The 56,190-nt window shown below is 71.7% G+C and carries 45 protein-coding genes and 3 pseudogenes (1 of these 48 only partly in view); 28 read left to right on the top strand and 20 right to left on the bottom strand.

Features of this window, described 5'->3' with window-relative positions; translation table 11 throughout:
- Positions 1–134 precede the first annotated feature (134 nt).
- The 3 genes and pseudogenes from AC07AB_RS23285 to AC07AB_RS23275 all read right to left on the bottom strand — a co-directional run.
- The gene (locus AC07AB_RS23285) at positions 135–728 is read right to left on the bottom strand and encodes a TetR/AcrR family transcriptional regulator (protein ID WP_478569911.1); all 594 of its coding nucleotides are present in this window, start codon (positions 726–728) and stop codon (positions 135–137) included.
- Between the two features lie 70 nt (positions 729–798).
- Entirely contained in the window at positions 799–2,448 is a 1,650-nt protein-coding gene (locus AC07AB_RS23280; RefSeq protein ID WP_478569909.1) for an AMP-binding protein, read from the bottom strand.
- A 211-nt stretch (positions 2,449–2,659) separates the two neighbouring features.
- A pseudogene (locus AC07AB_RS23275) lies at positions 2,660–3,424 on the bottom strand (SDR family oxidoreductase); the annotation flags it as partial.
- Between the two features lie 126 nt (positions 3,425–3,550).
- Between AC07AB_RS23275 and AC07AB_RS23270 the strand changes: the two are divergent.
- Together AC07AB_RS23270 and AC07AB_RS23265 are read left to right on the top strand one after the other, a co-directional pair.
- Positions 3,551–4,828, top strand: coding sequence for an exo-beta-N-acetylmuramidase NamZ family protein (locus AC07AB_RS23270; protein WP_478569907.1), 1,278 nt, complete (start codon positions 3,551–3,553; stop codon positions 4,826–4,828).
- Between the two features lie 189 nt (positions 4,829–5,017).
- The gene (locus AC07AB_RS23265) at positions 5,018–6,418 is read left to right on the top strand and encodes an erythromycin esterase family protein (RefSeq protein WP_478569905.1); all 1,401 of its coding nucleotides are present in this window, start codon (positions 5,018–5,020) and stop codon (positions 6,416–6,418) included.
- Positions 6,419–6,558: 140 nt separating this feature from the next.
- Here the strand turns inward: AC07AB_RS23265 and AC07AB_RS23260 are convergent, their stop codons facing one another.
- Positions 6,559–7,200 carry a TetR/AcrR family transcriptional regulator gene (locus AC07AB_RS23260; RefSeq protein ID WP_478569903.1) on the bottom strand — a complete coding sequence of 214 codons (642 nt, stop codon included), beginning with the start codon at positions 7,198–7,200 and terminating at the stop codon, positions 6,559–6,561.
- A gap of 105 nt (positions 7,201–7,305) precedes the next feature.
- Here AC07AB_RS23260 and AC07AB_RS23255 point away from each other — a divergent pair, with 105 nt between their 5' ends.
- From AC07AB_RS23255 to AC07AB_RS23235, 5 genes are all read left to right on the top strand, one after another.
- Complete coding sequence (locus AC07AB_RS23255) at positions 7,306–8,526, top strand: cytochrome P450 (protein ID WP_478569901.1); 1,221 nt, start codon at positions 7,306–7,308, stop codon at positions 8,524–8,526.
- 20 nt (positions 8,527–8,546) lie between these two features.
- The gene (locus AC07AB_RS23250; RefSeq protein WP_478569899.1) at positions 8,547–8,741 is read left to right on the top strand and encodes a ferredoxin; all 195 of its coding nucleotides are present in this window, start codon (positions 8,547–8,549) and stop codon (positions 8,739–8,741) included.
- Between the two features lie 249 nt (positions 8,742–8,990).
- Positions 8,991–10,244, top strand: coding sequence for an MFS transporter (locus AC07AB_RS23245; RefSeq protein ID WP_478570066.1), 1,254 nt, complete (start codon positions 8,991–8,993; stop codon positions 10,242–10,244).
- 132 nt (positions 10,245–10,376) lie between these two features.
- Positions 10,377–11,153, top strand: coding sequence for a polyprenyl diphosphate synthase (gene uppS, locus AC07AB_RS23240; RefSeq protein WP_478569897.1), 777 nt, complete (start codon positions 10,377–10,379; stop codon positions 11,151–11,153).
- 175 nt (positions 11,154–11,328) lie between these two features.
- The gene (locus AC07AB_RS23235; RefSeq protein WP_478569895.1) at positions 11,329–12,642 is read left to right on the top strand and encodes a serine-threonine protein kinase; all 1,314 of its coding nucleotides are present in this window, start codon (positions 11,329–11,331) and stop codon (positions 12,640–12,642) included.
- 113 nt (positions 12,643–12,755) lie between these two features.
- Here the strand turns inward: AC07AB_RS23235 and AC07AB_RS23230 are convergent, their stop codons facing one another.
- Entirely contained in the window at positions 12,756–15,578 is a 2,823-nt protein-coding gene (locus AC07AB_RS23230; protein ID WP_478569893.1) for a penicillin acylase family protein, read from the bottom strand.
- Between the two features lie 184 nt (positions 15,579–15,762).
- Between AC07AB_RS23230 and AC07AB_RS23225 the strand changes: the two genes are divergently transcribed.
- On the top strand, positions 15,763–16,374 hold the full coding sequence (locus AC07AB_RS23225) for a hypothetical protein (RefSeq protein WP_478569891.1): 612 nt from the start codon (positions 15,763–15,765) through the stop codon (positions 16,372–16,374).
- 251 nt (positions 16,375–16,625) lie between these two features.
- Here the strand turns inward: AC07AB_RS23225 and AC07AB_RS23220 are convergent, their stop codons facing one another.
- Positions 16,626–17,048 (bottom strand): DUF4190 domain-containing protein, encoded by a 423-nt coding sequence (locus AC07AB_RS23220; RefSeq protein ID WP_478569889.1) that lies wholly within the window; start codon positions 17,046–17,048, stop codon positions 16,626–16,628.
- A 285-nt stretch (positions 17,049–17,333) separates the two neighbouring features.
- On the opposite strand from AC07AB_RS23220, the gene AC07AB_RS23215 reads away from it, so the two are divergent.
- Positions 17,334–17,795: a MaoC family dehydratase gene (locus AC07AB_RS23215; RefSeq protein WP_478569887.1), complete on the top strand. Its 462-nt coding sequence runs from the start codon at positions 17,334–17,336 to the stop codon at positions 17,793–17,795.
- A gap of 40 nt (positions 17,796–17,835) precedes the next feature.
- Here the strand turns inward: AC07AB_RS23215 and AC07AB_RS23210 are convergent, their stop codons facing one another.
- Entirely contained in the window at positions 17,836–18,459 is a 624-nt protein-coding gene (locus AC07AB_RS23210; protein ID WP_478569885.1) for a TetR/AcrR family transcriptional regulator, read from the bottom strand.
- 311 nt (positions 18,460–18,770) lie between these two features.
- On the opposite strand from AC07AB_RS23210, the gene AC07AB_RS23205 reads away from it, so the two are divergent.
- On the top strand, positions 18,771–19,703 hold the full coding sequence (locus AC07AB_RS23205) for an urea transporter (protein ID WP_478569883.1): 933 nt from the start codon (positions 18,771–18,773) through the stop codon (positions 19,701–19,703).
- Between the two features lie 315 nt (positions 19,704–20,018).
- Here the strand turns inward: AC07AB_RS23205 and AC07AB_RS23200 are convergent, their stop codons facing one another.
- Complete coding sequence (locus tag AC07AB_RS23200; RefSeq protein ID WP_478570064.1) at positions 20,019–20,639, bottom strand: TetR/AcrR family transcriptional regulator; 621 nt, start codon at positions 20,637–20,639, stop codon at positions 20,019–20,021.
- A gap of 201 nt (positions 20,640–20,840) precedes the next feature.
- Between AC07AB_RS23200 and hmgA the strand changes: the two genes are divergently transcribed.
- From hmgA to AC07AB_RS23185, 3 genes are all read left to right on the top strand, one after another.
- Positions 20,841–22,175, top strand: coding sequence for a homogentisate 1,2-dioxygenase (gene hmgA, locus AC07AB_RS23195; protein ID WP_478569881.1), 1,335 nt, complete (start codon positions 20,841–20,843; stop codon positions 22,173–22,175).
- Between the two features lie 11 nt (positions 22,176–22,186).
- A complete protein-coding gene (locus AC07AB_RS23190) occupies positions 22,187–22,936 on the top strand; it encodes a GntR family transcriptional regulator (RefSeq protein ID WP_478569879.1) in 750 nt (249 codons plus the stop codon).
- Positions 22,937–23,404: 468 nt separating this feature from the next.
- Positions 23,405–24,622: a type ISP restriction/modification enzyme gene (locus AC07AB_RS23185; protein WP_478569877.1), complete on the top strand. Its 1,218-nt coding sequence runs from the start codon at positions 23,405–23,407 to the stop codon at positions 24,620–24,622.
- Between the two features lie 56 nt (positions 24,623–24,678).
- On the opposite strand, the gene AC07AB_RS23180 is transcribed toward AC07AB_RS23185, so the two are convergent.
- On the bottom strand, positions 24,679–25,413 hold the full coding sequence (locus tag AC07AB_RS23180; RefSeq protein WP_478569875.1) for a TetR/AcrR family transcriptional regulator C-terminal domain-containing protein: 735 nt from the start codon (positions 25,411–25,413) through the stop codon (positions 24,679–24,681).
- Between the two features lie 64 nt (positions 25,414–25,477).
- Between AC07AB_RS23180 and AC07AB_RS23175 the strand changes: the two genes are divergently transcribed.
- Together AC07AB_RS23175 and AC07AB_RS23170 are read left to right on the top strand one after the other, a co-directional pair.
- Positions 25,478–26,458 carry an ATP-binding cassette domain-containing protein gene (locus tag AC07AB_RS23175; RefSeq protein ID WP_478569873.1) on the top strand — a complete coding sequence of 327 codons (981 nt, stop codon included), beginning with the start codon at positions 25,478–25,480 and terminating at the stop codon, positions 26,456–26,458.
- Positions 26,455–27,264: an ABC transporter permease gene (locus tag AC07AB_RS23170; RefSeq protein ID WP_478569871.1), complete on the top strand. Its 810-nt coding sequence runs from the start codon at positions 26,455–26,457 to the stop codon at positions 27,262–27,264. Before AC07AB_RS23175 ends, AC07AB_RS23170 begins: the two co-directional genes overlap by 4 nt.
- Positions 27,265–27,465: 201 nt before the next feature.
- Here the strand turns inward: AC07AB_RS23170 and AC07AB_RS23165 are convergent, their stop codons facing one another.
- Positions 27,466–27,729 (bottom strand): hypothetical protein, encoded by a 264-nt coding sequence (locus AC07AB_RS23165; RefSeq protein WP_478569869.1) that lies wholly within the window; start codon positions 27,727–27,729, stop codon positions 27,466–27,468.
- Between the two features lie 329 nt (positions 27,730–28,058).
- Here AC07AB_RS23165 and AC07AB_RS23160 point away from each other — a divergent pair, with 329 nt between their 5' ends.
- The gene (locus AC07AB_RS23160; protein WP_478569867.1) at positions 28,059–29,759 is read left to right on the top strand and encodes a serine/threonine-protein kinase; all 1,701 of its coding nucleotides are present in this window, start codon (positions 28,059–28,061) and stop codon (positions 29,757–29,759) included.
- Here the strand turns inward: AC07AB_RS23160 and AC07AB_RS23155 are convergent.
- Positions 29,748–30,554, bottom strand: coding sequence for an SGNH/GDSL hydrolase family protein (locus tag AC07AB_RS23155; protein WP_478569865.1), 807 nt, complete (start codon positions 30,552–30,554; stop codon positions 29,748–29,750). The genes AC07AB_RS23160 and AC07AB_RS23155 overlap by 12 nt on opposite strands.
- A gap of 356 nt (positions 30,555–30,910) precedes the next feature.
- Here AC07AB_RS23155 and AC07AB_RS23150 point away from each other — a divergent pair, with 356 nt between their 5' ends.
- From AC07AB_RS23150 to AC07AB_RS23125, 6 genes are all read left to right on the top strand, one after another.
- Entirely contained in the window at positions 30,911–31,327 is a 417-nt protein-coding gene (locus AC07AB_RS23150) for a hypothetical protein (RefSeq protein ID WP_478569863.1), read from the top strand.
- Position 31,328: 1 nt separating this feature from the next.
- Complete coding sequence (locus AC07AB_RS23145; RefSeq protein ID WP_478569861.1) at positions 31,329–32,423, top strand: GNAT family N-acetyltransferase; 1,095 nt, start codon at positions 31,329–31,331, stop codon at positions 32,421–32,423.
- 383 nt (positions 32,424–32,806) lie between these two features.
- Complete coding sequence (locus tag AC07AB_RS23140; protein ID WP_478569859.1) at positions 32,807–33,622, top strand: glycosyltransferase family 2 protein; 816 nt, start codon at positions 32,807–32,809, stop codon at positions 33,620–33,622.
- Positions 33,619–34,728, top strand: a complete 1,110-nt coding sequence (locus AC07AB_RS23135) for a glycosyltransferase family 2 protein (RefSeq protein ID WP_478569857.1) — start codon at positions 33,619–33,621, stop codon at positions 34,726–34,728. The genes AC07AB_RS23140 and AC07AB_RS23135 overlap by 4 nt, the downstream gene beginning before the upstream one ends.
- 173 nt (positions 34,729–34,901) lie before the next feature.
- The gene (locus AC07AB_RS23130; RefSeq protein WP_478570062.1) at positions 34,902–35,672 is read left to right on the top strand and encodes a polysaccharide deacetylase family protein; all 771 of its coding nucleotides are present in this window, start codon (positions 34,902–34,904) and stop codon (positions 35,670–35,672) included.
- 127 nt (positions 35,673–35,799) lie between these two features.
- Positions 35,800–39,870 (top strand): lipopolysaccharide biosynthesis protein, encoded by a 4,071-nt coding sequence (locus tag AC07AB_RS23125; RefSeq protein ID WP_478569855.1) that lies wholly within the window; start codon positions 35,800–35,802, stop codon positions 39,868–39,870.
- Positions 39,871–40,043: 173 nt separating this feature from the next.
- Here AC07AB_RS23125 and AC07AB_RS23120 read toward each other — a convergent pair whose 3' ends face one another.
- Positions 40,044–41,465 carry a GH39 family glycosyl hydrolase gene (locus AC07AB_RS23120; RefSeq protein WP_478569853.1) on the bottom strand — a complete coding sequence of 474 codons (1,422 nt, stop codon included), beginning with the start codon at positions 41,463–41,465 and terminating at the stop codon, positions 40,044–40,046.
- 145 nt (positions 41,466–41,610) lie between these two features.
- Here AC07AB_RS23120 and AC07AB_RS23115 point away from each other — a divergent pair, with 145 nt between their 5' ends.
- Both AC07AB_RS23115 and AC07AB_RS23110 read left to right on the top strand, forming a co-directional pair.
- Positions 41,611–42,747, top strand: a complete 1,137-nt coding sequence (locus tag AC07AB_RS23115) for a DUF5925 domain-containing protein (protein ID WP_478569851.1) — start codon at positions 41,611–41,613, stop codon at positions 42,745–42,747.
- Between the two features lie 86 nt (positions 42,748–42,833).
- Positions 42,834–43,124 (top strand): annotated as a pseudogene (locus AC07AB_RS23110) (alpha/beta fold hydrolase); the annotation flags it as partial.
- A 306-nt stretch (positions 43,125–43,430) separates the two neighbouring features.
- On the opposite strand, the gene AC07AB_RS23105 reads toward AC07AB_RS23110, so the two are convergent.
- Entirely contained in the window at positions 43,431–43,757 is a 327-nt protein-coding gene (locus tag AC07AB_RS23105; protein ID WP_478569849.1) for a hypothetical protein, read from the bottom strand.
- Between the two features lie 178 nt (positions 43,758–43,935).
- On the opposite strand from AC07AB_RS23105, the gene AC07AB_RS23100 reads away from it, so the two are divergent.
- Positions 43,936–44,196 (top strand): GntR family transcriptional regulator, encoded by a 261-nt coding sequence (locus AC07AB_RS23100; protein ID WP_478569847.1) that lies wholly within the window; start codon positions 43,936–43,938, stop codon positions 44,194–44,196.
- 793 nt (positions 44,197–44,989) lie between these two features.
- Positions 44,990–45,712, top strand: a complete 723-nt coding sequence (locus AC07AB_RS23095) for a GntR family transcriptional regulator (protein ID WP_478569846.1) — start codon at positions 44,990–44,992, stop codon at positions 45,710–45,712.
- Between the two features lie 56 nt (positions 45,713–45,768).
- On the opposite strand, the gene AC07AB_RS23090 is transcribed toward AC07AB_RS23095, so the two are convergent.
- The 3 genes from AC07AB_RS23090 to AC07AB_RS23080 all read right to left on the bottom strand — a co-directional run bounded on the left by AC07AB_RS23090 (position 45,769) and on the right by AC07AB_RS23080 (position 50,386).
- The gene (locus AC07AB_RS23090) at positions 45,769–46,611 is read right to left on the bottom strand and encodes a recombinase family protein (protein ID WP_478569844.1); all 843 of its coding nucleotides are present in this window, start codon (positions 46,609–46,611) and stop codon (positions 45,769–45,771) included.
- Positions 46,612–47,675: 1,064 nt separating this feature from the next.
- The gene (locus tag AC07AB_RS23085; RefSeq protein WP_478569842.1) at positions 47,676–48,017 is read right to left on the bottom strand and encodes an HNH endonuclease; all 342 of its coding nucleotides are present in this window, start codon (positions 48,015–48,017) and stop codon (positions 47,676–47,678) included.
- A 695-nt stretch (positions 48,018–48,712) separates the two neighbouring features.
- On the bottom strand, positions 48,713–50,386 hold the full coding sequence (locus AC07AB_RS23080) for a recombinase family protein (protein WP_478569840.1): 1,674 nt from the start codon (positions 50,384–50,386) through the stop codon (positions 48,713–48,715).
- Between the two features lie 202 nt (positions 50,387–50,588).
- Between AC07AB_RS23080 and AC07AB_RS23075 the strand changes: the two are divergent.
- Positions 50,589–51,119, top strand: a pseudogene (locus AC07AB_RS23075) (alpha/beta fold hydrolase); the annotation flags it as partial.
- Between the two features lie 7 nt (positions 51,120–51,126).
- Here AC07AB_RS23075 and AC07AB_RS23070 read toward each other — a convergent pair.
- Both AC07AB_RS23070 and asnB read right to left on the bottom strand, forming a co-directional pair.
- Positions 51,127–51,504, bottom strand: coding sequence for a GntR family transcriptional regulator (locus AC07AB_RS23070; protein WP_478569838.1), 378 nt, complete (start codon positions 51,502–51,504; stop codon positions 51,127–51,129).
- 90 nt (positions 51,505–51,594) lie between these two features.
- On the bottom strand, positions 51,595–53,454 hold the full coding sequence (gene asnB / locus AC07AB_RS23065) for an asparagine synthase (glutamine-hydrolyzing) (protein ID WP_478569837.1): 1,860 nt from the start codon (positions 53,452–53,454) through the stop codon (positions 51,595–51,597).
- Positions 53,455–53,647: 193 nt separating this feature from the next.
- On the opposite strand from asnB, the gene AC07AB_RS23060 reads away from it, so the two are divergent.
- The gene (locus AC07AB_RS23060; RefSeq protein ID WP_478569835.1) at positions 53,648–54,601 is read left to right on the top strand and encodes a GNAT family N-acetyltransferase; all 954 of its coding nucleotides are present in this window, start codon (positions 53,648–53,650) and stop codon (positions 54,599–54,601) included.
- Here AC07AB_RS23060 and AC07AB_RS23055 read toward each other — a convergent pair.
- Positions 54,544–55,656, bottom strand: a complete 1,113-nt coding sequence (locus AC07AB_RS23055) for a methyltransferase domain-containing protein (RefSeq protein ID WP_478569833.1) — start codon at positions 55,654–55,656, stop codon at positions 54,544–54,546. The genes AC07AB_RS23060 and AC07AB_RS23055 overlap by 58 nt on opposite strands.
- Positions 55,657–55,713: 57 nt before the next feature.
- Positions 55,714–56,190, bottom strand: partial view of a type III PLP-dependent enzyme gene (locus AC07AB_RS23050; RefSeq protein ID WP_478569831.1) — the 3' end only. It continues 699 nt past the right edge of the window; 477 of the gene's 1,176 nt are visible here — the last part of the coding sequence; its start codon lies beyond the right edge, outside the window — the gene reads right to left on this strand; the stop codon is at positions 55,714–55,716.

Here is a 56,190-nt window from a genome sequence, read left to right as displayed (position 1 = left end):
GGATTCTAGAGGGAGAACAAACGGAGGCGCACAACTTCCGTTGTCCTGGGAGGGAGAAAAAGACCCCCTGCGGAGTAGGTGCAGGGAGGAATTTCCCCCCCCCCCCCCCCCCCCCCCCCCCGCTCGTACGGCCGTCACACCCGCAGCGCCCTCAGCAGCAGATCGGCGAGGTGGTCGGCCACCTCGCGCGGCGTGAGCGGGCCCTGCGGCCGGTACCAGGCGCTGAGGTGGTGGATGGACCCGAAGTGGTAGTCGACCACCAGGTCGGCGGGGGTCTCCCGGCTGAAGACGCCGGCTTCCTGGCCCTCCTCGATCAGGGCGCGGAACCGCTCGTGGTAGCGACGCCGCTCGGCCCGTACCTGCTTGTGCTTCTCGGGGCTGAGCTGGTGCATGGAGCGGAAGAAGATGGTGGCGTCGTCGAGGTTGTCGATGGTGGTGACGACGACGTCGGCGGCGGCCTCGCGCAGCCGTCGCTCCACCGGCGCGGCGGAGTCGGCGATGCCGTCCAGCCGCTCCTGCTGGAGGCGGAGCAGCCGCGCGTACACCTCGTGCAGCAGATCGTCCTTCGAGCCGAAGTAGTGGTAGAGCGCGCCCTTGGTCACGCCCGCCGCCTCGACGATCTCCTGTACGGAGGTGCGGTCGTACCCCTGGTCGGCGAAGAGGCGGGTGGCGGCGGCCAGCAGCCGTTGCGGTACGGGCTTTCCGTCGCCCTCCGTCGTCCTGGCCATCGCCATCGCCCGCCTTTCCCCTGTGCTGTGCTGTGCTGTTCTGTGGCGCGTTACGTCGCGCTTGACGCGGTTACGCGCGGGTGCGCAGTTCCCGCCGCAGGATCTTCCCACTCGTGGTTTTGGGGAGGTCCGGCAGGATCTCCACTTCCCTCGGGTATTTGTACGCGGCGAGGCGCTCCTTGCAGTACGCGACGATCTCGGCGCCCTCGGCGGGGGCGCCCGGCCGCAGGCTCACATACGCCTTCACCGACTCGCCCCGGTAGCTGTCGGGCACCCCGACGACGGCGGCCTCGCGCACGGCCGGGTGGGTGTACAGGACGTCCTCGACCTCCCGCGGCCAGACCTTGAAGCCGGACGCGTTGATCATGTCCTTCTTGCGGTCGACGACGTAGAGCCAGCCGGTCGGGTCCATGAAGCCGATGTCCCCGGTGCGCAGCTCACCGCCGGGGAAGGCCGCTTCGGTCTCCTCGGGGCGCCGCCAGTAGCCCGGTACGACCTGGGGGCCGCGCACCGCGATCTCGCCGTGCTCGCCGAAGGGCACGTCGCCGCCCTTCTCGTCGATGATCCGCACCACGGTGTCGGGGCCGGGCACGCCGACCGCGAGGGTGCCGGAGGCCGGGTCCACGGGCGCGTCCGTGCCAGGCGGGACGCTGGCACAGGGGGCGGTGCACTCGGTGAGTCCGTAGCCGTTGTGGAGATACGGGCCGAGGGCGTCCCGGAACTCGTCGGTGAGCGCGGGCGGCAGGGGCGCGCCGCCGGAGGAGATCGAGCGGAAGGACGCGAAGTGGTCCCGGGTGACCTGGGGCTGGGCCAGCAGCGCCATGAAGGCGGTGGAGGGGCCGACGGTGAAGGCGGGGCGGTGTTCGAGGAAGGCGTCGAGGACGACGCCGGGCTCGAAGCGGTAGGTCAGGGCCAGCGTCCCGGCGTTCGCCACGCAGGCCGTGAGCTCGTTGACCATGCCGGTGATGTGGAAGAGCGGCGCGAGGGCGAAGTAGGTGGCGCCCTCGGGGATGCCGCCGCCGGTGCGCTGGCGCTCGGCGTTGAAGGTGATGTTGCCGTGGGTGTTCATGGCGCCCTTGGGCGCGCCGCTGGTGCCCGAGGTGTAGCTGATGAGGGCGGTGTCGTCCGGGGTGAGGCCGGGGTCGGCGGGGCGGTGCGCGCCGGAGCGGGCGACGGTGCACAGGTCGTCGGCGTCGGTCGCGGGGGCGGCGCGCTCGCCGCGCAGCACCCGCGCGTCGTCGCGGCTCTGGAAGTCGAAGGCGCAGGCGGTGACGGCGATGCGGACCGGTGAGTCGGCGGCCGTGGCGCGCAGGTACTCCTCCCAGGCGCGGTCGGCGCAGAACAGCGCGGTCACCTCGGCGTCGCGCAGGACGTGGCCGACCTCGCCCGCCTTGTACATGGGGTTGACGGGGACGGCGACGCCGCCCGCCTTCCAGACGCCGAACAGCGCGATCACGAAGTGCGGGGTGTTCTGGAGCATGATCACGGCGCGGTCGCCGCGCCGGAACCCGCGCTCCACGAGGTGGGCCGCTATCGCGTCGGACAGCGCGTCGGTCTCCGCGTAGGTCAGCCGGCCGTCGAAGTAGGCGAGCGCGGTACGGCCGGGGGCGCGGCGGACCGCGGCCTCGAACGCGTGCAGGACGCTGGTCGGCGGGGTGATGGGGGCGCGCTGCACCGCGTTGAGGTGGGCGAGCCAGGGCTTGTCCTGGTACGTGGTCATGGGTACGGCCCTTCTTCGCGCGCGACTACTCGCCGGTCTCGGCTGCGGCTTGCGTCTTCGTGGCCGGCGCTGTCGCCCCGGCCGGTGTCCTCACCGCGTCGGGCCCCGCGTTCACGGCGGTCTGCCCGGCGGATCGCCCGGTCTGCCCGGCGGGTTGTCCGGTCCGCCCGGCGGCTGATCCGTCCTGCCCGGCGGCTGGTTCGTCCTGCCCGGCCCCCTCGATCCGCTCAAGCTTCTGCTGGAGATGGTTCATGCCGCTCAGCCAGCGGTCGGTGTCCGCGGCGCGCGCCGTGTAGTAGTCGGCGACCTCGGGGTGCGGCAGGACCAGGAACCGGCCGGTGGCCATGGCCGCGAAGAGCGCGTCCGCGACCAGGGCGGGCTCGATGGCGGTGGGGCGCAGGACCAGGTCTCCGGCGGCCCCGGTCACGCCGAGCATGTCCGTACGCACGCCCTGCGGGCAGATGGCGTGGACGTCCACGCCGCGGTGCCGGTAGGTGGCGGAGAGCCATTCGGCGAAGGCGAGGGCCGCGTGTTTCGAGACGCTGTAGGGGGCCGAGCCGACCATGGTGAGCAGCCCGGCGGCGGAGACGGTGGAGACGAACCGGCCGCTGCCGCGCTCCAGCCACTCGGGGAGCAGCGCGCGGGCGGCCCGTACGTGCGCCATCACGTTGACGTCCCAGGCGTCGGACCAGATCTCCTCGCCGGCCTCGGGGCCGCCGGCGGGGGCGACCCCGGCGTTGGCGCAGAAGACGTCGACACGCCCGCCGAGCGCCTCGCGCGCCGCGCCGACGATGCCGGAGGCATCGCCCGCCACGGGGATCGCGCCGATCTCCTCGGCGACGGCGGCGGCCTTGGCGGCGTCGAGGTCGTTGACCACGACGCGGGCGCCCTCCGCGGCGAATCTGCGGGCCAGGGCCGCGCCGATGCCGCCGCCCGCTCCGGTGACCACTACTGCCGCGTCCCGCACGGTCTCCACGTTCGCGTCTCCCTCGACTCGACTGTGCCAGCAGACTAACCAGTCGGTATGTAGAAGCGGAAGGGGGCGACCCGGGGCTGCCGCGATCATTCCTCCAGGGCTCCGGGGGCGTTAGCGTGCCTGGGCATGGACCTGTCGAGAAGAACACTGCTCGCCGCCACCGGCGCCGCGGGGACGGTCGCGGCCACCGCCTCCGGCGCCCGCGCCGAGGCCCGTACGCGCGGCCGCGGAAGCCACGGAGGGGCCCGGGTGCGTACGGGCTTCGACCGGCTGGCCGCCGACGGCTACGCCCGGCTCGCCGGCCGCCGCGTCGGCGTCGTCACCAACCCGACCGGCGTCACCGCGGACGTCCGGCACATCGTGGACGTCATGCACGCGGACGCCCGTGTGAACGTCGTCGCCGTCTTCGGCCCCGAGCACGGATTCCGCGGCACCGCGCAGGCCGGCGGTTCGGAGGGCGGCTCCAAGGACCCGGCGACCGGGCTGCCCGTCTACGACACGTACGGCAAGAGCGGCAAGGAGCTCGCCGGTATCTTCACCGCGTCGGGCGTGGACACCGTCGTCTTCGACATCCAGGACGTGGGCGCCCGCTTCTACACGTACATCTGGACCCTGTACGACTGCATGGTCGCCGCGGCCCTCGCGGGCAAGCGGTTCCTGGTGCTGGACCGGCCCAATCCGCTGACCGGGCGCGCGGCGCGGGGGCCGGTGCTGGAGCGGTCGCAGGCGTCCGGGGTCGGGCGGGAGCCGATCGCGCAGGAGCACGGGATGACGGTGGCGGAGCTGGCGCGGCTGTTCAACGGCGAGTTCACGGCGCGGGCGGCGGGCCGCCCGGTGGAGCTGGAGACGGTCTGGATGTCGGGGTGGCGGCGCGCGGACTTCTTCGACGCGACGGGGCTCCCGTGGGTGCCGCCGAGCCCGAACATGCCGACGCCGCAGACCGCGCTCGCGTATCCGGGCACGTGCCTGTTCGAGGGCACCAACCTCTCCGAGGGGCGGGGCACGACACGGCCGTTCGAGCTGCTGGGCGCGGAGGGCATCGACCACCGGTGGGCGGCGCGGGCCAACGCGCTGGACCTGCCCGGCGTGCGGTTCCGGGAGGCGTACTTCGTGCCGGTGTTCTCCAAGTTCCAGGGGAAGACGGCGGGCGGCGTCCAGCTCCACGTCCACGACCCCCGCTCCTTCGACCCGGTCCGTACCGGGATCGCGCTGCTGGTCACCGCGCGACAGGTGTGGCGCGGATTCGCGTGGCGCTCCGACAACTGGATCGACAAGCTCACCGGGTCGTCCCGGGTCCGCACGATGATCGACGCGGGGGCGTCGGCGGACGAGGTGGTGGCCGACTGGCAGGACGGGCTGGCGGCGTTCCGCAAGACGCGGGAGCGGTATCTGCGCTACCGCTGAGGCGCAGACGCCCCTTCCCCTGAAGCGGTGGCGGCGCAGGCGGAGGCGGCCCTTCCCCTGAAGCGGTGGCGGCGGGGACGGGGCGGCCCCGCCCCCGAAACGGCACCACCAGGGGTGGTCCCGGGTCTACCGTCGAACTGGTGCCAGCCGGATGGAAGTTGAGGTGTACGGGCCGAAACCATGGCCCGCATGACATCAGACCGAGACCTGGCGTCCGACCGGCAACGGCACCGCCACCGGCGCCATCCCGCCCTGCTCCTGACGCTGCTGCTGTGCCTGGGCGCCACGGCGCTCGCCCAGCCCGCCGCCCAGGCGCGGCAGCGGGCCGGCGCACCGGCACGGACCGACGGCCCCATACGGGCGCTGACGCGTGTCGCCCACCCGTTACGGACCACCGAACCGGCGGGCGACACGCGGGACCTGCGGGCGTTCGGCCCCATGGTCGGTGGCGCGAAGGTGGTCGGGGTCGGCGAGGCCACCCACGGCTCGCACGAGTTCATCACCAACAAGGACCGCCTCTTCCGCTACCTCGTCGAGCAGAGAGGATTCACCACCTTCGCCCTGGAGGTGGACTGGAGCGCTGGGCTGCGGATCAACGACTATGTGCTGCACGGGAAAGGGGACGCCCGGCAGATCATGAAGGAGGAGTTCCAGAACTCCTACCGCTTCTGGAACAACCAGGAGTACCTGGACCTCATCGAGTGGATGCGCGCCTACAACACGCACCACGCCGCGAAGGTCCAGTTCATGGGCGATGACGTCGGCTACGCCGGGCCGGTCCTCTTCGACCGGGTGACGGACTACGTGGCACGGCACCACCCCGCCCTGCTGCCGCGCTTCACCGGCCTCTACCGCGATCAGCGCCCCACGCCCGGCAGCAGCGTGGACGGCTGGATGGCCGCGTACTTCAAGAAGCCCCTGACCGAGCGCCGGGACATGGCCGCGCGGGCCGGGCAGGCGCTCGATCTGCTCCGGCGGCAGCGACCGGGCGAGGACCGCGCGGAGTACGCCTGGACGGTGCAGCACGCGCGGGCCCTCTCGCAGGTCGCCTCCCTCTTCGCGTACGACCTCGAATCGGCGCGGGGCAACAGCGCGGCGATGCGCTTCCGCGACGAGGCGATGGCCGCCAACACGGCGTGGTGGCAGCGGCAGACCGGCCACAAGATGCTGCTGTCCGCGCACAACGCGCACGTCGCCTACGAGAGCGACGATCCGGCGAACTACCCGAAGACGCAGGGCGCGTTCCTGCGGGACCGGCTCGGCGAGGGCTACCGCAACGTCCGGCTCACCTTCGACGCGGGGTCGTTCAACGCGACGGCTCCGAGCGGGGGGACAACCGCCTACACGGTCGGCCCGGCGGAGCGCGGCAGCAACGAGTACACCCTGGACCGGGTCCCCTGCCGCGACTACTTCCTGGACATGCGCACCGCGCCGGCCGCCGCCCGCGCCTGGCTCGGCGAGGCCCGCCCGACCCGCAACATCGGCACGGGATACCCCGACCTACCGCGGACGACGGCGCTGGGGCGCTCGTACGATCTGCTGATCCATCTGCACCGCGTCACGGCGTCCCGGCTGTTCGAGGACCGGTGAGGAGCGGGGGGGGGGGGGGGGGGGGGGGGGGGGGGCGGGCCCCCCCCCCCCCCCCCCCCCCCCCCCCCCGCTCGTAGCGCCCGTACGGGCACGGGACGCGCCGGGGGCGGGGCGGCCCGGGTGGCGGCGAGGGCCGGACTTCAGTGGCGGCGAGGGGCCGGGCTGAGGATGAGCGGCAGGTACACCTCGTCGATGATGTCGGCGATGGTCTCGTCCTCGATGGGCGCGCCGAACAGCAGGAACTCGTTGCGCAGGAGGTCGGTGGCGACCGTGACCCGCCGGGAGCCCATGACCCGGGGGTCGACCTCGCCGCGCTCGACCGCCCGCTCCAGGACCGTTCTCATCACCGCCGGGCCGGCGGGGTGGACCCGCTCCCGGATGAGCTTGGCGAACGCGGGTTCGCGCGTCATCTCGGCGAGCAGGCCGCGCATGACGCCGCCGAACGGGGTGCACATCTTGGCGGCCATCTGCCGCAGCACGGCGATCACGTCCGTACGCAGCGCACCGGTGTCCGGGACGGCCATCTCGGAGATGCCGAACTTCTGCACCGCGTCCATGACCAGCTCGGGGCGGCCGGGCCAGCGGCGGTAGAGGGCGGCCTTGCTGGTACGGGCACGGGTGGCGACCCGCTCCATCGTCATCCGGGCGTAGCCCACCTCCACCAGCTCCTCCAACGTCGCCGTCAAAATGGCGTGTTCCAGCTCCTCACCACGGCGGCGGGGACCTTTGCGGTGGTCAGGGGCTGATTCGACGGCCTGATCGGCGTTGGGTGACAGAGTCACTCCTCAGAGTTTACTCAGGGATCATTGCGTTCTCTAACTTGGCACTTTAGCCTCTCGGTTAGAGAACTGGTCGTTCTTTAAGTGTCAGAGACTTCGAGGAGATCGATGACTGAGACTGCCGCGACAATCCACCAAGAAGACGCACCAGCATTCCCGAACGACCGCACCTGCCCCTACCAACTGCCCAAGGAGTACGGACAGTTAAGGGACTCGGAGGGATCGCTCCGCAAGGTGACCCTCTTCGACGGCCGCCAGGCGTGGGTGGTGACCAAGCACGAGACGGCCCGGAAGCTGCTCGCCGACCCACGGATCTCGTCCGACCGCCAGGACGACAATTTCCCCGCCACCTCCCCGAGGTTCGCCGGGTTCCGTGCCTCCCCCCAGGCGTTCATCGGCCTGGACCCGCCGGAGCACGGCACCAAGCGCCGGATGATGATCAGTGAGTTCACCCTCAAGCGCATCAAGGGCATGCGACCGGGCATCGAGCGGATCGTGCACGGCTTCATCGACGACATGCTCGCCGCGGGCCCGACGGCCGACCTGGTCAGCCAGTTCGCGCTGCCGGTGCCGTCCCTGGTGATCTGTCAGCTGCTCGGCGTCCCCTATGCCGACCACGACTACTTCCAGGACGCCTCCCACCGCCTGGTGCAGTCCGCGGACGCGGCCGGCGCGCTCGCCGCGCGCGCGGATCTCGCGGACTATCTGGGCGGGCTGGTCACCAAATTCGAGGCCGAGCCCGGCCCCGGCCTGCTCAGCACCCTGGTCACCGAACAGTTGGCGAAGGGCACCGTCGGCCGCGACGACCTGGTCTCGGACGCGATCCTGCTGCTCGTCGCGGGCCATGAGACGACGGCCTCGATGACCTCGCTGAGCGTCATCACCCTGCTGGAACACCCGGACCAGCACGCCGCCCTGCGCGCCGACCCGAGCCTCATACCGGGCGCCGTCGAGGAACTGCTGCGCTATCTCGCCATCGCCGACATCGCGGGCGGCCGCGTCGCGAGGGCCGACATCGAGATAGACGGGCAGCTGATCCGCGCCGACGAGGGCGTTATCATCTCCAACTCGATAGCCAACCGCGACGGTTCGGTTTTCGAGGACCCGGACGCCTTCGACGTGCATCGCTCGGCCCGCCACCACATCGCCTTCGGCTACGGGGTCCACCAGTGCCTCGGCCAGAACCTGGCCCGCCTGGAACTCGAAGTGATCCTCACGGCCCTCTTCGACCGGATCCCGACGCTACGGCTGGCCGTCCCGGTGGAGTCCCTGAAACTCCGCCCGGGCAGCACGATCCAGGGCGTCAACGAACTGCCGGTCACCTGGTGACCGCGGTGAAAGGAGTGACCATGCGAGTAACCGCCGACCGGGACGTCTGCGTCGGCGCCGGTCTGTGCGCGCTGACCGCCCCCGCCGTCTTCGATCAGGACGACGACGGACTCGTCACCGTGCTCAAGAGCGCCCCGGACGGCCTCACCGAGGTGTCCGCCGCCCGTCAGGCCGGCAACATATGCCCGTCCGGCGCCGTCCAGATCGCCGAGTAACCCCTCCCAGGGCCGGCCCACCCCCGGGGCCGGCCCGCTCGGGTGCGCGGGCCGGCGCTCTCGCGGCCCGTCTCAACGCTCAAGACGCCGCAGGGGGAGTATTGACGCGGGCGCGGCGCTGACGTGAGAGTTCGCGTCGTGCTCAACGATGCGACGCCGGTGACGGCGGAAGAAGACGACGAGAGACGGCCCGGCGCGGACCCGGCGGGCCCGGGCGGACCGGAGGCGGCTCCGGAGAGCCCGGAGAGCCTGCGGCGGGTGGCCGTGGCCAGTTTCATCGGCACGGCCATCGAGTTCTACGACTTCTACATCTACGGCACCGCCGCCGCGCTCGTCCTCAACGACGCCTTCTTCCCGACGCTCACGCCCGTCAACGCGACGCTCGCCTCGTTCTCCACGTACGCGGTGGCGTTCGCGGCCCGGCCGCTCGGCTCCGTGGTCTTCGGGCACTTCGGGGACCGGGTCGGCCGCAAGTCCGTACTCGTCGCGTCGCTGCTGATGATGGGGTTGTCCACGGCCTTCGTCGGGCTGCTGCCCGGCTACTCCACGCTCGGCCTCTGGGCCCCGCTGCTGCTGGTGCTGCTCCGCTTCGTCCAGGGCATCGGGCTCGGCGGCGAGTGGGGCGGGGCGGCGCTGCTGGCCGTGGAGCACGCGCCGCGCGGCAGGCGCGGGCTGTACGCGGCGTTCCCGCAGCTGGGCCCGTCCGTCGGGTTCTTCGCGGCCACCGGGGTCTTCTGGCTGCTGTCGTCGGCGCTGAGCGACGCCGCCTTCCGGTCCTGGGGGTGGCGCGTCCCCTTCCTGCTGTCGTTCCTGCTCGTGGGGGTCGGGCTGTTCGTCCGGCTGAAGATCAGCGAGACGCCGGTGTTCGCGCGGGTCATGGAACAGCAGGAGGCCAGCAAGGTCCCCACGCTGGACGTGCTGCGGCGGCACTGGCGCGAACTGCTGCTCGGCGCGGGCGGGATGATCATCGCGTACGGGCTCTTCTACACCGCCACCACCTACTGCCTCGCCTACACCACCAAAAACCTCGGCATCGCCCGTTCCACCATGCTCGGCCTGTCGATGGTCGCGTGCCTCTTCCTGGCCGCCGGCACCTGGCTGGCCGCGACCCGCTCCGACGCGGGCGGCCGCCGAAAGGTCGTACTGGCGGGGACGGGGCTCTCGGTGGTCTGGGGCCTGGTCCTCTTCCCGCTGCTGGACACCGAGCAGCCGGTGCTGATCGCCCTGGCCATCGGCGGCGCGCTGTTCTGCATGGGCGTGGTGTACGGACCGATGGGCGCCTACCTCCCCGAACTCTTCGGCCCCCGCGTCCGCTACTCGGGCGCCTCCCTCGCCTACAACCTCGGCGGCGTCCTGGGCGGCGCCGTCTCCCCCTTGATCGCCACCCGCCTCCAGCCCGCGTTCGGCTCCTCGTCGGTGGGCTGGTTCGTGAGCGCCATGGCGGTGGTCTCGCTCCTGTGCGTACTGGCCCTCCCGGAGACCCGCGAGCGCGACCTGGGCTGAGGGGGGAGCGGGTCCGGCGGGGCTCGGGTTCTGGTTCGGGCCCACGCGTTCCGCGCGCCCGGCATACTGAGGCGCGGCGGTCAGCGCCTCAGTGCGCCCGCCGTCCGCCCGCCGTGTTCGCGAAAGGACGCCATGGGTATCGCCGCCCCCCTCTACGCCCTGTACGCGAACCGGCTGCGCCGACAGGCGCAGGCCGCGGCGCTGCCCGAGCACATTGGGCTGATCATGGACGGCAACCGCCGGTGGGCCCGGCAGATGGGGATGGCGGATCCGAGCCAGGGCCACCAGCGCGGCGCCGAGCACGTCGAGGACGTGCTGTCCTGGTGCGAGGCGCTGGGGGTCAAGCACATCACGGTGTTCGTCTGCTCCACGGAGAACCTGCGGCGGCGCGAGGACACCGAGGTCGCCCTCCTCATGAAGCTGATCGAGCAGGTCGCCGCCGACAAGCTGTGCCGGCCGGACGCCCGCTGGCAGGTGCACATCGCGGGGACGCTCGATGTGCTGCCCGACAGTACGGCGCACGCGCTCAAGGCCGCCGTCGAGGCGACCCGCTCCTGCCCCACCGGGGCGCATGTCACGCTCGCCATCGGCTATGGCGGGCGGCAGGAAGTCATCGACGCCCTGCGCGAGTTGATGGCCGAGCGCGCGGCCGAGGGGCAGTCGCTGACCGAGCTGGCGGCGTCCCTGACCGTGGACGACATCGCCCAGCACCTCTACACGGCGGGGCGCCCCGATCCCGATCTCGTCATCCGCACCAGCGGCGAGCAGCGGATGTCGAACTTCCTGCTGTGGCAGAGCGCCTACTCCGAGCTGTATTTCTGCGAGGCGTACTGGCCCGCCTTCCGGGAGATCGACTTCCTGCGGGCGCTGCGCAGCTTCTCCGCGCGCGAGCGCCGGTACGGCGGCTGAGCGGGCGCGCGGACGTACGACCGTACGGGCTCTGCGGGCCCTCGACGAGGCCGCCCCGGCCCGCGCCCGGCCCGCGCCCGAACCCGCGCCCCCGGCAAATCACTTCCCCGGCGTATGGCCGAGCCCCCCGCGCGGCGGGAGGATGCGGCACATCGGACCACTGAGGGGAACCGCCATGGCCGATTTCAGTGTGAAGCCGTTCTGGGAGCTGACGTTCGACGCCGACGGGGATGTGAACACCGGCCAGCGCGACGCGCTGACGCGGGAGGCCGCCCGTGCGGACCTCACCGACCTGGTGCTGTTCGCGCACGGCTGGAACAACGACCGGTCGATGGCGACCCGGTTGTACGACCGGTTCTTCGCCCCCTTCCCCAAGCTGCTGGCCGGCGCCAAGGGGGTGCGCGTCGGCTACGTCGGGGTGTTGTGGCCGTCGATGCGCTTCACGGACGAGCCCATCCCCGACTTCCCGCCCCAGGCCGCGGCGGCGGCCGGCGCCGCCGGCATCGGGCTCGACAAGAACACCCGGCACGCGCTCAACACCGTCTTCCCCGGCCACGTCATGACCGTGGCGCGGCTGGCCGAACTGCTCGACAAGCAGCCGGACACGCGGGCGCGGTTCCAGGAATTCGCCTCCCTGGTGCGGCAGTTGACGGAGGTTCCGGAAGGCAGCCCGGCGGCGGGGTTCGCGGCGGACACGGACCACGACGGGCCGGACGGAGCCGTTCCCGCGATGCTCACGGACGACGCGGTACAGGTCTGCGAGCGGTTCACCAACGCGCTGGCGGAGGCCGGGGGCGCGCGGCCGGAGCTGTTCGGCGGCGGGCTGAAGCGGCTGTGGAACGGGGCCCGCGAGATGCTGCGCCAGGCTTCGTACTACGGCATGAAGCGACGGGCGGGCACCGTGGGCCAGCTGGGTCTCGGCCCGGTGCTGGGGCTGCTGGCCCATTCCTCCCCCACGCTGCGCGTGCATCTGGTCGGGCACAGTTTCGGCGGGCGCCTGATGTCCTTCGCGCTGCGCGGCCTGCCCGAGGGCGTGAGCAGCGTCAAGTCGCTGACGCTCCTCCAAGGCGCCTTCTCGCATTACGCGTTCGCCGAACGGCTGCCGTTCGCGACCAACCGGGCCGGCGTGCTGCACGGGGCGCAGAACCGGGTGGACGGGCCGGTGGTGGCCTGCCATTCCAGCCATGACACGGCGCTGAGCGTGCTGTACCCGGCGGCATCGAAACTGGCCGACGACGCCGAGTCGGTCATGGGCATCGGCGACGAGCGCTGGGGGGCGATGGGGTTCAACGGCATCAAGGCCGTGGACCTCTGCGAGAAGATGTCACTGGCGGACGCGGTGCGCGGGCCATTCCCCGCCTCGGGCTGTGTGAGCGTGGACGCGTCGGCGGTCGTCGCGCGCGGGCTGCCGCCGGCGGGCGCGCACAGCGACATCTGCCATGAGGAGCTGGCCCACGTGGTCCTGCTGGCGGGCCGCGTCATCCCCTGAGCACCCCGGGCGCGGGCCCCTGCTCGTACGGGCGGGGTCCGCGCGGGCGGCCCGTACCACCGAAGTGTCGGTGGTACGGGCCGCTTGGCCGTGCTCGTACGGGCGCTCCTCGCTCAGCGGTGCGCGGGGAACTCCACCACCTGCTGATAGGTCGGCCGGTTCTGCCAGGTGATGGACTTGTGGGTCAGTCCGCCGACCGCGCGCTGGATGATCGAGTCGGCGCACCACTGGTCGCCCGCCTTGCAGCTGTCGTCGCCCGGGTAGACCTTCGCGGCGGGCTGGGACGCGGCCTGGCGGAGGGTGTCGAGCAGGGCGGAGCGGCAGGCGGACAGGTCGCCGTCGCCGCAGAACCGCTTGGCCAATGGGCCCTTGACCGGTTGGCCGAGTACGGAGCGCAGGTCCTTGTCGACATAACTCCACCAGCCGGTGAGGAAGGCGGACCCGGCGTGCGAGCCGGTGGGGCCGTGGCCGGCCGACGGGGATTCGTCGATGGCGGCGTTGGCCTGGAGCGCCTGGTAGAGGTCGCCGCCGAGCCCCGGTTCGTACTCGGCGCGCACCAGCAGCGGCCACCAGGCGTCCATGGTCCGTACGGCGTCCGCGTGCCCGTAGGCGTGCGAGCCGGGTGCGGTCTCGCTGCGCTGTGCGCCGTCGGCGCGCCAGGACTCCAACTCCTGCACCACTGAGGACAGTTGAGGGTCGGTGATGGGCTTCGACCTCAGTACCTTGATCAGGTCGGGCAGTACGTCCTCGCCCCGCAGGTCCGTGACGGCGGCGTCGGCCATGGCGCGGGTGAGGGAGGCGCGGGTGACGCCGCCGTCGGCGACGAGCCTGCGCACCCGGTCGTCGAGGAGATTGGCGCGGTGCACCGAGCCGGCCGCGAAGTTGGCGGAGGTGTAGTCGTTCGATTGCTTGTTATTCCATGAAATGTAGTAATTCTGGTCGATGTCGTTGGGATGCTGGGCGGCCGGGGTGTAGTCGGCGGTGTTGCCGTCCGGGTCGAACCCCTTCCACTCGTACGCCTTGTCCGCCTTGACGGGCAGCGACGGGTCGACGTCGGGGGCGCGCACCGGGTTGAGCCCGCTGTTGAAGTAGGCGGTGTGCCGGGAGTCCGCGTAGAACCAGTTGAAGGCGTAGCCGATGTGGTCGGCCGCGCTCTGGAAGGACTCGGGGTCCCGCACGTAGCCGGGGTCATTCAGCATCTGGAAGCCGATGATGGAGTCGGCCTCGTGCCGGTAGGTGGAGCGCAGCGCGGTGTAGGCGACGGGTTTGCCGTCGACGGTCGCGCGGTGGGTGACCGTGCCGTACTCGGTGCGCAGCACCTGCATGCGGTACGAACCGGCGGCGCTGGAGTCCGCGAGGGTGGGCTTCCAGGCGTTGGTGCGCTCCAGTTTCTCCATGGGGAGGCACTTGCCGCGGAAGAGGTAGTGCTCGGAACCCTCGGTGGGCTTGCCGCCGCCTGGCTCGCAGAGGTCGACGGCGTAGGTGTCGGTGATGTCCTGGCCCGCGGAGGTCGCGCTCCACGCGTAGTCCGCGCCGCGCCCGAGCTCGACGTACATGCTCACGCCCGCGAAGGACGCGCCGCGCGCGCTGATGCCCGGGCCCTGGATCTCCTGGAGCATCAGCAGCTGCGGGGCGAAGTAGCCGGTCTGGGGGCCGAAGACGGCGACGGGGTGGCCGCTGGCGGTGTGCTTGCCGGAGACGAGCAGGGCGTTGGACATGCCGTGCTTCTTGCTGAACAGGTCGCCGGGGAGCACGCCTTTGTCGAACATGCCCTGCGCGGGCTTCAGCTTCTTCGGCGCGTCGACCGGCGTCTTCGCGGGCTTCTTGGCGGCGGCCGCGCCCGTACGGTCGTAGACCAGCGGTTCTTCCTTGACCGACCCGGCGTCGGGCAGGGCGGTCCCCTTGGCGTGCTCCGGCTTGCCCGCGTACGGGAAGCTCTGGCCGTCGTGCAGGGTCTGCACGGCTTCGGGGTCGTCGCGCTCGCGGAAGGACTCCCACACCTTGGTGCCCTCGACGGCGCCGTACCGCTTCTGCGCGGCGAGCAGGGAGAGCGCGGCCTGCACCTCGCCGCCGCCGCCGTTGCCGAAGAGGCCGCCCACCACGGAGGCGAGGGCGATGAGGTCGGTGAGCTGGAAGGGGGCGATCTCGCCCTTGTTGGTGATGGCGTCGACGTGGCCGGTGAGGACGTATTCGCCGGGGAAGTACCGGCCGTCCTTGGACTGCTGCCGGTAGGCGTTGATGCCGTCGACGTACGCCTGCGCGTCGCGCATGGCCTGTTCGCCGCGCGGGCCGCTCGCGGCGATCTTGTCGACCTGGGCCTTGAGGTCCTTCTCGGTGTACGGGGCGGTGCGCCAGAACTGCTGTTCAAGGCCCTGGTTGGCGGCGGCGCCGCCCGCGAAGGAGGTGAGTTCGCCGCGGCCGATGTGGCGGAAGAGGTCCATGAGCCAGAGCCGGTCCTGGCCTGCCGCGTAGCCCGCGCCGTACTCGGTCCCGTAGCGGGTGGTGCCCTGGATGTGCGGGACGCCGGTCTGCTTGTCGCGGGTGATGGTGACATCGCCGCGGGGCTTGTCGACCTTGGCGACGTCCTTCTCCGGCACGCCGAAGGAGGAGTCGTTGAAGAAGTCGCGCAGTTTGTCATCGGTCAGCGACCGGTAGCCGCCCGCGAGGTCGCCGTACGGGCCCAGCTGGTCGGTGCTGTGCTCGGGGTGGGTGCCGAAGGCGCGGTTGCCGAGGATCTGGACGAGGGTGGCGTTGCCGTTCTCGCCGGGCGGCAGGATGTCGCCGCACTGGCCGCGGCAGTAGTCCGCGGCGGGCGCGGGCGCCGCCCGGCCGGCCGGGGCCGCGCCCGCCTGCGCCGCCGGGGCGACGAGGGCCGCGCCGAGCGCCAACAGCGCTGCGGTAGCGGTAGTTCTGAGCCTGCCGATGCGCCGTCGCATTCGTGCTCCTCCCGGTGGCCGTCGCGGCGGACGTTACCGCCGGTACGGCCGGGTCGGAAGATGAGCACCCGTCACCTTTCCAAATCCTCACAACTGGGCAGGACGAAAGGCGGATGGAACGGATCGGCCTCGGTACACGTCCATTCCACAACGGTCCGAGTCCGCTTGTCGGAGGTGGGATGCATTGGCCGGTTTCAGAGCGCTCGCACGAGAAGTGCGCAATCCACGCAACAGCACCGCGCTGCGACGGACGTCACTGCGTAAGTGCCTCGAACGCTTCGCCCCCTACGGACACCGGGCCACCTGGCACCACCTGTGCTCCCGCGCCGGGCTGTCCCCCGAGGACCGGGGCCCCGACCCGGCCCGGCTGATCATCGCGCTGGAGGAGCTGGAGGAGGCCCGGGCGGTCTGGCTCGCCTACGAGGCCGAGTTCGCGGCCCGGCGGCGGCGCGAGAAGCACGACGGAATCCGGCAGCCGAGCGACATCGACGAGTGGCACCGCCGCACGTGGGGCGGGTGCGACATAGTCCCGTGCGCGACCCCCCTGCACCATCCGACCGCGCGCCTGGCCGACGTTCTGCGGCGCATGATCGCGGCCATGGAGTCCGGTCCGGGCGACGGCTGCCCGGTCTGCTCGCAGGGGCCCCTCGAATGGCACGACGACCTGGAGCGCCACCCGCTGTCGGGCCCCGTCTGCACGGGGTGCGGCGTCGTGGTGCCGCTGCCCGTACTCACGCCGGAGGCGCTGTCCATCGCCCGGCGGCCGCAGTTCGAGAGGCGCTACGCGGGGGTTTGATCCGGCCCGACCCCGGCCGGCCGGGGTCCGGGAAGCTCTGCGGTCCGGCCCACCGGGCGGCGGGTCTTCGGCGGACTTCGGCGGCGGGGCTCCCCGCCGGGGCCCCGCCCCGGCCGCCGGGTGCGGCGGGGCCGGGGCTCCCGCGCCCGCGGCGGCAGGGCGGGGCTGTATGCCCGTACTGCCGTATCCCCGTACTGCCTATGCCCGTACCCGGGCCGCGGAGGCCGTCGGACCCTCAGGCCGTCAGGCCGTCAGGCGCTGCTGATCACCGAGACCACGAGGACGATGACCCCGAGCGCCGCGAACGCGCAGCCGACGATGCCGAGCACGATGCCCGCAACCGCCTGGCTGCGGCCGCCCGCCTCGCCCCGGTCCGCCTTGCGCCGCGCGGAGATCCCGAGGCACAGCGCGATGACCGGCAGGACCACGGGCAGGAACAGCAGCCCGAGGATGCCGAGCACCATGGACGCCGTCGCCTGACCGCTGGGCGGCGGGGCCTGCCAGCCGTATCCGGGACCCGGCGCGTAACCGGGCCCGGGCGCGTAATGCGGCAGCGCGCCGGAGCCGCCGTGGGGCCGCGCCCCCGACTGCTCCTCGCCCGGTGCTCCCCAGGGGTCCGCGGGCGCGTTCTCAGCCCCCGGTGTACCGCTGGGCTTGCCTGGCTCGTCAGCCATGTCTTCCTCTCTTCGGAACGAAACGGACGTCCATGCTAGGCGCTATGCCCCGCCCGTCACGGCAGGCGGGGCGCGGCGCCGGGCGACCCGGCGCCCGGTGGTGACGGCGGCCCGGCGAGCGGCAAAGCCCGTTGCCGTTCCGGGGAATTCGGGCGTTGACCGCGTTGACAGAGAAGCCCCCGCGAACCATGCTGAGCAAGCGCTTAGACACCGCAGACACGATCGCCCGCATGACTTGGTTCATGACGGCTCACGACTGCTCATGACTGCTTGGGAGGCCACGACATGGCAGAGCCCCGGATCTTCACCTCGCTCGACGAACTGCGTGCGGCAGTCGGCGAGGAACTCGGCACCAGCGACTGGCTGGAGATCGACCAGAAGCGGATCGACCTGTTCGCGGAGGCGACGGGCGACCACCAGTGGATCCACGTGGACCCGGAGCGGGCCGCGGCCGGCCCGTTCGGCGCCACCATCGCGCACGGCTATCTGACGCTGTCGCTTCTGCCCGCGCTCGTACCGCAGGTGGTGCGGGTGGAGAACATCAAGATGGGCGTCAACTACGGCACCAACAAGGTCCGCTTCCCCTCCCCCGTACCGGTCGGCTCCCGGCTGCGCGCCTCGGCGCGCGTCGCCGAGGTGACCGAGGTCCCCGGCGGCGTGCAGCTGACCACGACGGTGACGATCGAGCGCGAGGGCGGCGAGAAGCCGGCCTGCGTCGCGGAGACCGTCAGCCGCTTCTACCTCTAAGCCGCCGCCCCTGGGGCCGCCCGCCGAGGTCAGGCCGGGTTCACCGGCCGGACCGACCCGCGCCGACCATCCGCAGCGCGAGGCCCGCGTAGAGCGCGCCGACCTCGTCCGGGGTGCGTCGGCCGTCGGCGTTGAACCAGCGCGCGACGTCGATGCAGAGCGAGAGCACCGCGAGCGCCGTGCCGTGGACGTCCGGCACATCGAAGTCGCCCGTCCGCACGCCGTCCTCGATGATCGAGCGGACCGCGCCGTCACTGCCCCGGCGCAGGGCGACGATCTCGGCGTAGTGGTCCTCGGCCAGCGCGCCCAGCTCGTACTGCACGACACGGGCGGTGGTGTGGTGCTCGGCGTGCCAGCGGACGAAGGAGCGCACCGCCTCGGTGAGCCGCTCGACGGGGGTGCCGTCGGCGTCCCGTGCGGCGGTGAGGATGTCGAGGGCCAGCCGGTGGCCGACGCTGCTGATCCGGTAGAGCAGCTGCTCCTTGTTCTTGTAGTGGATGTAGAGCGCGGCCGGGCTCATGCCGGCCCGGCCGGCGATGTCACGGGTGGTCGTCGCGTGGTAGCCGCGCTCGGCGAACGCCTCGACGGCGGCGGTCACCAGCCGCCGGGCCGCGTCGGGCGTGACATCGGTCCACACCTCGCCCCGCTGCGCCTCCGCGTCCATCGCTCGCCCCGCTTCCCCGTCCGGCCGGGGGACCCTCCACCGGCCGGACGGACACCATACCCGAAGCTGAGCAAGCGCTTAGGTGCGTACGGTACGGGCACGGGTCCGACGGCGGGCCATGGGGCGCTTCCGGGCCGAAGCCGCCCATACCGGCCGACGGGATCACTGCCCCATACATCCAGTTGCCGGGGGCGGCCTCGGGGCCGCCGTGATCGTCCGGTATGAAAGGAGTCGCGCGCCGCAATCCCACGGCGGACGACTCCTCGTGACGCCGGAGAGAGAACGTGCAGCGAACAGCCGAAGCAGTCCGGGTGCCGACTCCCCCCTACCGCTTCCTGACCGAGGTCCTCAAGGGCCAGGGTCAGGTCACCTTCATGCCGAGCGCCGTCACCGGCCTCTTCTTCGCCGCCGCGCTCTTCGCCGCCGGCTGGGAGTACGGGCTCTACGGACTGCTGGGAACCGCCGTCGGCACCGCCACCGCCCGGCTGCTGGGCGTGGCGCGGGGGCGGGTGGAGGCGGGGCTCGAAGGGTTCAACGCCTGCCTGGTCGCCACCGGTTGCGCCGTCTTCCTGGGGGCCGACCGGATCTCGTCCGTGCTCATGGCCATCGGCGGAGCCGTCGTCGTGACGGTCGTCACCGGGGCGCTGACCAACGTGTTCGCCTCCTGGAACCTGCCCACCTTCACCCTCCCGTTCTGCCTCGTGGCCAGCGCGACGACGATCGCCGCCCCCGGCTTCCACCGCGTCTGGGAGGGCGCCGCGGGCACCGCCGCGCTCACCCGCCCGGCGACCGGGACGACATCGCTCACCTGGACCGAGCTGTGGCATGCCTTCTTCGCCGACATCGGCCAGATCTTCTTTATGCCGCAGTGGTACGTGGGACTGCTGTTCCTGCTGGGCATCTTCGCCGCCAGTCGCTCCGCGGGGGTCGTGGCCTGCCTCGGCAGTGTGGTCGGCATCGCCACCGCCTGGGCGCTGGGCTCCCCCGCCGACGGCATCGCGCAGGGGCTGATGGGGTACAACGCCGTGCTCACGGCGATGGCGGTGTGCGGCGTCTTCATCGTGGCCGACCGCTGGAGCTTCGGCTACGCCGTGGTCGCGGCGGCGACGGCCACGGCTCTGACGGCGGCTGTGACGTCGTTCTTCGCGCCGTCGGGGGGGCATACGTTCACGTGGCCGTTCGTGTTGACGTCGCTGGTGTTCGTGGCCGCCGTGCCATCGTTTCCGCGCCTGCGGAGGGTGTGACCGGGGCGCTGCCCCGGGCCCCGGTCCTCAAGCGCCGGACGGGCTGGGGGACGGGCTCGCATGCCCGGCGCGGCGCGACGGGCTGTCCTCAAGCGCCGGACAGGCTGAGCGGCGCGGGCTTGCATGACGGGCGCGGCATGACGGGTTGTCCTCAAACGCCGGACGGGCTGAGGGGTACGGGCTCACATACCCAGATCGGCACGACAAGCTGTCCTCAAACGCCGGACGGGCTGAGTGGCACTGGTTGTCCTCAAGTGCCGGACTGACCGAGGGATACGGGCTCGCATGCCCGGCGCCCGGGTCTGGCCTGCGGGGTCAGTCGAGGGTGCGGGCCAGGTATGTGCGCAGCAGTTGCTTGGTTTCCTCGATTATCGCCGGGTCGCCGGCCGGGTCGAGGCGGAAGGCCAGGCGCAGCAGGGCGTCCGCGCTCTCGACGGCGACGAGGAAGGCGACGCGCAGCCGGGCGTCGTCCGCGTCGAGGTGCAGCCGCTCGGCGAGCAGGGCGCGCAGCCGGTCGGCGACCAGGTGGTTGGGACGGTCGGGGGCGGCCGTGGCCGGGACGGGCATGCCGAACTCGACGAGGGCGAAGCCGGGGGCGCCGCGCTTCATGGCGAGGTATTCGTCGACCACGACGTCCATGGCGTGCCGCCAGTCGCCCTCCCGGCCGGGCACGGCGAACCGGTCGGCGATGCGCGCCGCGTAGACGTCGAGGTTGCGGTGGGCGAGCGCCTCGGCCATGGCGCGCTTGTTGGGGAAGAAGCGGTATACGGAGCCGATGGGGACGTCGGCGCGGGCGGCGACGGCGCGGGTGCTGAGCTCGTCATAGCCGCACTCGTCGAGCAGTTGGGCGCAGGCGTCGAGGATGCGGTCGAGCCGCTCGGCGCTGCGCCGCTGTATCGGGGCGCGGCGGAGGGGTGAGGTGGACACGGGCCCCATCCTGCCGTCACGCGCGGCCGGAACCGGAACCGCGTACGGGCGGGGCCGTCTGACCAGGCGCCGGCCCGGCCCGCACCCGTGAAAAGCGGTGCCGCGGACGTCCGTTCGTGCCGCCGCGAAGGGGTCGAACAATGCCATTGACGCACCCCCTCAGCATTCCTATGGTCTTGCACAGGAATCGTTGAGCGTCGGGAGCACACGATGAGCGGTACGGACAACGAACAGGCGAGGAAGACGGCCGAGGGGCTGGCCTACTCGTCCGGGTTCGGTAACGAGCACAGCAGCGAGGCCGTTCCCGGCGCGCTGCCGCACGGCCGCAACTCCCCGCAGCGCGCACCGCTCGGGCTGTACGCGGAGCAGCTCAGCGGTACCGCGTTCACGGAGCCCCGGCGCAACAACCGCCGGTCGTGGCTGTACCGCGTCCGGCCGTCGGCGGCGCATCCGCCGTTCTCGCGGATCGACAACGGCGCGCTGCGCGGCGCGCCCTTCACCGAGGTGGAGGCGGACCCCAACCGGCTGCGCTGGGACCCGCTGCCCGAACCGGCGGCGGGCACCGACTTCCTGGCCGGGCTGTGGACGCTCGGCGGCAACGGCGACGCCGCGCAGCGCACCGGCATGGCCGTCCATCTCTACGCCGCCGACTCCTCGATGACGGACCGGGTGTTCAGCGACGCCGACGGCGAGCTGCTGATCGTCCCGGAGCGCGGCGCGCTGCTGCTGCGCACGGAGTTCGGGCTGCTGCACGCCGCTCCGGGCCATGTCGCGCTGATCCCGCGCGGGGTGCGGTTCCGCGTCGAGCTGCTGGAGGAGAGCGCCCGCGGGTATGTGTGCGAGAACTACGGGCAGCCGTTCGTACTGCCCGACCTCGGCCCGATCGGCGCCAACGGGCTCGCGAACGCACGGGACTTCCTCGCGCCCGTCGCCGCGTACGAGGACGTCGAGGGCCCGGTCCAGGTGGTCAACAAGTTCTGCGGCAACCTCTGGTCGGCGACGTACGGCCACTCGCCGCTGGATGTCGTCGCCTGGCACGGCAACCACGTTCCGTACGTCTACGACCTGCGGCGCTTCAATGTGATCGGCTCGATCAGCTACGACCACCCGGACCCCTCGATCTTCACGGTGCTGACCTCGCCCTCGGACACCCCGGGGCTCGCGGGCGTCGACTTCGTGGTGTTCGCGCCGCGCTGGCTGGTGGGCGAGGACACGTTCCGGCCGCCGTACTTCCACCGCAATGTGATGAGCGAGTACATGGGGCTGATCGAGGGCGCGTACGACGCGAAGACCGCCGGCCGGGGCGGCTTCGTGCCGGGCGGCGGCTCGCTGCACAACATGATGTCGGCGCACGGCCCGGACCGGGACACCTTCGAGGCGGCGAGCGCGGCCGAGCTGGCGCCGCAGAGGATGTCCGAGGGGCTGGCCTTCATGTTCGAGACGCGCTGGCCGGTCACGGCCACCGCGCAGGCGCTCCGTGCGGACCACCTGCAGAAGGGGTACGACACGGTGTGGGAGGGTCTGGAACGCCATTTCCGCAGCTGACCGGAGCCGATGTGACCACCTTCGCCCCCGACTCCCTCGCGCTCAACCGCAAGCTGCCGCTCTGGTATCAGGTCTCGCAGTCGCTGCGGGCCTCGATACTGGGCCGCAGCCCGCAGGACCCGCTGCGGCTGCCCACCGAGGACCGGCTCGCCGAGCACTACGGCGTCAGCGTCCTGACCATGCGGCAGGCGCTCAAGGAACTGGAGACGGAGGGGCTGATCAGCCGCCACCGGCGGCGCGGCACCTTCATCGAGCCGAGCGCCCGGCGCACCTCGCCGGTGCGGCTGCTCGGTTCGGTGGACGCCATCGTCGCCCAGCAGTCCGGCGAGCGGACCACGCTGCTCGGCCACGGCCCGGCCCCGGTGCCGACCGGGCTGGCCGAGTACTTCCCCGGCGTCGAGGAGGCGGTCCGCTACCGGCGGCTGCGCTGCGCGGAGGGGACGGGCGAGCCGACGAACTGGGCGGAGAACTATCTGCGCCCCGACATCGCGGCCCGCCTCGACCCCGCGGACCTCGCGCGGTGGCCGATGACGAAGGTGCTGCGGGACGCCGTCGGGGTGCGGATCAGCCGCATCACCGACACGGTGGAGGCCCGCCTCGCGGACCCGGAGACGGCCCGGCTCCTCAACGTGCCGCTGCTCAGCCCGATCCTGCACTACACGGGCGTCACCTACGACGAGGACGGCGCGGTGGTGGACGTGGTGCTCATCCACTACCGCGGCGACCGCTTCTCGTTCACCGTGACGATGGAGGCGCGCTGAGAGCGTCCCCGCTCCTGGCCGTTGCGTACCGCGTGCCGAGCGCCGCGGGGCGGCGGTCAGGCACCGCACAGCGCGGCAGGCGCGCCGAGGGTCTCGCCTCGGGGCGGGCGCATGAGGCCCGTCGCAGGCCACTCCCGCCGGGGCGGCACAAGAGGTACGCCGCACGCCCGCGCCGCACCGGCGCGGACGGGGCGCTGAGGAGCGCGGCCCCGGAGTGGGCGTGCGAGGCTCGCCGCGCGTCCCGCCCCCTGACTTGAGGACCGCGCCTGGAAGGTCGCAGGCGGCGCTCCAAGGGCCGGGCCCGGACCGGAAGGACGCATCGCATCCCGCCCCGAACCGGCACGTATGGCGTGCCGGGCACCGCGCCCCCGGCCCGGGCGGGAAGGCCCGTAGAGCGCCTCGCCCTCCCACCGGACCCGCGCCAGTCCCGCGAACCGGGCCCCTCCTCCGCCAGAGGCACTGGGTAGCATGCGTGCGGTGAGCGACGACGCGCCCCTCCTGAGCGACCTCATGCCCTGGTCCGTCGGCCCGCTGCGGCTCGGACGCGGCTGGGTGGCGGGGCCCGATCCGACAGCGCTGAAGGCGCGCTGGGAGGCTCTTGTCAGCGGCGGGAGCGAGGCGGAGCGCAGTGCGCTGTTCCGGCCGACCCGGGCCCGTACGCTGCACAGTTCGGTGGCCCAGCTGCCCGGGCGGCCCGCCTCGACCGGCCGGCTCGCGCGTACGCCGGGGCCGTGCCCGGAGCCGGTACGGGTGCTGCACGGGCCGTACGACCAGCAGTGGCTGCTGCCGGACCACCGGCTCATCGACGTGGCGCGGCCCGAGCTGTGGCGGGTCGCCGACGGCCGGCAGCTCTTCGCCGTGCCCCAGCCCCGGCTGCCGGGGCAGCCCGGCCCCGCGCTGGTCTTCTCCGCGCTGCTGCCCGACGGGTACGCCCCGGCCGGGCGGCCCGGCCGCGTCCATCCGCTGTACCGCCGCCCCGGCGGCGCGGAGCCCAATCTCGCGCCGCAGCTCCTGGACCACCTCTCCCGCCGCCTCGAAAGGCCGGTGTCCGCGGCGGACTTCCTCGCCTGGACCGCCGCCGCGGCCCGGCACTCCCCCGCCGGGTGCGCGGTGCCGCTCACCGCGGACCCGGACGTCTGGGAGGAGGGCGTGGAGCTGGGCCGCCGGATTCTGTGGCTGCACACCCGCGGCGCGCACGACGGCGAGCGGCCCCGGATGCCGGGCGGCCGACGGCCGTACGTACGGGCCGCCCCGCCGTCCGCCGTGCCGCCGGGCGCGCTGTCGTACGACGCGGACGGGGAGGCGCTGTGGCTGGGCGAGGGCCGGATCGCGCCCGTACCGGCGGCGGCGTGGGAGTTCCACGCGGGCGGGGCGCGGGTTCTGGAGAGCTGGTTCGCGAGCCGTACGGAACCGGCCGAGCCCGGCACGCTGGCGGCGCTGCGCCCGGCCGGCTGGCCGCGGGAGTGGACGTCCGAACTGCTGGAGCTGATCACGGTGTTGGCGCTGCTGGCCGAGGTGCGGCCACGGTGCGCGCGGCTCGGGGAACGGGTCGAGGCGGGGCCGCGCCTCGGGGCGGCCGGGCTGCGCGGGGCGGGCGTGCTGCCCGCGCCGGACGGCGCCCGTCGGCCGGCGTCCGTGCTGGACCATCACGAGGAGGGCCCGGAGGGGCAGTTCGTGCTGATGTGAGCGTGCGCGGCGGGGTGCGGCGGGGGCCATCCGCACGCCTTGCCGCCCCTGAAGCGTTACGCCCCGCGGCCGCTCTCCGCCTCGAATCCGGCGAAGATGCGGCGCAGGGCGCGTTCGAAGAGCGCGTCCTGGTCGGCCGGGGAGGACGCACCCTCGAACGTACGGGCCATCCGCGGGTACCGCCCGCTGGCCAACTCCCGCGCCAGGTAGGCCGACCGCGCCGCGCGCTCCTGTTCGGGCGAGTGCGGCGAGGAGCGGTGCCGCTCGGCGGCGGTCAGCTCGCTGCCGACGAAGGAGGTGACGACGGCGGTGACCATGGCGAGCAGCTCCATCTTCGCGCCGTCCTCGACGTCGAGCCCGTCCAGGGCCCACAGGACGTACTCGAAGTAGCGCAGCGCGTTCGGGCTGAAGCCGTACACGGGCGACATCAGGCCGGGCAGCCAGGGGTGGCGGTGCATCATCGCCCGGGTCTGCCGGGCGAGCGCGAGCAGGTCGGCGCGCCAGTCGCCGGAGGGCCGCTCGGGCAGCTCGTACTCGGCGGCGACCGCGTCCACCATCAGCTCGTACAGGTCTTCCTTGCGCGGCACGTAGTTGTAGAGCGACATCGTGCCGCAGCCGATCCCGGCCGCCACCCGCCGCATGGAGACGGCGTCGATGCCCTCGGCGTCGGCGGTGCGCACCGCCGCGGCCGCGATCTCGGCGCGGGTGTGCGCCGGGCGGGGGCCGCGTCCGGCGCGCTCGGGCCGCGCCCAGATCACCTCGGGTCCGGCCGTACGACCGCTGGCTGCCATGGATCATCACCTCGCCCCCCATCCTAGTTACGTACAGCGTACGCAGTGCGGTACGGTGTGCCGCATGACAACTACGTACGCTGTACTTAGTGAGGGGCTGCACAAGCGCTACGGCGAGGTGCACGCACTGCGCGGGCTGGATCTGGCGGTGCCCGCGGGCACCGTCTGCGGGCTGCTCGGCCCCAACGGCGCGGGCAAGACGACGGCGGTCCACATCCTGGCGACGCTGCGCGCACCCGACTCCGGCACCGCCCGCGTCGCGGGCCACGACGTCGCCGCCGACCCGCGGGCCGTACGCCGCAACATCGCCCTCACCGGGCAGTTCGCCTCGGTGGACGGCGACTTGACGGGGGTGGAGAACCTGCGGCTCTTCGCCCGCCTCCAGCGGCTGCGGCCGCGCGCGGCGGCCCGCCGGGCGGACGAGCTGCTGGACCGGTTCGGCCTCGCCGAACTGGCCAGGCGCCCCGCCCGCACCTACTCCGGCGGCCAGCGGCGCCGGCTCGACCTGGCCGCGTGCCTGCTCACCGAGGTGCCCGTGCTCTTCCTCGACGAGCCCACCACCGGCCTCGACCCGCGCAGCCGCGGCGACATCTGGGACGCCGTCCGCGAGCTGGCCGCGGGCGGCACGACCGTGCTGCTCACCACGCAGTATCTGGAGGAGGCGGACCGGCTGGCCGACGACATCGTGGTCATCGACCACGGCCGGGTCAGCGCCAATGGCACCCCCGAGGAGCTGAAGGCCGCCATCGGCTCGTACGTCGAGGTCGTCGTCGGCGACGAGAGCGAACTCGCCGGGGCCGCGGTCGCGCTCGGCCGGCTGACGGGGGCTCAGCCGGCGGTCTCACCGGAGCGGCGCACGGTCGGCTCCTCCTGCACCGACCCGGCCCTCACCCTGCCCCGCGTCGTACGGGAGCTGGACGCGGCCGGCATCGGCCTGGCCGACGTATCCGTACGGCAGCCCACCCTCGACGAGGTCTTCCTGCGCCTCACCGCCGACAGCGCGGGCGCCACCGAGCCCCTCCCCCTGAAAGAGGACGCGGCATGAGCGACACTTCCCTGGCCTGGGCCGCCCGCGACGCGTCGGCCATGATCGGCCGCCAGACGACCAGGCTGCGGCACGCCCCCGGCCTGCTCGTCATGACGCTGACGGCGCCGCTGCTGATGCTGGTGCTCTTCGGCTATCTCTTCGGCAGCGCCATCGACGTGCCCGGCGGCGGCAACTACCGCGAGTTCCTGGTGCCCGGCCTGCTCGTCTCCGTCTCCACGCTCGGCATCTTCACGGGGACGCTCCAGGCCGTGCAGGACCGGCAGCGCGGCGTCATGGACCGCTTCCGCACGCTGCCCATGAGCCGCTCGGCGGTGCCGGTCGGCCAGGCGGTCGCGGAAGTGCTGCTCGCCGCCGTGGGGCTCATACCGCTCATGCTGGCCGGGCTCGCGATGGGCTGGCGGATCCGGGACGGGGTGGGCCACGCGCTCGGCGCGGTCGGCCTGCTGCTGCTCTTCCGGCTGGCCACGGCGTGGATCGGCCAGTACCTGGGCACGGTCGTCAAGAACGAGGAGGCGGCGGGGCAACTGGCCGGGCTGACCTTCATCCTGCCGATGCTCTCCAACACCTACGTGCCGACCGCCGGGATGCCCGGCTGGCTGCGCTTCCTGGCCGAGTGGAACCCGATCAGCGCGGTCGTCGGCGCCTGCCGCGACCTCTTCGGCAACACGGTGGCCTCGGCGGCCGCCGCGCATCCCGCCTGGCCCACGGCGCATCCCCTCGCGGCCTCGCTGCTGTGGTCGGCGCTGCTGCTCGCCGTCTTCGTGCCGCTCACCATCAGCCGGTACGTACGCGGCGGGCGCTGAACGCGGAAGGTGCGGGGATCGCCCGTTCGTACGTACGCGGCGGGCGCTGAACGCGGAGGGTGCGGGGATCGCCCGTTCGACGGGCGGCGGCGCGGTGGACACACCGAAGCGCTCCCCGAGCGCCCCGGGGATAACGGGCTCTCAGGTCTCAGCGCTGCGCCGGGTCGGTGTGGCCGCCGGGCCTCGGATGTCCGCCCGCCGTCAGTGGCGGCTGCCGAACAGCGAGCGCCGCAGCCGCCGCAGCGGCGCGAAGAGCGACACCCTGGCGGTCCGGCTCTGCCTGGCGCGCGAGTGGTCACGCGCCGTCAGCTCGCGCATCAGCACGGTCGCCGACTCCGTCTCGCGCTGCGGCACGGCAGGGCCGCCCAGCACCGCGAGATGGCGGTCGAGGCGCGCGCTGGACGCGCCGCTCCCGCAATTGATGGCAGGCACTCGTGGCCTGCTGCGCATTGCTATCTGCTCCATGAGACTCCCCACCCGTACGAGATACCCGGCCCGGGCAGAGTAACCCTACCGCCCCTTCACGTCACCCGCGCATCCGCGGGCCGGATTCACCACTCCGTCAAGGGCGTTGACGCAACTGGCGTGAACCCATCGCGAAGTAGGGCCAGTTGGAACATCCGAACCCCTCCTGACAGGGGGCGATCACACTGCGTCGCGGTACATTCACTGTCGTTCGCCTCGCGGGGGCGGCCCCCGTTCCACGCGGGCCCGCATGTTCTCACCGGGGCGGGGGGATCCTCCCCCGGAGAGAACACGGCTGTGGATCGCTCTCTCGCGGGAGGGGCTCGTCGATGAGCGGAATTCCTTCGGATGAGCACGGCGGAGGCGGGCGGCCCACCCGCGTACTCGCGGGCCGCTACCGGCTCCTGGGCGAGCTCGGCCGCGGCGGCATGGGCGTGGTCTGGCGCGCGCGGGACGAGGTGCTGGGCCGCGAGGTGGCCGTCAAGGAAGTGCGCGCGCCCTCCGGGCTGCTCGACCGCGAGGTGCGGCAGCTGTACGCGCGCCTGGACCGCGAGGGCCGGGCGGCGGGCGCCGTCTCGCACCCCAATGTCGTCACCGTCCACGACGTGGTCTCCGAGGACGGCCGCCCGTGGATCGTAATGGAGCTGATACGCGGGCTGTCGCTGGCCGAGGTGCTGGACGCGGAGCGGACCCTCTCCCCCGCGCGGGCGGCCCGCATCGGCGCGGAGGTGCTGGCCGCGCTGCGGGCGGCGCACACCGCGGGGGTCCTGCACCGGGACGTGAAGCCCGGCAATGTGCTGCTCGCCAACGACGGGCGGGTGGTCCTCACCGATTTCGGCATCGCGATGGTCGAGGGCAGCACCGCGCTGACCATGACCGGGGAACTGGTCGGCTCCCCGGAGTTCCTGGCCCCCGAGCGGGTACTGGGCCAGCGGCCCGGCCCCGCCTCGGACCTGTGGTCGCTCGGCGTCACGCTGTACGCGGCCGTGGAGGGGCAGTCCCCGTTCCGCCGCGAGACACCGCTCTCCACGATGCGGGCCGTGGTCGACGAGGGACTGCCGCCGCCGCGCCGCGCCGGCCCGCTCACCCCCGTACTGGACGGGCTGCTGCGCAAGGACCCCGCGCTGCGGGCGGACGCCGCCACGACGGAGCCGATGCTGCGCACGGTGGCGGCCGGGGGAACGCCGAGGGCGGCTCCGCCCCCGACGGTCGCGGCGACCCAGGTCGCCCCCGCGGCCCCGCCCCCGACGCCCGCCGGGGGTACGGGCGGTGGGGCCGCCCAGGGCGTGCCGGGCGGCGAGGGGCAGCCGCCCGCGGCGGGGCGCAGGCCGCGCCGGACCGCGGTGGCGGTGGGCGCGTTGGCGGCCGTGCTGGTGGCGGGCGGCATCACCTGGGCGCTGCTGGCCGGCGACGGCTCCGGCGGCGGGTCGGACGGCGGTACCGGCGGCGGGTCGGCGTCGAGCGGCGGGGCGTCCGGCGGCAAGGGCGCTACGTCCGGCGGCTCGGAGTCAGGCGCGGGCTCCGGCGGTAAGGGCGGGGGCGCGAAGTCCGGTTCCGTGGCGGTCACGGTGGCGGCGGCGCGCGATCAGTACACGGGCGCGTGTCCGCCGCGGGCTGCCGAGGCCCCGTACTTCGTGGCGACGCTCACCGTGAACAGCACCCCGGCGCGGGTCTCGTACCGGTGGATCACCGGAAGCGGGAAGGTCACCGACGGCGGCTGGAAGTCCGTACGGATCGACGGCGCGAAATCCCGGACGGTCGGGCACACGGAGCTGAACTACCACTCGGGGGCCACGGACGACGACTGGATCGCGCTGGAGGTCAGGAGCCCGGCCCGGGCGACCTCGCGCCGGGTCCCCTTCAGTGTGTCGTGCGAGGAGACCCCGACGGGCGGGGCCTCCTCCACGACGTCCGCCGGTTCCGCCGGCTCGACCGCCGGTGGCGGCCCGAGCGTCAGCGACGGCCCGACGAAGGCGTCGGGCGGTGGCGGATCGGACGGCGGATCAGGGGGCGGCGGGTCAGGCCGCTGACGAGAAGGCGGGAAGGTAGCCGTCGGCCTGGCCCGCCGCGGTGGGGTGGTAGGACTCGTCGACGGGCAGCGTCACGCTGTGCAGCCAGGCGTTCGAGGAGCAGATCTCGTGCCCGCTGAACGGTGAGCTGATGTCGCCGAAGGTGAAGCCGTGGTCGGCGGCGCGCTTGGCGGTGACGGTGTTGATCTCGTCGGCGGCGCCGTTGATCGCGGTGCGGGACTTCTCGCTGAGGCCCACCGAACAGCCGCCGCCGAGCTTGTAGAACCGCGGGTAGCCGACCACGACGACGTGCGCGGAGGGCGCCTTCGAGGTGATCGCGGAGTAGACCTTGTCGAGCTGGGCGGGCAGGGTCTTGTCGATGTACGCACGGGCCTTGGCCACCCCGCTCAGGCAGGCGGCCTCGCCCTTGAGCACGCAGGTGGACATGGTGTCGGCGAACCCGGCGTCGTTGCCGCCGATGCTGATGCTGACGAGTCCGGTGGAGGATGTGAGCGAGCCCAGCTGTCCGCTGAGAACATCACCCGTTCGAGCGCCCGAGCAAGCGGCGAAGGTGAAGCTCGAAGGGGTGTGCTCGGCTGCCCAGAGGGCGGGGTACGCCTTGGTGCTGCGCTTGCAGTCACCGCTCGCGTCGTCGTAGCTGCCCGCTCCGACCCCGGCCGAGTAGGAGTCACCGAGCGCCGTGTAAGCGGGCGTTGCCGGGTTCTCCCCGGCATACGCGGCGCCCGCCCCGGTGAGGGCGAGCGCGGTGGTCAGGGCGATCGCGGAGACGAAGCTCGCAATTCTGGACAGTTTCATGGAACCTCCCGTTAGCAGGATCTCTGCCGCATCTGGTGTACCAGGACCCATGCGTCACGGGAAGTGTCCATGCCAACGACACAAGGGACCGTAACCGACAGGTTGTGATTTCCTGTCACTTTCGTGACTTCTCGCTGATGGGACGGGTGCGGGGGCGTGCGCTCCGGCGCGCGGCGCACCGGCCGGGCGTGCGCAGCTCACTGACGGTGCGTCAACTCCCGGCGGAGAGCGGGCGAATGAACGGTCAACTGCCGGTGACCGGAGGCCGTTTGCACACCCTTCACATCTTGACGCGCATCCGCCGATTGCGCGACATTGAAGCCTGGCATCCGGCGCTTCGGGGGGCAAAGTCGCCAATGCGGAACATCACTGGAAAGAACGCCACCGGCGGGAGATCCACGCTCGGGGAGTCGCTCCCCGCTGTCGCGGGCGCGGCCGTCGGCGTCGGAGGGGTGGGCGCCGCGCTGGCGCTCGGCGACGTCGGTTCGCCGCTGCGCGCGCCGTTCACGCTCTTCTTCCTCTTCGTCGCGCCCGCGTGCGCCGTGGCGGCCGCGCTGCGCGGTCTCGACCCGCTCAGCAAGTGGGTGGTGGCGGCGGGCGGGGCCATCGCCATCGATCTGCTGATCGCCCAGGCCATGCTCGCGCTGCACATCTGGTCGGTCACCGGCGGGGTCGCCGCCGTCGCCGCCGTGAGCCTCGTTCTCTACGTTCTCCCCCTGCTGGCACACGCGCGGCACCACCGCGACCGCGCGGCGAGAAGTCGGACCTCTTGACGTGAGCATCAGCGTGTACCGTCCCGGCGAGTTGAGCGCCGGGGACCGTGCGGCGTGGACCGCCATGCAGTCGCAGTCCTTCGAGAACGGCACGCCGCAGCTCGCCAACCCCTTCCTCGCCCCGGAGTTCGCCCTCGCCGTGGGCCGCTGCCGGCGCGGGGTGCGGATCGCGGTGGCCCGGGACGAGGGCGAGCCGGTGGCCTTCCTGCCGTTCCAGCGCTCCGCGCTGGGGGTGGGGCGGGCGATCGGGCTGGGCGTCTCGGACGCCCAGGGGCTGGTCCACCGGCCGGGGTTCCAGTGGGACGCGCGGGAGCTGCTCTCCGCCTGCTCCCTCTCGGTGTGGGAGTTCGACCACCTGGTGGAGGGGCAGAAGCCGTTCGAGGTGGGGGCCGCCGGCTCGTACGCCTCCCCGGTGATCGACGTCGAGCAGGGGTACGCGGCGTATCTGTCGCAGTTGCGCAAGCAGGCGGGGAAGTTCACCCGCACGACCCTGGCGAAGGAGCGCAAGCTCGGCCGGGACGTCGGCGAGGTGCGGTACGAGCACGATGAGCGCGATCCGGACGTCCTCGCGACGCTGATCGGCTGGAAGTCCGCGCAGTACCGAAGAACCGGGCGCAGCGACCGCTTCGCCCACGCGTGGATCGCGCACCTCGTCGAGCAGCTCTTCCACTCCCGGGCCCCCTCCTTCGCCGGACTGCTGTCGGTCCTCTACGCGGGCGGGCGGCCGGTCGCGGCGCATTTCGGACTGCGGTCGGAGCGGGTGCTGGCCTGCTGGTTTCCCGCGTACGACCCGGCGTTCGCGAAGTTCTCGCCCGGCCTGGTGCTGCATCTGCGGATGGCCGAGGGCGCCGCCGCGCAGGGCATGGCCTATCTGGACCTCGGGCGCGGCGAGAAGGGGTACAAGGACTCCCTCAAGACGCGGGAGCTGACCGTGTCCGAGGGCTGGGTGACGCGCCGCCACCCGGTGGCGCTGGCGCACCGCGTGCGACGCGCCCCGGTGCGGGCGCTGCGCAATACGGTCCTCTCCCGGCCTGAACTCTTCGATCCGGCCGACCGGCTGCTGAAGCGAATGGGCCGTTTTCGGGCGGGCGACTGAGGAACAAAGGGCTCCGAATGCGCCATCGAAATCCGGCGCAAAAAACATCGAGGGAGGGGTCTGCGCTCAAGGTCTTGCCTTAGAGTCTCAAACGTCAATACCGTCGTACATCCACCCGCATCGGTCCATCACGCAAAGCAGCGCTGGGGGAGGGCTCAAGCGCCGCGATGAATACCGGCGCGGGGCGCGGTGGGGGGGCACCGTATCCGGCCGAGCCAGTTGTGCCGAGCTACGGGCCGCGCGGCCAGCACCACACGCCAACTCGTCCTGCCCGGACGGCGATCCATGCCGTCGGACACAGGGTGAGGACCCTCCTTTCGAACCGGATAAACCAACGGACCGCTCTGGGCGGGCGGTCCACCGGACGAGAGGGAAAAAGACTCATGAGTTCTGTTCTGCGTCCTGCGGCAACCAGCCAAGATCAATTAATTCCGGGCCAATACAGGCCCGTGACCTCGGATTTCGCAATAGCTCCGCCGGTGAGCGTCGTCATACCGGCGATGAACGAGGCGGAGAATCTTCCTTACGTCTTCAAGACACTCCCGGACTGGATACACGAAGTGGTCCTGGTCGACGGGAATTCGACGGACGATACGGTGCGGGTGGCCCGTGAACTGTGGCCGGAGGTCAAAGTCGTCGAACAGCGCGGCAAGGGCAAGGGGGACGCGCTGATCACCGGATTCGCCGCCTGCACGGGCGAGATCATCGTCATGGTGGACGCCGACGGCTCGGCGGACGGCGGCGAGATCGTCTCCTACGTCTCGGCGCTGGTGGGGGGCGCGGACTTCGCGAAGGGCTCGCGGTTCGCCAACGGGGGCGGCACGGACGACATGACGCCGATCCGCAAGCTCGGCAACCGGGTGCTGACCTCGGTGGTCAACCACAAGTTCGGCGCCCGCTACACCGACCTGTGCTACGGCTACAACGCCTTCTGGAAGCGGTGCCTGGACGAGATCGCGCTGGACTGCGCCGGGTTCGAGATCGAGACCCTGATGAACATCCGGGTCGTCAAGGCCGGGTTACGGGTCCAGGAGGTGCCCAGCCACGAGTTCGAGCGCATCCACGGCGTCAGCAATCTGCGGGCGGTCCACGACGGGCTGCGGGTGCTCAGAGTGATACTGCGCGAGCGGTCCGCCCGGCAGCGCAGGCGTCGGCCCGCGGCCATGGCGCCGGGCGCGAGCCGCGGGGAGGTGTCTTGAACCGCACCCCCGGGCCCAGGGCGGCGGGCTCCGGCCCGCCGCCCGTCTCGGTGGTCGTCTGCGTCTACACCGAGGACCGCTGGGCGGACATCCTGGCCGCCGTGGCGTCGGTGCGCGACCAGTCGGCGCCGGCCCATGAGACGTTGCTGGTGGTCGACCACAATGCCGCGCTGCTGCGCCGGCTCGCCAAGCACTACGGCGACGACGGGGCGGGGGCCGTGTCCGGCCCCGGGGAGGTGCGGGTGCTCGCCAACGCGGGCCCCCGGGGCCTCTCCGCGGGCCGCAACACCGGGGTCGCCGAGTCCACCGGCGAGGTCATCGCCTTCCTCGACGACGACGCCGTCGCCGAGCGGGACTGGCTGCGCCGCTTCGCCGCCGCGTACGCCGACCCGCGGGTGATGGCCGTGGGCGGCCGCACCGTGCCCGTATGGGAGTCGCGCCGCCGGCCGGTCTGGTTCCCCGAGGAGTTCGACTGGGTCGTGGGCTGTACGTACCGGGGGCTGCCGCCGGGCCGGATCCGGGTGCGCAACGTCCTGGGCGGCAACGCCTCGTTCCGGCGGACCGCGTTCGAGGCGGTCGGGGGGTTCGCCTGCGGCATCGGGCGGGACGGCGACCGGCTGCCGCTGGGCTGCGAGGAGACCGAGCTGTGCATCCGGCTGTCCCGCGCGATGCCGGGCGCGGTCCTGCTGATCGACGACCGGGCGGTGATCCACCACCGGGTGCCCGCGCCCCGTGAGCGGTTCCGCTACTTCCGCACCCGCGCGTACGCCGAGGGCCTGTCCAAGGCGCTGGTCGCCGGCAGCGTGGGGGCACGGGCGGGGCTGGAGACGGAACGCCGCTATGTGACGCGGGTGCTCCCGGCGGGCGTCGCGCGCGGCGTGCGCGACGCACTGCTGGCACGCCCCGGCGGGGCGGGCCGCGCCGGGGCGATCGTCGCCGGGGTGGCCGCCGCCGCGGGCGGGTACGCGCTGGGCAGCGTACGGGCACGGCGGGGCGCCGGCCGGTTCGTGATCCCGGCGGCGGTCGCGCCGCCGGGGGCGGAGGGCGACGGAGTATCCGGCGGGGAACAGGGGCGGCACCGGTCGCGGGGAGGCGAGCGGACATGAACGGCCCGATACGAGGCACCGGCCCGGACGGCGGGATGAGAGGCACCGGCCCGAACGGCGCGGCACGGGACACCGGCCCGAACGGCGCGGGGCGAGGCACCGGAGCGAACGGCGCGGGGCGAGAGACCGGAGCGAGCGGTCCGGTGCGAGAGACCGGGCCGGTGCCGATCCTGATGTACCACGCGGTGGCGCACGCCCCCACGCGCGCGGCGCAGGGACTGTCGGTGTCGCCGAACGCCTTCGCCGAGCAGTTGGAGCTGCTCGGCGAGCGCCGGTTCACGCCACTCACGGCCGGGCAGCTGGCCGGGGCATGGCGCGACGGCGCCCCGCTGCCGCCGAAGCCCGTGCTGATCACCTTCGACGACGGCTACGAGGGCGTGCACCGGCACGCCCTCCCCCAGCTCGCCAAGCACGGCTTCGCGGCGACCCTGTTCGCCACCACGGGCTGGCTGCGCGGCGCGTACGAGGGTGAGGGGGCGCCGGATCTGATGCTCGGCTGGGACCAGGTGCGGGAGCTGGCGGCCGCCGGGGTGGAGATCGGCGGGCACAGCCACACCCATCCGCAGCTGGACCAACTCACCGATGAACGGCTGCGGTTCGAGGTGGAGCGCTGCCGGGAGATCCTGGCCCTGGAGCTCGACGGGCCGCCGGCCTCCTTCGCCTACCCGTACGGCTACTCCAGCCGCCGGGTGCGACGGGCGGTCCGGGAGGCCGGGTTCGGCGTCTCGCTGGCGGTCGGCAACGCCCTCGCCGCGCGGCGGCAGGGCCCGTACGCCCTGGAGCGGGTGACGGTGCGCCGCTCCACGGACATCGGGGAGTTCGAGCGGCTCGTCGAGGGCCGCGCGCTGGGCCGCAACTTCGCCCGGGACCACGCCCTGACCAAGGGGTACGCCGTCGTCCGCAGGACCCGCCGGGCCGCCCGGCTCTGCTTCCCCGGGGGGTGAGCGCACCCTCGGCCGACGCGTACGAGCTTGACGAACCGTACGAGCCGCACCAACCGTGCGAGCGAGCGGCTCCGGCCCGCCCGGAGCCCCAGCGTGCGGCATTCTTCGAGGAAGGCAGCCGAAGCCCGTGTCTGACACGACCACCCGGACCGAGGAGCGCCAGGGGGAGCGGCCGACCGGCCGCAGACTGCGCCTGCGGGGGCGGGGCGGCGGCTCGCCGCTCTTCCGCAACGCGTACGCGCTGATGCTCAATACGGGCATCAGCGCGAGCCTCGGCATGGGCTACTGGCTGATCGCCGCCCGCTACTACTCGGCGGACTCGGTGGGCCAGGGTTCGGCGGCCATCGCCGCGATGAAGCTCCTCGCGGGGCTGACCGCGGTGACGCTGACGGGGGCGCTGGCCCGCTTCATCCCGATCGCGGGGCGCGCGACGGCGCGGCTCGTCCTCCGTACGTACGCGGGAAGTTCGGTCGTCGTGGCGGTCGCGGCCTCCGTCTTCCTGCTGACGCTGAACCTGTGGGGGCCGTCCTACCGGTTCCTGCACGGCCCGCTGCACGGCTTCGGCTTCATCATCGCGGTGATCGCCTGGTCGCTGCTCACCCTCCAGGACGGGGTGCTGACCGGGCTGCGCAGCGCGATGTGGGTGCCGGTGGGCAACACCGTCTTCTCGGCGGTGAAACTGGCGCTGCTGGTGGGGCTCTCGGCGGCCATCCCGGCGACCGGGGTCTTCGTCTCCTGGGTCGCCGCCATCGCGGTGTCGGTGCTGCCGCTGGGCTGGCTGGTCTTCCGGCGGCTGGTGCCGCGCCATGTGGAGCGCACCAAGGAGACGGCGCGGCCCGTGCCGTACCGGGAGATGGGGCGCTTCCTGGCCGGTGACTACACCGGCTCGCTGTTCTCGCTGGCCGTGGTCTATCTGGTGCCGGTGATCGTCGCCGCGCAGGTCAGTTCGGCGGACAACGCGTACTTCTACATCACCACCACCATCGGCGGCACCATCAACCTGCTCGCCATCAACATGGGGGCGTCGCTGACGGTGGAGGGCGCGCACGACCCGGCGCGGCTGGCGGAGAACTGCCGGGCGGCGCTGCGCCGGATGGCCCGGATCATGCTCCCGGTCTGCCTGCTCCTCTTCGTCCTGGCCCCGTACATCCTCAGGGTCTTCGGCGCGGGGTACGCCCAGGCGGCGACGCCGCTGCTGCGCTGGTTCGCGGTGGGCGCGGCGCTGCGCGTGGTGATGGAGGTCTACTTCGCGGTGCTGCGCGCGCAGAGCCGCACCCCCGGGCTGGCCTATCTCCAGGGGCTGTTGTGCGCCCTGGTACTGGGGCTCACCCTGTTGCTGCTGCCCCGGATGGGGCTGACGGGCGCGGGCGTCGCGGAGATCTCCAGCCTGGCCGTGATCGTCTCGATCGCGGCGGTCAAGCTCCGCAGGATTCTCGCCGCGCATCCGTCGGCGCCCGCCGTCAAGGTCACGGCGGAGGTGGCCGCGCCCGACGGCGACCTCGCGGACCTGGCGGTGGACGGCGACAAAGGGGACGCGGGCGCCGTGATCCGCCCCCGGCCCGGTACGGACGAGGAGAAGAGCGGCGCGTACGGCACGCGGTGGGCGCTGCGCCACGCGCTGGACGCGGACACGGTGCCGCTCGGGGTCCGGCTGGACTTCGACCATCCGGAGCGACGGCCGGACGTACGGCACACCCCCGAGGGGATCGGCGAGCCTCATCCGGCGCCGGAGCGCGCCCGGCCGGGCCCGACGGCGCTCCCTTCACCGGAGGGCGGGCCCCGATGGGCGCACACCCTGCGCTCCACGCTGCCGCTGGGGACGAACCCCCGGCGGCGGCCGGCCGAGGTGCCGGAGAAACCCGAGATGCCGGAGCGGCAGGATCGGCAGGAGCGGCAGGATCGGCAGGAGCGATGGGAGAAGTCGGAGCGGCCGGAGCAGGCGGAGCCACTGAAGAAGGCGGAGAAGGCGGAGAAGGCCGAGAAAGCTGAGGAGTCGGAAAGGCCGGATCGGCTGAAGTGGCCGAAGATGCAGCGTCCCGCCGCGTCCCTTCCGGCCGCCGTGCCGCCCTCTCCGTCCTCTCCGCCCTCACCGCCCTCACCGTCTGCTCCGCCCGGCACCCCCACCGCGCCCGCCGCACCCACCGCGCCCGCCGCGCCTGTCTCCGTGCGGCGCGTCCTCCCGTTCGACGCGGCCCGCGCGCTCTCCCGGCCCCGGGCGCCTGAGCTGGGGATCTGGCTCCTGCTGGCCGCCGCGCTCGGCCTCTACTGGCTGCCGTTGCGGGCGCTGGGCGATGTGTCGCTGGACGACATGGGCGGGCTCGGGCTGATCTCGGTCCTGCCGGGGGCGACGCTGCTGGGGGCCGCGCTGCTGGTGCTGGCGTTCGCCTCCACGCTCTGGCTGGGGCGGCCGAGGAGCGGGCTGCTGCTGGCGATCCTGCTGCTGACGGTGGTCTCGCTGCACGCCGTGCCCGCGGTGCTGGAGAGCGAGCCGCGGTTCGCGACGGCCTGGCAGCACATCGGTTTCCTGGACTTCATCGACCGGACCGGCACGGCGGCGCCCGACCTGGACGCCCGCTGGAGCTGGCCGGGGTTCTTCGCGGGCGCGGCATTCGTCGCGAGGGCGTGCGGCGTCGACGACCTCTCCGGGGTGCTGCGCTGGTGGCCGCTGGCCGTCCAACTGCTGTACCTGGCCCCGTTCATGGTGCTGCTGAAGGCGGTACGGGCGGGCTGGCGGGCGAAGTGGACGGCCGCCTGGCTGTTCGCGCTGTGCGGCTGGGTCGGCCAGGACTACTTCTCTCCGCAGGCCCTGAACTACCTGATCTATCTGCTGTTCGTGGCCGTGCTGCTGGTGTGGTTCCGCTGGCCGCGGCCGCTGCACGGCAGGCGGCTGCCGGGCGAGAGCGAGGTCGAGCCGACCGGCCGCAGGGAGCGGGCGGCGCTGCTGGCGCTGCTCATCGGCCTGTTCGCGGCGTCGGTCGCCAGCCATCAGCTGACCCCGTTCGTGATGCTGGGCGTGCTGACCGTACTGGTCCTGGCGCGACGCTCGACGCTGCGCGGACTGCCACTGCTGTGCTGCGTGATGCTGGTGGTGTGGGTGGGGTTCCTCGCGGAGCCGTACTGGTCCGGCCACTTCGACGAGCTGTTCGGCGGGCTCGGCTCGCTCGGCGGCAACCTCAACTCCTCCGTCTCCGGCCGCATCCAGGGCGGCAGCAGCACCCACAAGCTGGTGCTGTACACCCGGGTCGCGCTCGCGGCCGGCATGCTGGCCTTCGCGGGGTACGGCTGGCTTCGGCGGCGCAAGGCCGGACTGAGCGATGTGTCACTGCTGGTGCTGACGGCCGTGCCGTTCCTCGCCTTCGGGATGCAGTCCTACGGCGGGGAGGTCGCGCTGCGCGTCTTCCTCTTCGCGCTGCCCGGCGCCTGCGTCCTGGCCGCGCTCGCGATCTTCCCGCGGACCGGCGGCGGGCGCGGCGCCCTCGGCCCGATCGCCGCCCTGCTGGCGGGGCTCGTCCTCATCTTCGGCTTCCTGGTGGCCCGTTGGGGCAACGAGCCGTTCGAACGGGTCCGCCCCGGCGAGGTCGCCGCGATGGACTATGTGTACGCCCACGACAAGCCGACCGCGCAGCTGCTGTGGCCGAGCAGCGACCCGGTCAACAGCGTCACGCCCGCGATGCCGTGGGGCGCCCGGGACATGGAGCGCGTGAACTACCGGGCGACGCTCGCCCCACGCGACCCGGTGCTCGTGGACGGCCTCGTCGAGGCGCTGCGGGACGCCGGCCCCAACGGGTATCTGATGATCAACCGCAGCCAGGCGGTGTCCCTGCAGCTCGACTCGGGGTACGCGCCGACCTGGGAGCAGCGGCTGCTGCGCGCCCTGGACGCCCGGCCCGAGCTGCACCGGACCCTCTCCAACGCCGACGCCACAGTCTACGAACTGGCGCGGCCCCCGGCGGGCCGGGCACCGGAGCCGAACCCCGGACCGGTCGGGCCGAAGATCACCTGGACGCCGATGTCGGTGGTGGGCGGGCTCGCCGCCGTGGCGCTGCTGGTCCTGCTCTCGGCGCGCGAGCTGGCGCGCGTGGCCATGCGGCCGGGCGTACGGCAACTGCGGTTGCTCCAGGGCACTTTCTGGTTCTCGCTGCCACTGCTGGCGACGCTGCTGGTCTCGCTGGTCATCCGGCTCTGGACCATGTCGTGACGGGCCGGTGCGCCACGCGCCCGTACGGACCGGGAAGCGGACCGTACGGGCTCGGGAGTGGTCCGTACGAGCGCGGACGCCGACCGTACGAGCGCGGGAGCGGACCGTACGAGCGCGGGCGCGCGCCGCCGATCCCGCTGCCGCTGCCGATCCCGCCGTCGCCGGTCCGGGCGCTACCGGCCCATCCAGCGCACCTCGTAAGCGTCCATGTCGAAACTCCGGCCGTCGACCGACGCCTTGATACCGCGGTCGAGGGTGTTGACGACCAGCACGTTCTTGTCGGAGGCGAGGGTCAGGACATTGGGCCGGTCGTCGGCGGCGACATCGACCTGGCGCAGCCGGGTGCCGGGCGGGAACGCCTTCTCGAAGCGGGAGAGCAAGTCCATCATCGGCAGCTTCCCTCCCCCGCCGTCCAGTTCGGTACTGCGCCACAGGCAGCCGGGGCAGTCGGCGCCGGTGTTCTGCGGATTCCAGTAGAAGGCGGCGGCCACGCCCGCACGGGCCATCCGCAGCAGCGCGGCGGCCTGCACGGCGGTGCGGTGCTCCTCGGTCCAGCCCTTGCGGTCGTCGTCGGCGTCGGCGGGCTCCACGTACCACTCGGCCCACCAGACGGGCAGGTGGGTGGTCTGCCGCAGCCATCTGGTGACGTCGGCGAACTTCTGGGTGGCGGTGAACTCGTCGGGAATCAGCCGGTCGTCCTCGCGGGTGTAGCTGGAGCCGTCCACCACGACGAAGTCGGCGCCGTCCTTGTTCCGGTTCCAGTACTCGACGGCGTCGAGGGAGCGCTGGTCGATGACGCCCCAGGGGCCGCTCAGCGCGGACGCGCCGGTGGCGTCGCCCGGCGGGTCGCTGTCCATCACCGCGTACGGGCCGCCGACCTGGTTGTCCTTGTTCTGCTTCTTGAGCTCCTGGTAGACGAGGTTGTAGAGCTTGGTGTAGCCCTCGTAGTCCCAGCGGTTCCGGTCGTTGTCGTAGAACCCCTTGAGTTCGTTCCACACGATGAAGTGGCGGATGTCCGGGTACCGTTCGGCGATCTTCCCGACGAGGTCGGCGAAGTCCTGGTAGTGCTCGGGCTCGGGGGCCTTCTCCAGCGACTTCTTCGACCAGTCCGTGCCGCCCTCGGAGCCGCCCTTCATCCAGTCGGGCGCGCAGCACAGGGTGAGTACGGGCGTCGCGCCGGTCTTGCGCATCAGGTCGACGCGCCGGTCGAGATCGCTGAAGTCGTACCGGCCGGGCTCGGGCTCGGGGTTCTCCGCGCCCCACCCCATGATGTGCTGGTTCTGCGGCATGGGGTCGGCGGACAGCAGCTCGTCGGCCGACTTCCTGGCGGCGCTCCCGCCGTGGTCGGCGCTGTACTGGGTGTGGGTGAACCCCCACCCCAGCTCGGACGGCGAGGAGCCGCCGGGCTTCTTCGGGGTGCCGTACACCCCGGTGCTGGTGGTGGGCGCCGGCTCGGCGCCGCCGCCCGGCCAACCGCTGCACATCGTGATGGCGATCGCGAGGGCCACCGCGCCGGCCCCCATCAGAGTGAGGAGCCGCCAGCGTGCCCTCACCCGCGCCCGTAACCCCGCCCGTCCCCCGCCATGACGCCCCATGAAGGGCAAGGGTATCGGCGGGCGCGCCGCTTCCGGGGGCTTCCGGCCGAACAGTTCGCCAACTCCCCGGCGCGCCCCTCTTGGACTGCGGGGGAACCCGAAAATCTGTGTACGCCGGGGCGTTACGTGCCGGATCATGGGGGGCATGTGCGCCGAGAACCACCCTGCGATCAGGAGGCAGACCCTGCCCACGACCCCCGCCGAAGCCGTTCTCCCCATCCGGCTGAACGTCGACGACAGCGATTCCTGCTCCGATGTCGTCGACGCCCTGTTCCTGGGCCGGTTCACGACCGGTGAGCAGCCCTACGCCCGCAGCCACTCCGTCGACCGCGTCAGGTCCGGCGCGACGCTGCTGCCCCCCGCCGCGAAGGTGCTGCGTTCGGCGCGCGACGACGACCGCAGCGCGACCCTCGCCGAGGGCGACGGCTGGACGCTGCTGGTCTCCCGCTGGAACCGCGGCGCCGACGTCACCGTGACGGCCACCACCGACGAGCTGGCCGAGCGCGTGCTGGGCCAGGCGGTGGACGGCGCGGAGGACGAGCCGGAGCCGCAGCCCGACCACGTCACGATGGGCTTCTGGTACGTCTCCCCGCGGCGCGGGCCGCACCGCACCAGCCGCCGGATCTCCGCCGGCACCTGGGACGAGATCCGCCCCAACTACACCGCGCCGGTCGCCGACGCCATGGACCGGCTGATGAAGGTCACCCCGGACGACATCGCGGGCCGGCTGCTCCTCCTGCACGGCCCGCCCGGTACGGGCAAGACCTCGGCGCTGCGCACGCTGGCCCGCTCGTGGCGGGACTGGTGCCAGGTGGACTGCGTGCTGGACCCGGAGCGGCTCTTCAACGACGTCGGCTATCTGATGGACATCGCGATCGGCGAGGACGAGGGCACGCCGAAGGGCCGGTGGCGGCTGCTGCTCCTGGAGGACTGCGACGAGCTGATCCGCGGCGAGGCGAAGCACACCGCGGGCCAGGCGCTGTCCCGGCTCCTGAACCTCACCGACGGGCTGCTCGGCCAGGGCCGCAACGTCCTGGTCGGCGTCACCACCAACGAGGACCTGGAGCGGCTGCACCCCGCGGTCGTACGGCCGGGCCGCTGCCTGGCCCGGATCGAGGTCGGCTCGCTGACCCGCAAGGAGTCGGTGGCCTGGCTCGGCCACGAGGAAGGCGTCGGCCGCGACGGCACGACGCTGGCGGAGCTGTTCGCGCTGCGCCGCGGCACGGGACCGGCCTCGGTCCCGGCGCAGCCCGACAACGCGGACGCGGGCCTGTACCTCTGACAGCCGCGCCATCCCCGCCGCCTCCGCCGGCCCCGGCATCCCCGCCGCCTCTGGAACAACCGCCTCTGGAACATGGGAGACATCTGGTGACTTCGACCTCGGTCAACGGCATAACGGTCGGCTACGACGACGAGGGCAGCGGCGCGCCGCTGCTGCTCGTGCACGGCCATCCCTTCGACCGCTCGATGTGGGCGCCGCAACTCGCCGCGTTCGCGGGGCCGTCGCGGCGGGTGATCGCCCCGGATCTGCGCGGCTACGGCGAGTCGGGCGTCGTGCCGGGCGTCACGCCGCTGTCCGTGTTCGCCACGGACCTCGCCGCGCTCCTCGACCATCTGGAGATCGACGGCGCGGTGGTCGGCGGGCTGTCGATGGGCGGTCCCAACACTCCTGACTACCGGTTCTGAGCATACGCGCACGTCAGAGAACACTGAAGCCCCGCCCGGCGCGTGGCCGAACGGGGCTGGTGATGCTGTCTGCGCGGGGCTACCTACGTCTGTACACCTCTCCGGGAAGCGGGCCGGGGGTAAGTCTCGTTGCGCATGTGGGGCAGGCGTACAGGGTGTGTCCGGGGCCGCTGGCACGCTCGATGTAGCGGATGGCTATCGGTGCCCTGGTGAGTTCGCGGCAGACGTAGCAGGGGGCGACCCGGGCGGGCGGGACGTCGGGTATCAGGTCGTCGGCGGTCATGCGGCCACCGCCTGGCGCACGGGACGTACGGGGGTGATGTTGGTCGTTGGGTGGTCGTAGTCCACGCCTTCTTCCGCCCACGCCATTGCCCACCAGTGCTCGCGCTGATCGGGGGTTAGGTCGCGGACTTCTTCGGCCTTGAAGATCGCGCGTGCTTCGCTAGAGCTAGGGCCGGTCCACGGTCGGGTAGCTCGAAGGGGCGGCGCGGCAGGTGCGGGTGTCGGCACGGTTTCAACGGCGGGGGCCGGTCCGCTGTGGCGACCGGTAGCGGGGAACAGTAGGTTCAGCACCCATACGAGGGCGCGTGCGATAGCGTCGCTCATGGTCGTTCAGCTCCTTAGCAAGCTGTTCGGCAAGCCCCGGCGGACCGCTTAGGACCGGTTCCGCTGGGGCGTTCTTGTTTCCGGGCCAACATTAGAGCATCTTGTATAGGTACGTATAGACACGTTCAGGCACGTGCAGCGACGGCCGCTCGGTTGGCTGAGTGTCTACGCTTTCCTCATGACCCCGCTTGAGATCGACTACCAGGCACCGGAGCCCCCATACCGGCAGATTGCCGCTGACTTGCTCGGTGAGATTGAGCGGGGCGAACTTGCGCCCGGCCGTCCCATTCCTTCGGAGAATCAGCTCGTCCAACGGTACGGAGTCGCGCGCAACACTGCCCGGAACGCCATTGCCGCACTACGTGAGAGCGGGCATGTCTACACCGTTCCGCAGCGTGGCACATACGTACGCGACCGGAACACTCAGGACGAAAGCTAGCCGGTCTCGGCACAGACGCGAAAAGCCCCGCCCGTGCACCTCGGGGGAGAGTGCTCGGACGGGGCTGCTTGGGTGCTTCGCCTTCCCTAGGTGCGAAGCGCATGCCCTCACTGCCTAGGGCAGCACCCCAATGAAGGGGCAGACCGGGGCGAGAGCCTGAACGCGTCAGTTCAGGCGGGACACGCCCTGTCCCTGCTCATGGCTTGTCCGGTCGGGGGACGATCCGGCGCGTCCTCCGCGAGGGAAGGGCACGCCGGAGCCTCTTAGACCCGCCTCACGGCGTCCGGTGGGGCTGACCACTCCGCGCCCCCACCTACGGGCCGCAGGAAGGCTGTGGGTCGCTTGCGGCGCTTACTGGGCGGGTCTGACGGGTCTACGTAGTCCGGGATCACGTCGCGAAGGATGCCGACCCTGCCCATCGCGTCTTCCACCTCGCGGCCAATGTCCTCTTTGGTGATCACGAGTGACCCTCGGGATGGCGTCGCATGAGGACGTTGCAGTCCGAGATGGTGGACGTGTCGCCGACGACACGCGCACGATCCCGCACGTTCGCGAGTTCGGCGCATCCCGCGCACCCCGCCACGGGTGTCGGCTCCAGCGCCAGGCGCGATGGCTTAGGCGGATTCCTCTTCGGCTTATGCGTGTGCATAGACGCCCCTCGAACGTTGCTCCACCCCTAGCGGGGCTGTGCTCTAGCTCAGTATTGGAGTGACCGAAGCACTCTCGCTACCGTTCTAAGTGCACTAGTGTGCTCGTCCTGACGTCACGTCAACTTCGCGGAGGGGATAGCCGAATGCCTAGCCCAAAAACGTTCACGAAGATCGCCGACCACTTCCGAGAACGCATCCTGTCGGGTGAGTTGGAGCCTGGGTCCAAGCTTCCGAGCAACCGGGAGATTGCTGGGCAGTGGCAGGCAGCAGCGGCCACCGTCTCCCGAGCCTTGCAAGCCCTACAGGTCGAGAACTACATCCGGACCACCCCAAGGGGTACCTACGTCGCCGACGACCCGAAGTGGACACTCTCGGCGCGCGACCGGCTGTCGAGGGTCCAGCGAGTTAAGTCCTTCTTGGCTGAAGGCGAGACAAGCCGCGTGACAGCAGCCGAGTTGATTGCACCCCCGCTCCACGTGGCCGAGATTTTCGATCTTGAGGCCGGAGATCAGATCGTCCGGCGCGAGTGGCTGGCCGGCCGAGGAAAGACGCGAACGGTCTTCGCGGTGACTTGGTACCCAGCGCCGTTCGCCGCTCTGGTGCCTGACTTGCTGAATACCGCACCAGGGCGAAACCACGGACTGACGTCAAGGGTCCTGGACGCCACGGGACGGACGATCGCGCACGCCAGGGACGACATGCATGCCCGTCCCGCCGACGCGCGAGAGGCGAGCGCTCTAGGGCTTGCCGTGGGGACATCGATCCTGGCGGGCGCGCACAGGTGGTCGGATGCGGAGGGGGTCATCGAGTACGGGGAATGGTGCCTGCCCCCCAGGTTCACGATCGGTTACGAGTACAAGCCCTGACAGATAGAGGGCCGCCTACCCGATCAGTCGGTAGGCGGCCCTCAAGTCGGGCTGGGTCACTCCATGTCGGCAAGCGCGCGGTACAGCGTCGCGCGGGACACCTTGAGAGCCTTGGCAATAGCCGTGACGCTCTCTCCCTTGGCGCGCCGCGCCTTGGCCGCAGCGAGCTTGTCGGCATCCATCACGGCCGGACGGCCCCCGGTGCGCCCCTGTGCCTTGGCAGTGTCCAGACCTTCCATGGTCTTCTCCCGGATACCCTCGCGCTCCACCTCCGCGCTCACCGCCAGGACGGCGAACACGATCGCCCCCGCCCCGTGCGGGTCGTGCACCCCCTGGAGCGGGCCCGACAGGATCTCAAGCTGAATGCCATCCTCCTGGAGGGCGGACCCCAGAGACATCAGCTCCGCAGCGCTGCGCGCCAACCGCTTCATCTCATGCACCGCCAGGATCACAGACTGACCGGGCGCAGCGGCCTTGATCTCACGGGCCAGCGTCAGAGCCGCATCGAACTCCGGACGGACCTTGATCCGCGTACTGATCTTCTCCGAGAACACCCGCGTGCACTGCGCACGGGCAAGAGCGTCCAACTGGCTCTGGAGTTCCTGGCGGGCCGTGGAGCAGCGCGCGTACCCGATCCGGATGGGAGGAGCGCCGGGCGCAGCGTCCGGGACCGTCACAGGGGCGTCTGTGGCCACCCAAGCCTTGCCGGGGTTCCGGTCGGCAGGAGTCTTCACCGTCAACTCCGCCTTGAGGGAAGGCACCAGAGCGAAGCGGCCCGTGTGGTAGCTGGCAGCCACCCTGCCCGCAGCCGTGCAGCACGGGTTCCCGGACGGGGCGTCGCACTTCGGGCAGGCGTGGCGCTCGGTCAGTTCGGCGGAAGCGGCGCTGTTCGTCGTCATGCACCAACCGTCTCATAAACGCGTCTCGAAACACAGAGGGCTCCCCAGGGTTTCGCGACGGGTTGCGAGACGGGTGAACTGATCAAAACGGACACCCGCCTCACCTACGGTCGACCGTCTCACAAGCCATCGTTTGATAGACGACCCACCGGTCGTCACGCTGCGCCACAACCGCGCGAAGCTCCCCAACCCCCAGACTCGTACGCACCGAGAAGGGCGGTCACCCGCCGGTCACTCGGGGCGGCTCGAAGGGATCACCCCCCGCCCCCGTCTCCCGCGCAAACACCCCAATCAGCCACGCGAGAGTTCTCCCTCCCTGCCGCTCAGCGTGGCGAGGGGAAGGGAGTACCCCCCTGGTCAGAAAGGCGGACGCTCACCCGATTCACGACGAGAAACAGCCTCAGCAGCAAAACCACCACGCTGATTACGCGCCGTCTCGCGGTTATGGCAAGCGACGCACAAAGGCCGAAGATGCTTCGCCGCATCCGGATTCGGATCACCCCGCGCGATCAACTCACGTCGCGACAAAGGGAAATGGTCCGCGACATTCGCCGCTCGACCACACAGCACACACCACGGATTCGCGTACAGGTACGCACGCCGGATGCGCTGCCAACGCGTCGAGTAGACAGCACCACCACGCGACGCACGATCCTTGTTCGCCTCACGCTCATGCCGCTCACAGCGTCCGCCGGCCCTGGTCAGTTCGGGGCAACCGGGGACCGAGCAAGGGGGGCGGGGCTTACGCGGCATGGGGGTCACTCCAGAGGGGTGGGGTAGCGCGTCTGGCATCCGGCCCGAGCACTCTGGGAGGGGCGCAGAAACACACCCCTTCAAGTCGCGTCATGCTCGCGTGCGCCCCCCGTGCGCCCTCACCGTGTGTTAGGTCACGCACCGGGTCACGCTCAGTGGGCACACTCAGCGCATGACCCACGTGACGAAACCCAAGGAGCCTCCACAGCTTGAACTCCGCTGCGGCGGGCTGCACTTGACGATTCAGCGCGTCCCCGGATGGCTAGTAGCAGCGCTCACTACGACGACGGGAAGCGGGCTCGTCGCGTGGATCACGTCGCGCTAACCCCGAACTCCGTACGGGTCTTCAACCCGTGGCACCCGCGACACAAGACCTGAACGTTGCCGTCCACGTCCTCCCCGCCCATCGCGAGCGGCCTCACGTGGTCGACGTCCACCAGGTCCGCCGGGAAGTCCCCCAGACACCAGTCACACCAGCCGTGCCCCCGCTCGACCAGCCGCCGGCGAAGCCTCGCAGCAGCGTCAAAACGGGCCGCACGCCGCCTACCGCGAGCACGCCGGGACCGGACACCCACACGCCCCTCAAACGCCCCGTAGTGAGCCTTGCAGCGTCCCTTGTGCGTGGCGGTCTCGGTGCAGTCGATACAGCGCATGAAGTGCCCCCTTGTGTCGGTCCTGGTGCTCGTCGTCGTTGCGGGCTTCACCCCGAGCCGGCGAACCGGACCGGGCAGGGGACTGCACCGACCACCCCCGAAGCGGCACCCCGAAAGGCAGCTACTCATGGGCAGTGCAGCCCCCGCACGCTGCCTCACGACCCCAGCGGCCACCCCGAGTAACGCGGGGTGCGTGGTGCACGGGCAACGCTTTCCGAGAGCGGGCACTCAGACCGCCTGAGTCCCCCTTGGAGTGGGTGCGCGGTAACCCGCTCTCGGAAAGTAGTGGGAAGCAAGACTTGCCGTGGTCCGCTTCACAGCGAAGTGACCGGCACTGTCGTGCTCCTACTTCTTTGGGGAGAGCGGACCTTGCCCGTGCCCAGCGGGCACGTCGTGGTCTCGCTCTACTTCTTTGGGGAGAGCGAGCCTTGCCCGACGCGAGGCCCAGTGGTGTTGTGACGACAGGGACCCCGGTTTCTCTTTCTCTTAGGTTTTTCTATGTCATCCAAAAAAAGTACTGAAGTTCGTCACTCCGTCACTCCTTGCCTCGCTGCAGAGCGGCCCATGGCCCGCCCCGAGCCGGCGGAGCAGTGAGAACCCCTACGGAAGGCCGTGTACGCCTGTCTGTGGGCATGGCAGAGCCCCGCGGTGGCAACGGGGCCAACCGGGGCTCTGTTCGGCGCTGTACGGGGCCGCTACGCGGCGAGGTCGGTCGTGGGGGTGTCGTCGCTCCGCTTGACCAGCCGTATCCGGCTCGTCGGTGCGTGCGCGTTCTCGTCGGTCACGGTCAGCTCTTCTCGGAGAGCCGCGTACTCCTCGATGGCGGGGTCCAACTCTCCCGAGATGGTGAACGTCACGCGCCGTTCGTCCAGGGTGCGCCACCCGCCGCGTGAGCCCTTGCGGACTTCGAGTCTTGCCCCCGCTTCGATGAGCATGTGTCGTCGTGTCTCGTCGTTGGCGTCTGCCCACTCGTCCGCGAGCGTGCGTCCGGTCAGTGTCACGTCGCGTGTCTCCGGCCGTGCGGGGGTGGCCTCAAGCATGGCTAGGCGGTTGTCGAGAGCGTCCGCGCGTTCTTGCCAGGCGCGCTTTGCTGCGTTGGACCTCTGCCGTCCCTTCTCCTCCTGGTGCGCGGCGAATTCTGCTTGGGTCGCCTCAACTTCCGGCGTCGGGTCGTATCCAGGCGTGATGACTGTGCGGCTGACAGGGATCGGTCCGACTAGCCGTAGGAACTCGGCGGTCACGTACTCATCCACCCAATCTCCTCTGATGTGCGCGGGCTTCTCGCACTTGAATCCACGCGAATACCAGTTGCACTTGTACGTGGGGTATTGATTCTTCTTACTTTCCTTATTCAGGTACATACGCCCGTCGCACGAGTCGCAGTGAATCACCCGCAACAGCAGCGCGCTCGTGTCCTTCCTGTCTTTGTTGTTAACGCTGCGCTTATCCAGAACCGCACCGATGTGATCGAACTCTTCTCGCGTCATGATCGGCGTTTCCGCCTGCATGATCGGGTTGCCCTCGGCGTCCCGGACAGGCTTACCCTTATGCATCTTCCAGCCGAGCAGCGCTTCGTTACGCAGCATGCGCGTAATGACCACCGCGTTCCAAAGGAACGCATCCTTCGCCAGTTTCTCGACTCCGCCGGTCTTGCCGCCCTTCTTGCGCCCCTTCTGCACGGCCCAGTGATCACGGGGACTCAGAACACTGCCTGCGTTGAGCCCTACGGCGATAGCCGAAACGGTCTTGCCCTCGCACAGCTCGCGCACGATGCGTTCAATGACCTCCACGGCGTCCGGATCTGGGACGAGCGTCCAGCCGAACTTTCCGTGTTCCTTGGGCATGGGGGCAGGCATGTAACCGTACGGAGGACGCCCACCACTCCAACGCAGTGGCATTTTGCGCATTGCTGCATGTGCACCGGTAACACGGTCTTTGATGCTCTGGGATTCAACTTGAGCGGCAAAAGCCAACATGAGCATCATGAGTTCGCTCATGGGGTCCATCGGATTGCGGAAGTCGAACACCAGCCGACCCCCACCGATACCCTCGGCGAAAACAAGCATCTTGCGATGGTCCTTGGCCCACTTCGCCAGCTCGTGCATGTGAGCCATGGACCGGATAGCACGGTCAAAGCGCCACCACACCAGCGCGTCGAAGTCATCGGGGCGGGCGAGCCACTGGCCGAGTTGCGGGCGGTCGAACGGGCCGAACGTAGAAGCGCTGACGTCAAGGTCCACGGCTTCGCGGAGCTGGTCACCCTCGCCGAAATCGATGCCGAGTGCGGCAGCGGCTATGTCGTCTGCCTCGCGCTGCCGCTCGGGGCTGGTGGTCTCGTCGGTCAGTACGGAGAGGCGCACGCATCGCACACCCCGAAGGGTCTTGGTATGGACCGTCCCCGCGAGGAGGGTCCGGTGGTCCTGTGTTCTTTCCATACCCTCTGAGGAGGGCAGAGGTTGCCTACATTCGGTCTCTTCCATGCCCCCTGTAGGGACCGAGGAATTCCTGCTATCCGACTTGACCAGCCTCGATGCCACCATGCTTGCACTCCAGAACATCTAGTTCTGAGTGTTGGGCGGTCAGATCGTCATGGAGTTCTACCGGCTCTTCCCGGACCGGGTGCGGGGGCTGCTGCTCGCGGACACCTTCCCGGCCGCGGAGACCGGGGCCGGGAAGGCGGCGCGGAACGCGATGGCGGACCGGCTGCTGCGCGAGGGCATGGCCGGGTACGCCGACGAGGTGCTGACGAAGATGGTCGCCCCGGCCAACGTGGCGGCGCTGCCGGAGGTCGCCGGGCATGTGCGCCGGATGATGGCGGGCACCTCGCCCGAGGGCGCGGCGGCGGCGCTGCGGGGGCGCGCCGAGCGCCCCGACTACAGCGAGCTGCTCACCCGCGTCGCGGTGCCCGCGCTGGTCGTGGTCGGGCGCGACGACGAGTACACGCCGGTCTCGGACGCGGAGGACATGCACGCGCGGCTGCCGGACTCGGAGCTGGTGGTGATCGAGGGCGCCGCCCATATGCCGAACCTGGAGCGGCCGCAGGAGTTCGACAAGGCGCTGGGGGCCTTCCTCGACCGCGTTCAGCCCGTGCGGCCCGTTTAGCCCCGGTTCAGCCGGTGCCGTAGGCGGCCCGCAGGGCGTCGTCCACGGCGGCCCGCGCGGCCCGTTCGTCGAGGCCGAGGCGGTGGGCGCGCTGGGCGTACGCCTCGGCGGCGCTCGCGGCCTCCTTCGCGGCGGAGTCTCCGGCCGCGGCGACGAAGGTGCCGTTGCGGCCTCGGGTCTCGATCACGCCGTCCGCCTCCAGCGCGCGGTACGCCTTGGCGACGGTGTTCGCGGCGAGGCCCAGTTCCTCGGCGAGGCCGCGTACGGTCGGCAGTTTGTAGCCGGTGGGGAGCGCTCCGGAGCGGGCCTGCCCGGCGATCTGGGCGCGGAGTTGTTCGTACGGCGGGTGCTGCGCGCCCGGGTCGACGGTGATACGCAAGGCCACGGCGGGACTCCCGGCTGGGGGGTGGTTTGTCGCACTCATTGTGCGCCACGCCCCGCGCACCGGTCGCCCCGCCGTGGCCGATCGGTGCGGCTACAGCTCCAGCTCGGTGCCGTACTGCCGCAGCCAGGTGTCGAGGCCGAGGACGAGCTCTGTGCCGGCCCGGTTGGCGGCGCCGGTGGGGTCGGCGATGGCCTCGGCGACGACGCCCGTGTCGAGCAGCGCCTGCACCGGGGCGTTCTTGTCGGAGACGACCTGCTTCAGCTCGTCGCGCAGGGCGACCGCGTAGCGCGGGTCCTGGGTGCTCGGGTAGGGGCTCTTGACGCGGTCGGCGACGGCGTCCGGGAGGACGTCGCGGGTGGCCGCCCGCAGCAGGGACTTCTCGCGGCCGTCGAACGTCTTCATCGCCCAGGGGGTGTTGAAGACGTACTGCACGAGGCGGTGGTCGCAGAACGGCACGCGGACCTCCAGGCCCACCGCCATGCTGGCCCGGTCCTTGCGGTCGAGGAGGATCTGCACGAAGCGGGTCAGGTGCAGATAGCTGATCTCGCGCATGCGGCGCTGGAGCCCGGTCTCGCCGTCCAGGTGCGGGACTTCGGCGAGCGCCTCGCGGTAGCGCTGGTGCTCGTAGCCGGCGAGGTCGAGCTTGGCGAGCAGGCTGCGGTCCAGCAGCCCCTCGCGGCCGGGACTGCCGCTCCCGCCGCCGGCGAAGGTGCTCGCGACGCCCGCCGCGATCCAGGGGAAGGCGTCGGCGTTCACGATGTCGGGCTCGTGGAACCAGCGGTAGCCGCCGAACACCTCGTCCGCCGACTCGCCGGACAGCGCGACCGTCGAGTGCTCGCGGATGGCCTTGAAGAGGAGGTAGAGAGAGGTGTCGCCGTCGCCGAAGCCGATGGGGAAGTCGCGGGCGGTCAGTACGGCGCCGCGGTGCGCCCGGCTCATCAGGTCAGCGGTGTCGAGGGTGATGTCGGCGTGGTCGGAGGCCACGTGCTCGGCGAGCGCGTGCGCGTACGGGCCGTCCGGGGTGGGCCGCAGGTCGTTGGCCTGGAAGTTCTCGGTGTAGCCGGTGAAGTCGACGGCGAAGGAGCGGACCGGCCCCGTGCCGGCCTTCTTGAGCCCCTGGGCGGCGAGGGCGGTGATGGCGGAGGAGTCGAGGCCGCCGGAGAGCAGGGTGCACAGCGGGACGTCGGCGATGAGCTGGCGGGCGACGATGTCGTCGAGCAGCTCGCGCACCGTGTGGATGGTGGTGTCCAGGTCGTCGGTGTGCTCGGAGGACTCAAGGGCCCAGTAGCGGTGGACGGTCAGCTGTCCCCGGCGCACCCGCACGGTGTGTCCGGGGCGGACCTCGTGCATGCCCTTGTAGATGGCCTGGCCGGGGGTCTTGGTGAAGGCGATCAGCTCGGACAGGCCCTCGGCGTCGACGACGGGACGCACGGAGGGGTGCGCGAGTATGGCCTTGGGCTCGGAGCCGAAGAGCACGCCGTCGGGGGTCGGGTAGTAGTAGAGCGGCTTGATGCCCATGCGGTCGCGGACGAGCAGCAGTTCTTCCATGCGCGGGTCCCACAGTGCGAAGGCGTACATGCCGTTGAGCCGCTCGGTGAACGACTCGCCCCATTCGAGGTAGGCGTGCAGCACGACCTCGGTGTCGCTGCTGGTGCGGAAGGCGTGGCCGAGGCCCTCCAACTCCGCTTTGAGCTCGCGGTAGTTGTAGACCTCGCCGCTGTAGGTGGTGGCGATCAGGGTGCGGCCGTCGCGTTCGACGAGCATCGGCTGTTTGCCGCCCTCGATGTCGATGACGGCGAGGCGGCGGTGCCCGAAGGCGGCGTGGGTGTCCAGCCAGACGCCGGCGGCGTCCGGGCCGCGGCAGCTCATGGTCTGCGTCATCGCGTCGAGCGTTCCGCGCTCGGCGGTCAGGTCCTTGTCGTAGGAGATCCAGCCGGTGATTCCGCACATGGTCGCGGACTCTCCTTTCGGTCGGCCGTCCCGGGCGCACCGGGACACAGCTCCGCCCCCGTCGGTTACGGTCTGCCACGTCCCGGCGGCCGACCGCGACGATGACGGTACGCTCTGTTTAGATGCATTCACCATCTATGGCTGGCAAAAACCTGTTGGAACCGGCCATGGCACCCCCGTACCGTGCGACGCCATGACCTACGTGATCCGAGATTTCATCCTGCCCGACGCGGAGGCCGCCGCCGCGGTGCGGCGCGCGGCCGTCCCCTTCCTGCTGGCCACCGCCGAGTCGGTGGCCTGGGAGGTGGCGCACGCGCCCGCGGAACAGCGGCACCGGCTGCTGGTGGCCGAGTCGGACGGCCGGGTGGTCGGCACCGCCCGGGTGGGTCTCTACCACGACAGCGACGAGCCGGGGCAGGCGTTCGCCCAGCCGTACGTCCTTCCCGAGGAGCGCGGGCACGGCGCGGGGATCGCGCTGACACGGGCCGCCGAGGAGTATCTGAGCGGCCTCGGGGCGACCGCCGTGTACGCCTGGGTGCTGGAGGACGGGCACGCGCCCGCCTTCGCCGAGCGGCGCGGCTACCAGCGGCGCCGCCCGGGCCGCTTTCTGCGGCTGGATCTCGCCGGTACGCCGCTGCCGGAGCTCACGCCGCCCGCCGGCGTCGAGCTGCGCTCCTTCGCCGACTTCGCCGACGACCCCCGCCCGCTGTACGAGGCGGACGCCGAAACCGTCGCGGACGAGCCGGGCGACGTGGCGTCCGACGGCGGCACGTACGAGGACTGGCTCCAATGGGCCTGGCCACTCCCCACCCTGGACCGCGACCTGAGCACGGCGGCCGTCGTGGACGGGACCGTCGCCGCGTTCACCTGCGCCCACACCGACGGCCGCACCCGCTATGTGTCCGGCATGACCGGCACCCGCCGCGCCTTCCGCGGCCGGGGCCTGGCCAAGCTCGTCAAGGCCCGCTCCCTGCGCCTCGCCCACGCCGCCGGCTGCACCGAGGCGTTCACGGGCAACGACGACGCGAACGCCCCGATGCTCGCCGTCAACAAGTGGTTCGGCTACCAGCAGGCCGCCGCCGAGTGGCGTTACGTACGCGAACTGGACGGCAGCACCACCGCGCGCGACGGCGCGCCGGGGGCGTAGCCGATGGCGTCGCCGCTCTCGTGCAGATGCAGCACGAACCGCTCCCCCCGGCGGTAGGCGTCCAGCGCGGCCCGGCAGTACGCCACCATGTCGTCCGGCAGCGCGTCGATCGAGAACCAGTCGAGCTGCGAGCACTTGTGCGGCTCGCGATTGACGGGCTCGCCGCCGCAGTCCGCCGCATCGGCCTCGAAGAACCACCCGACACGGGCCGCGCTGCCGGGCGCGCGATGCTGCATGACCAGCGCGACGCGCAGGTCATCCGGGTCGAGACCGACCCCGATCTCCTCCCGCGCCTCACGCACCATGGCGCTCCGCACGTCCTCACCGTCCTCAAGATGCCCTGACGGGGCGTGCAGCAGCCCGTCCGCGTACCCGGTGTTCAACCGGCGCCCCAGCAGCACATCACGGCCGCGCCGCAGGATCAGATGGACGTCGACGATCTCCCGGTGGCGGGCGGGCTGCGCGGGGTGGGCGATCACGGCGTACCGCTCGTCGGAGACCGGGCCGCCCCACAGCAGCGGGTCGTGCGCGAGGTGCTCGACCTGGGTGCGGGCGGCGACCGGGGCGAGGAGGCGCGCCAGCTCGTCGGCGGGGATGCCGACGCGCTCGGACTCGCCCCAGCGGCCCTCGATCAGGACGAGCCTGCCGCCGGGGCGCAGCAGGGCCGCCCAGTCCGCGAGGGCGCGCCCGGGGTCGGGGAGCAGCCACAGCACGTGGCGGGCGAGGACGACGTCGAACCGCCGGTCGCCCACGGGCGGTTCGCCCGCGTCGCCGATGAGCACCTCGGCGGCCCCGCCGGCCGCGGCGAGCTTGGCGCGGGCGCGCCGCGCCATACGGAGTGAGCTGTCGACGCCGGTGACCCGGTGTCCCTGCTCGGCCGCGAGCAGGGACAGGGAGCCGGTGCCGCAGCCGACGTCGAGCACATCGGCGGGTTCCCGCGGCAGCCAGGACCGCAGCCGGGCGGCCCACGCGGCCCGTACGGACGGGTCGCGCAGGCCGTGATCGGCGGCCTCGTCGAAGTCGGCCGCCGCGCTGTCCCAGTACTCGGTGGTCATGAACCGATCGTCGCATCCGCCACTGACAACCGGCCCGGCGCGACGGACCGGCGCAGGTCAGGTCAGGTAATGGAACGCGGGCGGTGGGTGCATCAGGAAGTCGTGGTGGGAGATGTTCCAGGCGTACGCCCCGGCCATCGCGAAGGCGACCCGGTCGCCGACGCGCAGTCGGGTTACGGGGGCGCGGGTCGCGAGGACGTCCTTGGGGGTGCACAGCTGGCCCACCAGGGTGACCGGGCCGTTCCGGACGCCGGGGCGTGGCCAGGGTCTGGTCCAGTCCTCGCGCGGCAGGACGGTGAAGGGGTGGCTGTGCCCCTTGGCGGCGGGGGTGCGCATGTGGTGGGTGCCGCCGCGGAGTACCGCGAAGGGTTCGCCGTGGCTGTGCTTGATGTCGAGCACGTCGGTGACGTACCAGCCGCAGTAGGCGGTCAGCGCCCGGCCGGGCTCGACGCGGAGCGTGCGGCGCGGGTGCCGGTCGGCAAGGGCGCGCAGGCCCTCGCCGTACGCGCTCCAGTCGAAGCGCTCGGCGGGGCG

This window comes from Streptomyces sp. NPDC044033 (assembly GCF_056434425.1).
Note: the sequence above shows the minus strand (reverse complement) of the source record. Positions and strands in the feature narration are given on the sequence as shown.

What these genes read in the sequence shown, in the direction of transcription:
- hmgA (WP_478569881.1), top strand. Translation starts at nt 20,841, where the DNA reads ATGAGCGGTACGGACAACGAACAGGCGAGGAAGACGGCCGAGGGGCTG.
- AC07AB_RS23230 (WP_478569893.1), bottom strand. Translation starts at nt 15,578, where the DNA reads ATGCGACGGCGCATCGGCAGGCTCAGAACTACCGCTACCGCAGCGCTG.
- AC07AB_RS23090 (WP_478569844.1), bottom strand. Translation starts at nt 46,611, where the DNA reads ATGACGACGAACAGCGCCGCTTCCGCCGAACTGACCGAGCGCCACGCC.
- AC07AB_RS23220 (WP_478569889.1), bottom strand. Translation starts at nt 17,048, where the DNA reads ATGGCTGACGAGCCAGGCAAGCCCAGCGGTACACCGGGGGCTGAGAAC.
- AC07AB_RS23140 (WP_478569859.1), top strand. Translation starts at nt 32,807, where the DNA reads ATGAGTTCTGTTCTGCGTCCTGCGGCAACCAGCCAAGATCAATTAATT.
- AC07AB_RS23095 (WP_478569846.1), top strand. Translation starts at nt 44,990, where the DNA reads ATGCCTAGCCCAAAAACGTTCACGAAGATCGCCGACCACTTCCGAGAA.
- AC07AB_RS23100 (WP_478569847.1), top strand. Translation starts at nt 43,936, where the DNA reads ATGACCCCGCTTGAGATCGACTACCAGGCACCGGAGCCCCCATACCGG.
- AC07AB_RS23270 (WP_478569907.1), top strand. Translation starts at nt 3,551, where the DNA reads ATGGACCTGTCGAGAAGAACACTGCTCGCCGCCACCGGCGCCGCGGGG.
- AC07AB_RS23185 (WP_478569877.1), top strand. Translation starts at nt 23,405, where the DNA reads ATGCGTGCGGTGAGCGACGACGCGCCCCTCCTGAGCGACCTCATGCCC.
- asnB (WP_478569837.1), bottom strand. Translation starts at nt 53,454, where the DNA reads ATGTGCGGAATCACCGGCTGGATCTCCTACGACAAGGACCTGACCGCC.
- AC07AB_RS23150 (WP_478569863.1), top strand. Translation starts at nt 30,911, where the DNA reads ATGCGGAACATCACTGGAAAGAACGCCACCGGCGGGAGATCCACGCTC.
- AC07AB_RS23130 (WP_478570062.1), top strand. Translation starts at nt 34,902, where the DNA reads ATGTACCACGCGGTGGCGCACGCCCCCACGCGCGCGGCGCAGGGACTG.
- AC07AB_RS23060 (WP_478569835.1), top strand. Translation starts at nt 53,648, where the DNA reads ATGACCTACGTGATCCGAGATTTCATCCTGCCCGACGCGGAGGCCGCC.
- AC07AB_RS23265 (WP_478569905.1), top strand. Translation starts at nt 5,018, where the DNA reads ATGACATCAGACCGAGACCTGGCGTCCGACCGGCAACGGCACCGCCAC.
- AC07AB_RS23235 (WP_478569895.1), top strand. Translation starts at nt 11,329, where the DNA reads ATGGCCGATTTCAGTGTGAAGCCGTTCTGGGAGCTGACGTTCGACGCC.
- AC07AB_RS23200 (WP_478570064.1), bottom strand. Translation starts at nt 20,639, where the DNA reads ATGGGGCCCGTGTCCACCTCACCCCTCCGCCGCGCCCCGATACAGCGG.
- AC07AB_RS23210 (WP_478569885.1), bottom strand. Translation starts at nt 18,459, where the DNA reads ATGGACGCGGAGGCGCAGCGGGGCGAGGTGTGGACCGATGTCACGCCC.
- AC07AB_RS23165 (WP_478569869.1), bottom strand. Translation starts at nt 27,729, where the DNA reads ATGGAGCAGATAGCAATGCGCAGCAGGCCACGAGTGCCTGCCATCAAT.
- AC07AB_RS23085 (WP_478569842.1), bottom strand. Translation starts at nt 48,017, where the DNA reads ATGCGCTGTATCGACTGCACCGAGACCGCCACGCACAAGGGACGCTGC.
- AC07AB_RS23115 (WP_478569851.1), top strand. Translation starts at nt 41,611, where the DNA reads ATGTGCGCCGAGAACCACCCTGCGATCAGGAGGCAGACCCTGCCCACG.
- AC07AB_RS23105 (WP_478569849.1), bottom strand. Translation starts at nt 43,757, where the DNA reads ATGAGCGACGCTATCGCACGCGCCCTCGTATGGGTGCTGAACCTACTG.
- AC07AB_RS23170 (WP_478569871.1), top strand. Translation starts at nt 26,455, where the DNA reads ATGAGCGACACTTCCCTGGCCTGGGCCGCCCGCGACGCGTCGGCCATG.
- AC07AB_RS23180 (WP_478569875.1), bottom strand. Translation starts at nt 25,413, where the DNA reads ATGGCAGCCAGCGGTCGTACGGCCGGACCCGAGGTGATCTGGGCGCGG.
- AC07AB_RS23285 (WP_478569911.1), bottom strand. Translation starts at nt 728, where the DNA reads ATGGCCAGGACGACGGAGGGCGACGGAAAGCCCGTACCGCAACGGCTG.
- AC07AB_RS23120 (WP_478569853.1), bottom strand. Translation starts at nt 41,465, where the DNA reads ATGGGGCGTCATGGCGGGGGACGGGCGGGGTTACGGGCGCGGGTGAGG.
- AC07AB_RS23175 (WP_478569873.1), top strand. Translation starts at nt 25,478, where the DNA reads ATGACAACTACGTACGCTGTACTTAGTGAGGGGCTGCACAAGCGCTAC.
- AC07AB_RS23255 (WP_478569901.1), top strand. Translation starts at nt 7,306, where the DNA reads ATGACTGAGACTGCCGCGACAATCCACCAAGAAGACGCACCAGCATTC.
- AC07AB_RS23055 (WP_478569833.1), bottom strand. Translation starts at nt 55,656, where the DNA reads ATGACCACCGAGTACTGGGACAGCGCGGCGGCCGACTTCGACGAGGCC.
- AC07AB_RS23250 (WP_478569899.1), top strand. Translation starts at nt 8,547, where the DNA reads ATGCGAGTAACCGCCGACCGGGACGTCTGCGTCGGCGCCGGTCTGTGC.
- uppS (WP_478569897.1), top strand. Translation starts at nt 10,377, where the DNA reads ATGGGTATCGCCGCCCCCCTCTACGCCCTGTACGCGAACCGGCTGCGC.
- AC07AB_RS23155 (WP_478569865.1), bottom strand. Translation starts at nt 30,554, where the DNA reads ATGAAACTGTCCAGAATTGCGAGCTTCGTCTCCGCGATCGCCCTGACC.
- AC07AB_RS23280 (WP_478569909.1), bottom strand. Translation starts at nt 2,448, where the DNA reads ATGACCACGTACCAGGACAAGCCCTGGCTCGCCCACCTCAACGCGGTG.
- AC07AB_RS23160 (WP_478569867.1), top strand. Translation starts at nt 28,059, where the DNA reads ATGAGCGGAATTCCTTCGGATGAGCACGGCGGAGGCGGGCGGCCCACC.
- AC07AB_RS23215 (WP_478569887.1), top strand. Translation starts at nt 17,334, where the DNA reads ATGGCAGAGCCCCGGATCTTCACCTCGCTCGACGAACTGCGTGCGGCA.